Source organism: Sphingomonas albertensis (assembly GCF_014358075.1).
In the GTDB taxonomy this organism is placed as follows: domain Bacteria; phylum Pseudomonadota; class Alphaproteobacteria; order Sphingomonadales; family Sphingomonadaceae; genus Sphingomonas; species Sphingomonas albertensis.
This window is the reverse complement of sequence record NZ_JACONT010000027.1, coordinates 1-50,436: the sequence shown is the minus strand read 5'-3', so window position 1 is coordinate 50,436 and position 50,436 is coordinate 1. Positions and strand designations below refer to the sequence as shown.

General features: G+C 66.3%; 47 protein-coding genes, 2 tRNA genes and 1 pseudogene. 10 read left to right on the top strand and 40 right to left on the bottom strand.

Going from position 1 to position 50,436, the window contains the following annotated elements; all coding sequences use genetic code 11:
* From H8S47_RS12855 to H8S47_RS12810, 10 genes and pseudogenes are all read right to left on the bottom strand, one after another.
* A pseudogene (locus H8S47_RS12855) lies at positions 1 to 720 on the bottom strand (TIGR03087 family PEP-CTERM/XrtA system glycosyltransferase); the annotation flags it as partial.
* A complete protein-coding gene (locus H8S47_RS12850; protein ID WP_187504245.1) occupies positions 717 to 1,757 on the bottom strand; it encodes a FemAB family XrtA/PEP-CTERM system-associated protein in 1,041 nt (346 codons plus the stop codon). The pseudogene H8S47_RS12855 and the gene H8S47_RS12850, both read right to left, overlap by 4 nt.
* The gene (locus H8S47_RS12845; protein WP_235982853.1) at positions 1,754 to 2,581 is read right to left on the bottom strand and encodes an XrtA system polysaccharide deacetylase; all 828 of its coding nucleotides are present in this window, start codon (positions 2,579 to 2,581) and stop codon (positions 1,754 to 1,756) included. Before H8S47_RS12845 ends, H8S47_RS12850 begins: the two co-directional genes overlap by 4 nt.
* 19 nt (positions 2,582 to 2,600) lie before the next feature.
* On the bottom strand, positions 2,601 to 3,671 hold the full coding sequence (locus H8S47_RS12840) for an ExeA family protein (protein ID WP_187504244.1): 1,071 nt from the start codon (positions 3,669 to 3,671) through the stop codon (positions 2,601 to 2,603).
* A 12-nt stretch (positions 3,672 to 3,683) separates the two neighbouring features.
* The gene (locus tag H8S47_RS12835; RefSeq protein WP_187504243.1) at positions 3,684 to 5,405 is read right to left on the bottom strand and encodes a hypothetical protein; all 1,722 of its coding nucleotides are present in this window, start codon (positions 5,403 to 5,405) and stop codon (positions 3,684 to 3,686) included.
* On the bottom strand, positions 5,405 to 6,466 hold the full coding sequence (locus H8S47_RS12830) for an AAA family ATPase (RefSeq protein WP_187504242.1): 1,062 nt from the start codon (positions 6,464 to 6,466) through the stop codon (positions 5,405 to 5,407). The genes H8S47_RS12835 and H8S47_RS12830 overlap by 1 nt, the downstream gene beginning before the upstream one ends.
* 6 nt (positions 6,467 to 6,472) lie before the next feature.
* Complete coding sequence (locus tag H8S47_RS12825; RefSeq protein ID WP_187504241.1) at positions 6,473 to 7,996, bottom strand: XrtA system polysaccharide chain length determinant; 1,524 nt, start codon at positions 7,994 to 7,996, stop codon at positions 6,473 to 6,475.
* A gap of 11 nt (positions 7,997 to 8,007) precedes the next feature.
* Positions 8,008 to 8,652, bottom strand: a complete 645-nt coding sequence (locus tag H8S47_RS12820; protein ID WP_187504240.1) for an XrtA/PEP-CTERM system exopolysaccharide export protein — start codon at positions 8,650 to 8,652, stop codon at positions 8,008 to 8,010.
* Positions 8,653 to 8,813: 161 nt separating this feature from the next.
* On the bottom strand, positions 8,814 to 10,040 hold the full coding sequence (locus H8S47_RS12815) for a pyridoxal-dependent decarboxylase, exosortase A system-associated (RefSeq protein WP_187504239.1): 1,227 nt from the start codon (positions 10,038 to 10,040) through the stop codon (positions 8,814 to 8,816).
* Complete coding sequence (locus H8S47_RS12810; RefSeq protein ID WP_187504238.1) at positions 10,037 to 11,698, bottom strand: acyl-CoA ligase (AMP-forming), exosortase A system-associated; 1,662 nt, start codon at positions 11,696 to 11,698, stop codon at positions 10,037 to 10,039. Before H8S47_RS12810 ends, H8S47_RS12815 begins: the two co-directional genes overlap by 4 nt.
* Positions 11,699 to 11,791: 93 nt before the next feature.
* On the opposite strand from H8S47_RS12810, the gene H8S47_RS12805 reads away from it, so the two are divergent.
* Genes H8S47_RS12805 through H8S47_RS12795 form a run of 3 tightly spaced genes read left to right on the top strand, consistent with a single transcriptional unit; the run spans position 11,792 to position 13,526 of the window.
* Positions 11,792 to 12,070 (top strand): acyl carrier protein, encoded by a 279-nt coding sequence (locus H8S47_RS12805; RefSeq protein ID WP_132740135.1) that lies wholly within the window; start codon positions 11,792 to 11,794, stop codon positions 12,068 to 12,070.
* A gap of 29 nt (positions 12,071 to 12,099) precedes the next feature.
* The gene (locus H8S47_RS12800; protein ID WP_187504237.1) at positions 12,100 to 12,771 is read left to right on the top strand and encodes an alpha/beta hydrolase family protein; all 672 of its coding nucleotides are present in this window, start codon (positions 12,100 to 12,102) and stop codon (positions 12,769 to 12,771) included.
* Positions 12,759 to 13,526 (top strand): hydrolase 1, exosortase A system-associated, encoded by a 768-nt coding sequence (locus H8S47_RS12795; RefSeq protein ID WP_187504236.1) that lies wholly within the window; start codon positions 12,759 to 12,761, stop codon positions 13,524 to 13,526. Before H8S47_RS12800 ends, H8S47_RS12795 begins: the two co-directional genes overlap by 13 nt.
* A gap of 22 nt (positions 13,527 to 13,548) precedes the next feature.
* Here the strand turns inward: H8S47_RS12795 and trxB are convergent, their stop codons facing one another.
* Positions 13,549 to 14,517: a thioredoxin-disulfide reductase gene (gene trxB, locus H8S47_RS12790; protein ID WP_056048273.1), complete on the bottom strand. Its 969-nt coding sequence runs from the start codon at positions 14,515 to 14,517 to the stop codon at positions 13,549 to 13,551.
* A gap of 126 nt (positions 14,518 to 14,643) precedes the next feature.
* On the opposite strand from trxB, the gene H8S47_RS12785 reads away from it, so the two are divergent.
* The 3 genes from H8S47_RS12785 to fdhD are packed head-to-tail and all read left to right on the top strand — an operon-like array spanning position 14,644 to position 18,232.
* Complete coding sequence (locus tag H8S47_RS12785) at positions 14,644 to 16,932, top strand: FdhF/YdeP family oxidoreductase (protein WP_187504235.1); 2,289 nt, start codon at positions 14,644 to 14,646, stop codon at positions 16,930 to 16,932.
* Between the two features lie 26 nt (positions 16,933 to 16,958).
* Entirely contained in the window at positions 16,959 to 17,444 is a 486-nt protein-coding gene (gene mobA, locus H8S47_RS12780; protein WP_187504234.1) for a molybdenum cofactor guanylyltransferase, read from the top strand.
* Complete coding sequence (gene fdhD / locus H8S47_RS12775) at positions 17,444 to 18,232, top strand: formate dehydrogenase accessory sulfurtransferase FdhD (protein ID WP_235982849.1); 789 nt, start codon at positions 17,444 to 17,446, stop codon at positions 18,230 to 18,232. The genes mobA and fdhD overlap by 1 nt, the downstream gene beginning before the upstream one ends.
* Positions 18,233 to 18,263: 31 nt before the next feature.
* Here the strand turns inward: fdhD and H8S47_RS12770 are convergent, their stop codons facing one another.
* The 6 genes from H8S47_RS12770 to H8S47_RS12745 all read right to left on the bottom strand — a co-directional run bounded on the left by H8S47_RS12770 (position 18,264) and on the right by H8S47_RS12745 (position 25,057).
* Positions 18,264 to 19,052 carry a formate/nitrite transporter family protein gene (locus H8S47_RS12770; protein WP_187504232.1) on the bottom strand — a complete coding sequence of 263 codons (789 nt, stop codon included), beginning with the start codon at positions 19,050 to 19,052 and terminating at the stop codon, positions 18,264 to 18,266.
* A complete protein-coding gene (locus H8S47_RS12765; protein ID WP_187504231.1) occupies positions 19,049 to 21,421 on the bottom strand; it encodes an FdhF/YdeP family oxidoreductase in 2,373 nt (790 codons plus the stop codon). Before H8S47_RS12765 ends, H8S47_RS12770 begins: the two co-directional genes overlap by 4 nt.
* Positions 21,422 to 21,602: 181 nt before the next feature.
* Positions 21,603 to 21,679: transfer RNA gene (locus H8S47_RS12760), tRNA-Met, on the bottom strand.
* 66 nt (positions 21,680 to 21,745) lie between these two features.
* Positions 21,746 to 22,273 (bottom strand): 2'-5' RNA ligase family protein, encoded by a 528-nt coding sequence (locus tag H8S47_RS12755; protein ID WP_187504230.1) that lies wholly within the window; start codon positions 22,271 to 22,273, stop codon positions 21,746 to 21,748.
* A 182-nt stretch (positions 22,274 to 22,455) separates the two neighbouring features.
* Positions 22,456 to 24,354, bottom strand: a complete 1,899-nt coding sequence (locus H8S47_RS12750; protein WP_398457811.1) for a potassium transporter Kup — start codon at positions 24,352 to 24,354, stop codon at positions 22,456 to 22,458.
* A 262-nt stretch (positions 24,355 to 24,616) separates the two neighbouring features.
* On the bottom strand, positions 24,617 to 25,057 hold the full coding sequence (locus tag H8S47_RS12745; RefSeq protein ID WP_187504229.1) for an Lrp/AsnC family transcriptional regulator: 441 nt from the start codon (positions 25,055 to 25,057) through the stop codon (positions 24,617 to 24,619).
* Between the two features lie 127 nt (positions 25,058 to 25,184).
* Here H8S47_RS12745 and ald point away from each other — a divergent pair, with 127 nt between their 5' ends.
* Both ald and H8S47_RS12735 read left to right on the top strand, forming a co-directional pair.
* On the top strand, positions 25,185 to 26,291 hold the full coding sequence (gene ald, locus H8S47_RS12740; protein WP_187504228.1) for an alanine dehydrogenase: 1,107 nt from the start codon (positions 25,185 to 25,187) through the stop codon (positions 26,289 to 26,291).
* 50 nt (positions 26,292 to 26,341) lie between these two features.
* Complete coding sequence (locus tag H8S47_RS12735) at positions 26,342 to 26,560, top strand: DUF3072 domain-containing protein (RefSeq protein ID WP_187504227.1); 219 nt, start codon at positions 26,342 to 26,344, stop codon at positions 26,558 to 26,560.
* Positions 26,561 to 26,601: 41 nt separating this feature from the next.
* Here the strand turns inward: H8S47_RS12735 and H8S47_RS12730 are convergent, their stop codons facing one another.
* From H8S47_RS12730 to H8S47_RS12635, 21 genes are all read right to left on the bottom strand, one after another.
* A complete protein-coding gene (locus H8S47_RS12730) occupies positions 26,602 to 27,243 on the bottom strand; it encodes a tetratricopeptide repeat protein (RefSeq protein ID WP_187504226.1) in 642 nt (213 codons plus the stop codon).
* Complete coding sequence (locus H8S47_RS12725; protein ID WP_187504225.1) at positions 27,243 to 27,644, bottom strand: cytochrome c-type biogenesis protein; 402 nt, start codon at positions 27,642 to 27,644, stop codon at positions 27,243 to 27,245. The genes H8S47_RS12730 and H8S47_RS12725 overlap by 1 nt, the downstream gene beginning before the upstream one ends.
* 104 nt (positions 27,645 to 27,748) lie before the next feature.
* On the bottom strand, positions 27,749 to 28,276 hold the full coding sequence (locus H8S47_RS12720) for a DsbE family thiol:disulfide interchange protein (RefSeq protein WP_187504224.1): 528 nt from the start codon (positions 28,274 to 28,276) through the stop codon (positions 27,749 to 27,751).
* Positions 28,273 to 30,186, bottom strand: a complete 1,914-nt coding sequence (locus tag H8S47_RS12715) for a heme lyase CcmF/NrfE family subunit (protein WP_187504223.1) — start codon at positions 30,184 to 30,186, stop codon at positions 28,273 to 28,275. The genes H8S47_RS12720 and H8S47_RS12715 overlap by 4 nt, the downstream gene beginning before the upstream one ends.
* Complete coding sequence (gene ccmE, locus H8S47_RS12710; protein WP_187504222.1) at positions 30,183 to 30,629, bottom strand: cytochrome c maturation protein CcmE; 447 nt, start codon at positions 30,627 to 30,629, stop codon at positions 30,183 to 30,185. Before ccmE ends, H8S47_RS12715 begins: the two co-directional genes overlap by 4 nt.
* Positions 30,626 to 30,754: a hypothetical protein gene (locus H8S47_RS19050; RefSeq protein ID WP_268933070.1), complete on the bottom strand. Its 129-nt coding sequence runs from the start codon at positions 30,752 to 30,754 to the stop codon at positions 30,626 to 30,628. The genes ccmE and H8S47_RS19050 overlap by 4 nt, the downstream gene beginning before the upstream one ends.
* The gene (ccmC, locus tag H8S47_RS12705; RefSeq protein ID WP_187504221.1) at positions 30,751 to 31,476 is read right to left on the bottom strand and encodes a heme ABC transporter permease CcmC; all 726 of its coding nucleotides are present in this window, start codon (positions 31,474 to 31,476) and stop codon (positions 30,751 to 30,753) included. The genes H8S47_RS19050 and ccmC overlap by 4 nt, the downstream gene beginning before the upstream one ends.
* A 185-nt stretch (positions 31,477 to 31,661) precedes the next feature.
* Positions 31,662 to 32,711: a Leu/Phe/Val dehydrogenase gene (locus H8S47_RS12700; RefSeq protein WP_187504220.1), complete on the bottom strand. Its 1,050-nt coding sequence runs from the start codon at positions 32,709 to 32,711 to the stop codon at positions 31,662 to 31,664.
* A 113-nt stretch (positions 32,712 to 32,824) separates the two neighbouring features.
* Positions 32,825 to 32,901, bottom strand: a tRNA-His gene (locus H8S47_RS12695).
* 64 nt (positions 32,902 to 32,965) lie between these two features.
* Entirely contained in the window at positions 32,966 to 33,691 is a 726-nt protein-coding gene (gspN, locus tag H8S47_RS12690; protein WP_187504219.1) for a type II secretion system protein N, read from the bottom strand.
* Positions 33,688 to 34,164, bottom strand: a complete 477-nt coding sequence (gene gspM / locus H8S47_RS12685; RefSeq protein WP_187504218.1) for a type II secretion system protein GspM — start codon at positions 34,162 to 34,164, stop codon at positions 33,688 to 33,690. The genes gspN and gspM overlap by 4 nt, the downstream gene beginning before the upstream one ends.
* A complete protein-coding gene (gene gspL, locus H8S47_RS12680; protein WP_187504217.1) occupies positions 34,161 to 35,252 on the bottom strand; it encodes a type II secretion system protein GspL in 1,092 nt (363 codons plus the stop codon). Before gspL ends, gspM begins: the two co-directional genes overlap by 4 nt.
* Entirely contained in the window at positions 35,249 to 36,259 is a 1,011-nt protein-coding gene (gene gspK, locus H8S47_RS12675; RefSeq protein WP_187504250.1) for a type II secretion system minor pseudopilin GspK, read from the bottom strand. The genes gspL and gspK overlap by 4 nt, the downstream gene beginning before the upstream one ends.
* The gene (gene gspJ, locus H8S47_RS12670; RefSeq protein ID WP_187504216.1) at positions 36,246 to 36,932 is read right to left on the bottom strand and encodes a type II secretion system minor pseudopilin GspJ; all 687 of its coding nucleotides are present in this window, start codon (positions 36,930 to 36,932) and stop codon (positions 36,246 to 36,248) included. Before gspJ ends, gspK begins: the two co-directional genes overlap by 14 nt.
* A complete protein-coding gene (gspI, locus tag H8S47_RS12665) occupies positions 36,929 to 37,300 on the bottom strand; it encodes a type II secretion system minor pseudopilin GspI (protein WP_187504215.1) in 372 nt (123 codons plus the stop codon). Before gspI ends, gspJ begins: the two co-directional genes overlap by 4 nt.
* Positions 37,290 to 37,745 (bottom strand): GspH/FimT family pseudopilin, encoded by a 456-nt coding sequence (locus tag H8S47_RS12660; protein ID WP_328805532.1) that lies wholly within the window; start codon positions 37,743 to 37,745, stop codon positions 37,290 to 37,292. The genes gspI and H8S47_RS12660 overlap by 11 nt, the downstream gene beginning before the upstream one ends.
* Positions 37,746 to 37,767: 22 nt before the next feature.
* Positions 37,768 to 38,208 carry a type II secretion system major pseudopilin GspG gene (gspG, locus tag H8S47_RS12655; RefSeq protein WP_128453023.1) on the bottom strand — a complete coding sequence of 147 codons (441 nt, stop codon included), beginning with the start codon at positions 38,206 to 38,208 and terminating at the stop codon, positions 37,768 to 37,770.
* A gap of 8 nt (positions 38,209 to 38,216) precedes the next feature.
* A complete protein-coding gene (gspF, locus tag H8S47_RS12650) occupies positions 38,217 to 39,443 on the bottom strand; it encodes a type II secretion system inner membrane protein GspF (RefSeq protein WP_187504213.1) in 1,227 nt (408 codons plus the stop codon).
* 122 nt (positions 39,444 to 39,565) lie between these two features.
* Entirely contained in the window at positions 39,566 to 41,086 is a 1,521-nt protein-coding gene (locus tag H8S47_RS12645) for a GspE/PulE family protein (RefSeq protein WP_187504212.1), read from the bottom strand.
* Between the two features lie 173 nt (positions 41,087 to 41,259).
* A complete protein-coding gene (gene gspD / locus H8S47_RS12640; protein WP_187504211.1) occupies positions 41,260 to 43,470 on the bottom strand; it encodes a type II secretion system secretin GspD in 2,211 nt (736 codons plus the stop codon).
* A gap of 10 nt (positions 43,471 to 43,480) precedes the next feature.
* Positions 43,481 to 44,356, bottom strand: coding sequence for a type II secretion system protein N (locus tag H8S47_RS12635; RefSeq protein ID WP_328805531.1), 876 nt, complete (start codon positions 44,354 to 44,356; stop codon positions 43,481 to 43,483).
* A 93-nt stretch (positions 44,357 to 44,449) separates the two neighbouring features.
* Between H8S47_RS12635 and H8S47_RS12630 the strand changes: the two genes are divergently transcribed.
* Positions 44,450 to 45,106, top strand: a complete 657-nt coding sequence (locus tag H8S47_RS12630) for a prolyl hydroxylase family protein (RefSeq protein ID WP_187504210.1) — start codon at positions 44,450 to 44,452, stop codon at positions 45,104 to 45,106.
* Between the two features lie 152 nt (positions 45,107 to 45,258).
* Here H8S47_RS12630 and H8S47_RS12625 read toward each other — a convergent pair whose 3' ends face one another.
* Positions 45,259 to 47,979, bottom strand: a complete 2,721-nt coding sequence (locus tag H8S47_RS12625; protein ID WP_187504209.1) for a TonB-dependent receptor domain-containing protein — start codon at positions 47,977 to 47,979, stop codon at positions 45,259 to 45,261.
* A gap of 88 nt (positions 47,980 to 48,067) precedes the next feature.
* Positions 48,068 to 49,666 (bottom strand): hypothetical protein, encoded by a 1,599-nt coding sequence (locus tag H8S47_RS12620; RefSeq protein WP_187504208.1) that lies wholly within the window; start codon positions 49,664 to 49,666, stop codon positions 48,068 to 48,070.
* A 166-nt stretch (positions 49,667 to 49,832) separates the two neighbouring features.
* Here H8S47_RS12620 and H8S47_RS12615 point away from each other — a divergent pair, with 166 nt between their 5' ends.
* Positions 49,833 to 50,312, top strand: a complete 480-nt coding sequence (locus tag H8S47_RS12615) for a DUF6481 family protein (protein WP_328805529.1) — start codon at positions 49,833 to 49,835, stop codon at positions 50,310 to 50,312.
* Positions 50,313 to 50,436 lie beyond the last annotated feature (124 nt).

Sequence of the window (50,436 nt, the reverse complement as noted above, 5' to 3'; positions counted from 1 at the left end):
GCCCGCTTGGGTCAAAACCGTTTGCGCCTGCGGAAACCGACCCACCCCCGGCCCCTCCCTTTCAGGGAGGGGGGAAGATAAGGGCGTTGTGGCAACCGCAGGGTCGAACTTCGCGGAGTCTATCCCGTTCTCGACAGCGAGGACGCGGCCGCCTGCACCACCCTTACGGAACAATGCAGCCTCGGCCTCGCTGACGAACAGGCTCGCAGAAACCCGCGCCGCAATCTCCCGCTCGAAAGCCCCCAGCAACCGCGCTTCGCGGCGCATCATCCAGCGCATCGGGCCGCGGGCGTCGTCCGCAAACCCCGCGAACTTAGCGGAATCGACATCGACGAAATCCATCACGACCGGCGGCGCGTCGACCGGCAGATACTGCGCCATCTGCCCCGAGAAACAATAGACGCCGCCGACTTTCGGCAGGATACGATCGACCGCGGCCTGCATCGCCGGACTGGCGAACGCGGTCAGCGATACCGGCTTGCCGGCAGCCAGCGCTTCGATCGCAGCACGCTTCTGCGACTTGTCGCGTCGCAGGATCGTGAAGCCTGCCAGCATCTCCGTGAACACCGCAGGCAGATCGAAATCCGCCTCGTCGTCGGCAAACGCCACCAGATGGACCGGCGTACGCTTCGCCAGATACTGAAGGATATGAAAGCTGCGGATCTTGTCGCCACGATCGGGCGGAAAGGGCACGCGGTGCGCCAGGAAGAGCAGGCTCACCCCAGCCCTCGGGAAATCCACGGTCCGGCGGCGGTCGCGGCCCATAGCGGGAGGCGTTTCCACGTCTTCACCATCAGCGCGTATTTGGGGTTCAGCGGGTTGACCTCGCGCGCCGGCCCGTCGCTGCGCTTCGCGTACAAGCGTGGCTCGGGCGTGAAGCCCCAGTTCTTCTTGAACGCCGCCGCCCCGGTGCCGGTTTTCGAGCGCCCGAAATCGAACCGCGTGCACCCCCTCGCCCGCGCATGCGCCATCAGCGCGAAATACATCCGGTCGTTGGCGCGAAGCCCGCGCGCCGCGTCGGTGCCTCCTCCCCAATAGGGGTAGACGGTGCCGTCGAAGTACAGGCTCAGCACGCTGGCGACCGCCCTGCCCTGATGCCGTACGGTAAGAACATCCGCGTCCATCACGCTGGCAACGCTACGGAAAAGCTTGGCCGGAAACACCGGCGTGCCGAGGTTGCGGACCGACTCAGCATAGACGCGGTAATGCTCGGCGAGCAGCTTCCGGTCGTGACCGGTGACGATCTCGAGATCGAAACCGAGCGAACGGCGGACTTCGGCGCGCTGTTTCCGCGGGATCGCGAGAAGTTCGGCGTCGTCGTCTACGGCCAAATCGCGCGCGAAGCCGAGATAGCTGGTGTCGTCGCTCGCCCAACCCTTCGGTGCGGGGCCGCCGCGCAGCTCGACCGACGGGCAGCCGGTCCGCAGCGCAAGGTTCCAGGCCCCCGCCGCCAGTGGCTCGATCGACGCCCCCAAAATGCCGCCATCGACGCCGAACCCGGTCGACACCAGCGCACGCCCGAACAGCGGCGAGCGCATCTCGGTCAGCGGCAGCACGCCGCTGATGGCCCCGCCGACATCGTCGGAAACCAGATAGCGCGCGCGCTGGCCGCAGCCGTCCTGCACGGCACGGCTCCATTCGGGCAGGTGAAAGGGCGTGGCGCCTTCGGTCGTCGCAACGAACGCCGCGATCCGCGCGCACTCGGCCGGATCGCGAAGGTCCGCTTCGCGCACGCCGACGGGCATCGGCGCGGTCACGCCAGCCGTGCCGCTTCGCGCGCGACGACCGCATCGACGCGGCCCCATTCGTGACGGGCGAGCAACCCGCGCAACTTGCCCGCCATCGCGCCGAGCCGCGAGTAATGACGGATCTTCGATCGCATCGGCGCAGCCTCGATCCGCGGCTGTGCCGGATCGATCTCCCACGGGTGGAAATAGAACATCGCCGGGCGATCCTCGCGGTTGACCTGACGCACCGCGAAATCGGTGATCGCCGCGGGCAGCAGGCGGAAGAACCCGCCGCCGGTGGCGAGCTTGCGCTCCCCGAACTTGGCGACCGTCACCGGCACCTCGATCAGCGCGCTGTCGGCGAGTGGCTTGAACCCATAGCGCGGCGCGTCGAGCCAGCCATAATGATCGTGCTTCACCGGCGCGACGCTGGAGGAATAGGCGTAGCCCGCCTCGGCGAGTTCGACATGCGCCCAGGGTGTCCGCTGGTCGATCGAAAAACTCGGCGCACGGTAGCCGGTGACCTTCGTCCCCGCCGCATCCTCGATCGCGGTCCGCGCGCGGATCAGGTCGGCACGGAAAACGTCCGGCGTCATCGTGAAGACGCGCTGGTGGTCCCAGCCATGGCTGGCGATCTCGTGCCCGGCATCGACGATCCGGCGGATCAGCGCGGGATAGCGATCCGCGACCCAGCCGAGCGTGAAGAACGTCGCCTTCGTATCGCGCTCGGCGAACAGCGCGAGGACCGCATCGGTATTCGCCTCGACGCGCGGTTGAAGCGAGTCCCAGTCGGCCTTGTCGATGACCGTCTCGAATGCACCGACCTGAAACCAGTCCTCAACATCGACCGACATGCCATTCAAAACAGGCATTTCAGGCGGCATCATGCCAGGCGGAGACGCCGCGGATCGGGGCGTATTCGGGTTTGGCGTCCTCGCTTTCGACCCAGTCGACCAGCAGCGTCAGCACCCGACGCAGCGCCTCGTCCTGCAACTCCACGCGTGCCTCCAGCGCGGCGATGCGCGCTTCGGTCGCCGGATCGGTCCGCGGCATATCGTCGACCGGTACAGGCGGGGCGAGCGTCTCGACCGAGGCAGCAGCACCCTTCCCCGTATCCGTGGCAAGCGTCGGCAGGTCGCCCTCCAGATCGCGCTGCACCGACCGGACGACGGCGGCGTCGATCACCCGCAGATCCTCGATCGCGGCATGCAGCATCACGCGCCCGGCGAGGAGGTTCAGACGGCGCGGCACGCCCGCCGAGCCGGCATAAAAGGCCGCGAATGCATCGTCCGCGAAATCCGGGTTGCCGGTCCACCCGACCACGGTCAGGCGGTGGGCGAGATAGTCGGAGACCTCATGCTCCTCCATCGGATCGAGATGGTGGATCGCGATCACGCGCTGGCGAAGCTGTTCGAGCCGGTCCAGGCCGTGCAGGCGATCGCGGAACTCGGGCTGGCCGAGCAGAACGATCTGCAACAGCGCATGGCCGCCCGCCTGGAAGTTCGACAGCATCCGCAGTTCTTCGAGCGCGGACACGGGCAACGCCTGCGCCTCGTCGACGATCAGCAACGTGCGCTTGCCGGTCCGCGCGACGGCGTGCAGCCCACGCTCGATCGCGGTCAGCAGTTCGGCCTTGGTCAGCCCCGACGGATCGACATGCAACTCGGTCGCGACGATCCGCAACAGGTCGTCCGCCTCGATCGCGGTCGATACCAGCCGGATCGCGTTCAGCCGCTGATGGTCGATCGTGTCCATCAGGTGACCGACGAGCGTCGTCTTGCCCGCGCCGATATCGCCGGTGATGACGATGAAGCCCTCACCCTGCGCCAGGCCATAGCCGAGATACGCCATCGCCTTGCGGTGGGTGGCGGTCTCGAACCAGAATTTGGGATCCGGGGTGAGCTGGAAAGGCCGACCCGTCAGTCCGTAATGTTCGTCGTACATCTGCTCTCGCCTTCAGAACTGATATCGCGCACCGATCAGCGCCTGCGCCGACCAGTCGCTGTCGAGGTCACCGACCTTGAAGCTGTAAAGCCCGAGCGACGCGGTGGTGCCGAGCCGTCCGAAATTGCGGTAATAGGTTCCGGTCGCGCCATACGACCAGACGCCGTCATCGCCCGATACGTCCGCCGCCGCGATGTTGGGCACGCCAGGATCGTAATAGTTGACGAACAGGTCCGCGTTAACGCCGGAGACCTGGGTCAGGGTCCGCGCATAGAACAGCTGGCCATAATAGCTCTGGTCCTCGAGGCCGGTGACGACCAGCCCCGGCGCGACATTCGGCGAATACAGCTTGCGGTTGGCATAGCCCGCGCCCGCTCCCCAGGTCGATCGACCGCGGGTGGCGACGATCACGCCGTCCACGCCGCGCGCGCGGTAGCTGGCGGTCGAGATCGACTGGAACACGTCGTTGAGGCAGGCGCCGGGTTGCGCGCCGCTGGAGCCGAACACGCAGCCGTTGAACTGCTGGCCAAAGCCCTGCTGGTTGCCGGTCAGGAAACTGGTCGGCAGATTGCCGATGCCGGTGCGGAGCTGGCGACCGAAAGTCTGGACGCCGTCATACACGTTGACCGCGAGGCCGACCGACCTGGAAGCCTGATACGTCGCCGTGCCGGTGTAGCTGAGCGAGCCATAGCGCTTGCCGACATGACCCTCGACCGAGGTGCGGCGATTGGGTCGCCAGATCACGCCCGCGTCGTAATAGAGGCCGTCGGTCCGGTAGGCGACGCGCCGCGGAGAGGCCTCGTTGGTGATGAAGCGACCATCGCGGTCGAGCACCGGCGTACCCGTGGCGTCGACGACCGCGTCCTTCTGGCTCGTCTCGATCTTTTCATACCCGACGCCCGCGGTCAGCGCGACATAGGGCGAAACCGGCTGGAGTATGTCGCCGCGGCCGTAATAGCCCTCGTAGCGCTGCTTGAGCTGGCTGGCGGTCTCGCGGTCATAGGCGCCACTCAGCGTGACGCCGAACGGCGCGACCAGACCCGGCGCGACCGATGCGCGAGCGGTGGCGGTGTTGCCGATCGAATCGTCGTAATAATCCAGCCGCCGACCGCCGATGCTGGTGTCGCCGAAGGTGGGCGTCTCGACCTTGGTATAGCCGAGGCGGTAATTCGCGTCGAACACGACCGGGCCGGCGGTGGTGGTGAAGCTGGGGCCGGCATAGACCGCATAGACCTGGCTCACGTTGTTCACGTTACCGACCAGCAGGCCGGGCGCGGCGCCGCGGATGTCCGAGCGTGCGCGCGTCGCGATGCCGGCGGCTTCGAGCGTCAGGTTGCGCGTCACGCGGGCGTCGACCCGGGCAAGTCCGGAATGGATGTCGTCGTCGCCCAGCCGGTCGCCCCAGCCGAACCGGCGTTCATACCGATAACTGAGCTGACCCGTGACGCGCTGCGTCTGGATCGCGGCATCCACGCCCGCGGCGAGGCTGGTATAGGTCAGCACGTCACCGCCGTTGAGGTCGGCGGCGAGCGTCTGGCTGGCCTCGACATACGGGTCGATGGTGACGCGACGCGCCGTCTCCGGTCCCGACGATGGCAGCGTGGGCGGCGGCGGCGCGTCGGTCTGCGCGATCGCAGGCGCCGCGCCGGCCAAGGTGCCCGCCACGACGACCGTGGCCGCGACGCCGGCCAGCACGCGTGCGCGCACCGTCGGTCTCATCATCGGCCCGGTCATCAAGAGCTCTCCTGGCCATAATAGCTGCCGAACCGCGCACCGCCCTGGACGAACGACACGGCATTCAGGACGAGCTGGATATGCTCGCACCCGTCGAGAATGTTGACCGCACCACGCAATTCGCTCTCGGGCGTGCGATCGGCGCGGACGACGAGCATCACCTGACCGACGCGCATCGCCAGCACCGACGCGGCGGACGCAGCGAGCGCGGGCGGCGAATCGATGATGATGATGCGGCGCGGATTGGCGGCGAGGAGCCGCGCGATCACCGCCTTGGTACGCGCGCTGGCGAGCAGTTCGGTATCCATCGCGGTCTTGGTGCCGGCGGGGAGGATCGACAGATGCGGCACGTCGGTGTGGATCACCATATCCTCGACGTCGATCCGCGAATCACCCAGCGCGTCGAGCAGGCCGGGACCATCGATAAGTCCCAGCTGCTTAACGATATCGGGCTTGGCGACGTCGGCATCGACCAACAGCACTTCGGTATCGCGCTCGGCGGCGATCGAGAGCGCGAGGTTGATCGCGCAGAACGTCTTGCCGTCCTCGGGCCGGGCCGAGCAGACCAGGATCATGCGCGCCTTGTCCGGGCTGTCGCTCTCGGCGATGCGCGCGCTCGCGATCAGCAACTGGCGCTTGATCAGGCGGAATTCCTCCGCGAGCGGGCCGACCGGTGCGCCCGGCACGATCATGCCATTGCCGGCGAGCATCCCGCGATCGATCCGCGCGGTGTCGTTGGAATCCTCGGGGTGATAGACCTCGTCGGTGAACTCGTCGCCGACCGGCGCACGCAGTTCCTCGGGAATCGCGAGGAAGGTCGCATCGGCAAAATCATGCGTCGGCGCCGGGGCCTGGGCGATTTCGGATGCGGGCGCCTCGGCCACAGCGGGCTCGACCTCGACGGCGCGTGCCTCGGCGACGGGAATTTCGCGAACGGGCGCGTCGACGACCGGCGCTGCGGGCACCGCGATGTTGCGCGCCTTCGCATGCGCGGTGAAATCATACACCTTGGCTGCGCGCTCGAGCAGTGAGGGTTCGCGATCAGGTTTCGTCACGGCCATACCCCCTTATGCCGCCAGCCCGCGCTGCAGGATCTCGACCCCCAGCAACAGGACATAGGCGGCGCCCAGCGCGGCGGTGCCGCCCAGGAACAGCTTGAACTTGCGACGGCGCTGGTTCGACTGCACGCGCGTCACCACTTCGCCGATCGACCCGATCACCGGCATTCCCGCTGCTTTTTCGAGCCGCGAGCTGGTCGAGAACGTCGTCCGCAACTTCCCCATCGCGAACGCCGCACCGATCCCGGCCGCGAGTCCGACGATCAGCACACCCGTCAATAGCAGCATTCGGTTCGGCGCGCTCGGCGTACTCGGCATCGTCGGGGGATCGATCACGCTGAACTTGACGTGATCGCTCTGCGACTGCGCCTGGCCGACCAGCGCGGTCTGTTCGCGCTGCCGGAGCAACGTGTCGTACTGGTCCTTGAGCACCTGATAGTCCCGATCGATCGATCCTTGCTCGGCGGCAACCTCGGGATCGCCGGTCAGCTTGGAATTGAGCAGGTCGAGATCGCTCTGCAACTGGCTTCGCCGCATCCGCAACGACGCGACCGTGGCGGTGCGATCCGCGACCATCGACTGGAGCGATGCGTAAAGCGGGTTCTGCGCACTGCCGGCACCGCTGCCACCGGAGAGCGGCTCGCTGCGCGCGGCAGAGGTCGCCGCGGCAAGCTGGCTCTTCAGCGCGACCACATCAGGATGATTCTCGGTATAGCCGCGCGCGCGGGCATCGGCGAGCTGGCCCTGGATCGCCTGCAGCCGCGCGCGCGCCGGACCCGCAGCCCCCGCAACACCGCCTGCCCCCGCCACGGTGGCCGGGGTCCCCGCCATTTGCCCCTGTACTGCGGCAAGGCTCGACTGCGCGGCGGCGAGATCGCCATCGACCTGCGCCATCTGCGAACGCGCCGCGCCGATCCGGTCGCTGACCGATCCGGTGCCCGGGAGCGCACCGAGATAGCGGTTCTGGAAGTCGGCGCGCTTGGCCTCGGCGTCGGCAAGCTGCTTCTGCCGCGATGCAAGCTGCTGGTCGAGGAAGGTCAGGCTCTGCGTCGTCTTGGAGCGATCGCCCGCCAGATTCTGTTCGACGAACAGGTCGATCAACTTCTGCGTGATCTGCCGCGCGAGCTTCGGGCTCGCCGCACTCGTCGTGATCTGGAACAGGTTATCCTGCTGCGACACGATCTTGATGTTCGGCGCGAGCGCGGCGACGCGGTCGGCGACGTCGCGGTCGCTCGACACGGTGTTGGCGAGATCGGTGCCGCGCACCACCTTTTCGAGGTTCACCGCGGAGATCAGCGTCGTGCGGATCGTGTCGACGGTCATCGGCACGCTCTGCGGCACGCCGTCCATCCCGGCGGGCAGCACCGTCTGCATCTGCACGAACACGCGCGCGGTCGATTCGTAGCGGCTCGGGATCTGCGACACGACCAGCCAGCCGAGCACGCACACGCCCCACGCCACCGCCAGCGCCAGCCAGCGCCGCGTCCAGATCGTGTGCAGCGCGATGCGCACCTCGTCGAAGATCCCGTTCATCGCGGCGTCCCTCAGAACATCGATTCGGGGATGATGATCACGTCGCCCGGCTCGAGCCGGACGTTCGCCGACGAATCGCCCTTCTTGAGCAGGTTGCCGATCTGCAGGCCATATTCGGTCTGCTTGCCGGTGGCGCGGTCGTAGCGCACCAGACGCGCCTTGTTGCCCGCAGCATATTGGCTGAGACCGCCGACCGCGATCATCGCGTCGAGCAAGGTCATGTTGGCGCGGTAGGGGATTGAGGCGGGCTTTTCGGTCGCGCCGACGATCCGCACCTGCTGGCTATAGGTGCCGCTGAAATTCTCGACGATCACCGAGACGATCGGGTCCTTGATATACGCCGTCAGCGCCTTCTTGATGTCGTCGCTGAGCATTGCCGGGGTCTTGCCGACCGCGGGCATGTCGTTGATCAATGGCGTGGTGATCCTGCCATCGGGACGCACCTGGACCTTCGACGACAGTTCGGGATTGCGCCACACGAAGATGTTGAGCTGATCGAGCGGCCCGATGACGTATTCCTCGCCCGGCAGCTCCTGGTTCGCGACATAGGCGGCAGGCGGCAGTTCGGGACGGCTACCGGTGCTCGTGCACGCCGATAGCGTCGCGCCGACGAGGCCGAGGGTCAGCAGGGATTTCGATACGGGTCCGGAACGCATGGGCACTTATTCTCCTGGCGCCACACCAGCCGTCGGTTGCCCGGCGGTCGGCTAAACTCAGCCTCGGCTATGCGAGGAACAGGTGAAGATAGCGTTAGGAGCGCCCTCTAACCACGCTCCCGACCGGCAATGGCCCCAGATTGGGACATATGAGTGGCAGGCTATGGAGCAGTAACGATCTCGATCGCCGCTGGATGCCCCAGAAAAGCACTCGGGCTGGCGCTCGCGCCATATGCGCCGGCCATGAAGATCGCGATCAGGTCGCCGACCTCGACCGGCGGCAGCGCGATCTTGTCGCCGAGCCGGTCGAGCGGGGTGCAGAGCGGGCCGACCACCGAGAGGGTGTCCACAGCGTCTCGGCCCATGCGCGCGGCGACCGCGAGCGGATAGTTGCGGCGCACGACCGTGCCGAAATTGCCGCTTGCGGCGAGCTGGTGATTGAGGCCGCCGTCGACGATGATGAAGGTCTCGCCCTGGCTTTGTTTGATGTCGATGACTCGCGTCAGATAGACGCCCGCCTCGGCGACGAGCCAGCGACCGAGTTCGATCGCGAACCGTGTTTCGGCCAGGATCGGCGGACGGGATGCGAGCGCTTCCGCCAGCGCGGCGCCGACACGCTCGATATCCAGCGCCACGTCGCCAGCGAAATAGGGCACGCCGAAACCACCGCCCAGATTGACGAGCGGGGGCGCTGCACCGGCCTCCTCCGCCAATCGCGCGGCGAGCGCGATGGTGGCGGCCTGCGTCTCGATGATCGCGCCGGGATCGAGCGCCTGGCTGCCGGCGTAGATATGAAAGCCGCGCCAGTCGGCGCCGGCAGCGACGATCGCCTTCACCAGCGCCGCGGCGCGCACCGCATCCACCCCGAACGGCGATGCCCGTCCGCCCATCCGCATGCCCGAGCCCCGGAGTTCGATATCCGGGTTCACGCGTACCGCCATGCGTGGCGTCACGCCGGTCCCGTCGCCGATCGCGAGCGCCCGCGCCGCCTCGCCTTCCGATTCGACGTTTAGCGTCGCGCCGGCGGTGATCGCCGCGGTGAGTTCGTCGTCCCGCTTGCCGGGCCCGGCGAAGCTGATCGAGGCGGCGGGCTTTACCGCGAGCGCCTTGGCGAGTTCGCCCGACGAGGCGACGTCGAGCCCGTCGACGAGCGGCGCGATCGCGGTCAGCAGGTCGCCATGCGGATTGGCCTTGATCGCATAGTGAAGATCGATCGCCGGCATCGCCGTGCGGAACCGTGCGATCCGGGCGGCGACGATTGCCATGTCGTAGACGAACAGCGGTGTGTCGCCGGCTTGCATGACCCAATCGTCAGCCGTTCGGCCTGCGATATTCAGCGGGCCATCTTGCTGCGCGAACTCAGGCGGAAGAGCACCCATCGGTTTCATGACGCACTCCCCTCCGTGTTCCCCCGCGAAGGCGGGGGCCCAGACTGGACCTCCGCCTTCGCGGAGGAACAAGCTTTTACCGCCAACGCAATGGCAGACCTGTCCAGCTTCCCATTGGCATTACGCGGTAATTCATCCCGCCACAGATACGTCCCCGGCTGCATGAAGCTAGGCAATGCCGTCCGCAACCGCGCCCGCAATCCCGCCTCCGCGCCAGTATCCCCGGCCAGCATCACCACGATCGCCTGCCCCAACCGCTCGTCCGGCACGCCAACCGCGACCGCCTCGCGCGCCTCGCCCCCCGCCAGTACAGCCTCCTCGATTTCAAGCGGACTGATCCGGTTCCCAGCGCTCTTGATCATCTCGTCGTCCCGCCCGACGAATCGCAACAGCCCATCCTCGCCCTCGACCACGGTATCCCCCGACCACACCGCCATGCCGTTGCCATCGGGCGCCGGCCGAAACCGCTGCGCCGTCCGCTCCGCATCCTGCCAATACCCTTGCGCGACGAGCGGCCCGGCATGCACCAACTCCCCCGCCTCGCCCGGCGTAGCGCGCGTACCGTCGGGCTTCACCACCGAAACCTCGGCGAACGGGATCGCCCGCCCCATCGCATCGGGATGCGTATCGATCAGCGCGGGATCGAGATACGTCGACCGGAACGCCTCGGTCAGCCCATACATCGCGTACACATCCGCTGCCGGAAACCGCTCCCGAAGCCCGCGCACCAGCCGCGGCGTCAGCGCACCACCGGAGTTGGTCAACCGCTTCAAGCGCGCCGCAGTCTCCGCCGGCCAGTCCGCCTCCAGCACCTGCACCCACAAGGGCGGCACGCCCGCCAGCGTCGTCGCCCCGACCCGCTCGACCGCCTTTACCACGTCGCGCGCGACCAGATAATCGAGCGGCGCTACCGACGCACCCGCCGCCCAGGTCGAGAACAGCTGGTTCTGGCCATAATCGAACGACAGCGGCAGCACGCCGAGCACGCGATCATCAGGCTCCAGCTTCAGATAATGCGCGACCGAGATCGCCCCCAGCCACAGGTTCGCATGGCTCAGCATCACGCCTTTCGGCCGCCCAGTGGACCCCGAGGTGTAGAGGATCGCGGCTAGACCGTCCGTATCCGCATCAGACGGCCCCATTTGAGAACCGCCGCCAGCCCCAATTCCGTTCCCCCGCGAAGGCGGGGGCCCAGGAACCCCAAGCGTTGCACTCTGTAATTCTGGCCCCCCGCCTTCGCGAGGGAACAGGAGAAGGAGGTCCGCCTCATCGACGATCGAACAGCCGTCTGGAACATCGCCGCCCTCCAGCGTCCCAGCCCGCGCGCCCTGAGTCACCAACAACCGAGCCCCGCTATCCCCAAGAATATGCGCGACCTGCGCCCGTCTCAGCAGCGGATTGACCGGCACATGCACCAGCCCCGCCCGCGCCACCGCCAATGGCATCAGGCACGCGGCCCGCGTCTTGGGCAGCCACGTCGCCACCCGATCACCCGCCGACAGCCCCCGTCCAGCAAGCCACCCCGCCAGCGCCGCGACCCCGGCCTCGAGTTCGGCAAACGTCATCGCGCCGGCCTTGTCGACCAGTGCAACGGCGTCGGGCGCACCACGCAACGCGATGTGGTCGATAGGGTATGGCTTGGGGTCGAGCGCGATCATCGGGCTCTAATAGCGCCAAGCCCCCTTAGCGCGAACCCGTTGCCGAATTCACCCCCACACGCTAGCGGGGCCCGGTTCGTAACGGTTCAGGCGATGCTCGTGATCTTCGAAGGTACTTCCCAAGTCGAAACGACGGTACGTGCCGTCCTCGCCGACATCCTCGGCCTCAGCGCCGACCGAGTCGCGACGTTCACCGCCGACACGCCGCTGTTCGGTGCGCTGCCCGAGCTCGATTCGATGGCGGTGGCGAGCGTGCTCACCGAACTCGAGGACCGGCTCGGCATCCTGATCGAGGACGACGAGATCGACGGCGAGATGCTCGAGACATTCGGCGCGCTCGTCCAGTTCGCCGCGGGCAAGGCGCTGGTCTAACCCTGACCGGCGGTCTAGCCTCCGCCGGAATGACCGGCCTCCGCTTCGATACATATGACTGGAATGGTGGCCGCGAAGCGATGCTGCGGTTCGGGCCCGATAGCGGCCCGATCGTCATCGCCGCCCTCCCCCTGTTCGATGAAGCGAACCGGACCCGGCAGTTCGCCTGCACGATCCTGCGCGCGCTGGCGGATCACGGAATCGGCAGCATACTCCCGGACTTCCCAGGCACCGGAGAGAGTGTCATCGCGACCGTCGGTGCCAAGCTGTCCGATCAGCGCCGAGCCTATAGCGAACTAACACAGCAGCTTGGCGCCCGTTGCTACGCGCTTTCGATAAGAAGCGGCGCGCTACTCGATACCGACGCCGACCTTACCGGCCGCTGGCACCTCGCTCCACAAACGGGCGTCGGCCTCGTCCGCGACCTCGAACGCACCCGCGCCGCCGCGGGTAAGTCCGACCGGGGGGACGAGTACGCCGGCAACCGCCTGTCCCCCGAGATGCTTGCCGAGCTGCGAGATGCCGTGCCGTGCGAGGATGGACGGTACCGCGTCGTACGTCTGGACACCGATCCCCGAGCCGCCGACGCAACCTATGCCGGAGCGCCGCTATGGCGCAGGTCGGAACCCGATAACGATATTGTTCTAGCACAGCAGCTTGCAGCCGATATCGCCCACTGGATAGCATCATGCGAAGACTGATCGGGTTCGCGTGCGAAGGCGAAACCCTCGCCGCCACGCTGGACGAAGCCCCCGGCACGACCGGACTTCTCATAGTCTCCGGCGGCAACGAAATCCGCAGCGGCGCGCACCGCGGGATGGCGATGCTAGCCCAACGCCTAGCCGCCACCGGCGCGCCCGTCTTCCGCTACGACCGCCGCGGCGTCGGCGATTCGACGGGCGACAATGGCGGCTTCCTGAGCGCAGAGCCCGACCTGATCGCAGCCGCCGCCGAGTTCCGGAACGCAGCGCCGCATGTCACCCGCTTGGTAGGCTTCGGCAATTGCGACGCGGCCAGCACGCTCGCGCTGTTCGGACGGTCGGCCGGCTTCGACAAGGTCATCCTCGCCAACCCCTGGGTCATCGAACCGATCGACGAACTCCCCCCTGCCGCCGCCATCCGACACCACTACAGTACAGCGTTGCGAGACCCCGCGACATGGCGCCGAGCGCTGTCCGGAAATTTGGATATGACAAGCTTTATCAAGGGCTTGTTGAGGATAGCTCGGACAGGCGAGGAAAGCCGAAACCCGCTAGCCAGCCGGGTCCTGACCGCGATCGCAGCTTGGCAAACCAACGCCGCCGTCATCCTCGCCCGCGGCGACGCGACCGCCATCGCCTTCGCAGCGGCAGCCGGCGCCGCCGTCCCGTCAGAGACGATCGACACCGACTCGCATAGCTTCACCGGCCCGGCAGCCGCCGCGCTGGAGACCGCACTTAGGCGTAACCTGGCCTAATCTTCTTTCCCGATAACGCCGGTTATTCAGCGGCTTCGGCAAGCTCCGCAAACTCGGCCGCCGCCAGGAAACGCTCGGCGTCCAGCGCCGCCATGCAGCCCGTCCCCGCCGCCGTCACCGCCTGCCGGTACACTTTGTCCGCCACGTCGCCGCACGCGAACACGCCCTCGACGCTGGTCCGGGTCGAACCAGTCTCGACCGAGATATATCCGTCCGAATCGAGATCGATATGGCCGCGGAACAGCTCGGTCGCCGGGTGATGACCGATCGCCACGAACCCGCCATCGACCGCGAGCCGCGAGCGCTCACCGGTCACCGTGTCCTCGAGCTCCAGCGCGACCAGGCCTGCATTGCCGCCGCCATCGACGAACTCGCGAACCTCCTTGTTCCAGAGGACCGTCACGCCCTTGTGCGCGAACAGGCGCTCCTGGAGGATCTTCTCCGAACGGAGCGAATCGCGGCGGTGGATCAGGGTCACGTCGGGCGAGTGGTTGGTGAGGTACAGCGCCTCCTCGACCGCAGTGTTCCCGCCGCCGATGACGGCCACCTTCTTGCCGCGGTAGAAGAACCCGTCGCAGGTCGCGCAGGCGCTGACGCCCTTGCCCTTCATCGGCTCCTCGCTGTCGATCCCGAGCCACTTCGCCTGCGCGCCGGTCGCGATCACCAGCGTGTCGCCCTCATACACGTCGCCGCTGTCGCCGATCAGGCGGAACGGGCGGCTGGTGAGGTCGACTTGCACGATCGTGTCCCACATCATCCGCGTGCCGACATGCTCGGCCTGTGCCTGCATCTGCTCCATCAGCCACGGGCCCTGGATCACGTCCTTGAAGCCGGGATAGTTCTCGACATCGGTGGTCGTGGTCAGCTGGCCGCCGGGCTGGATGCCCTGCACGACGATCGGCGCCATCCCGGCACGCGCGCCATAGATCGCAGCCGAGAGCCCGGCAGGCCCCGAGCCGAGGATAAGCATGCGGGTGGTATGGGTCGTCATCATTGTTCCTTGGAGATTCGTAATCGCATCTAGGGGATGCGCGCCCGGATTTGAACCGCCGGTAAATCTGTGCCGCCTGCATCGAAAGCTTTGCCGCTTCGTTGGGGTATAAAAGCGGAGATGAGCATGAGCGACGACCGGACCGTAGAGATCGAGGACTACACTGCACCAGCAGGCGGCTGGGGCTCGATGAAGTCGCTCGTCGAGATTTCCGCCCGCGAGAAGGTCGGCCCGGAGGTGATTCGCGAACTCGCGCGGCAGAACAAGCCCGACGGGTTTGCCTGTGTCAGCTGCGCCTGGGGCAAGCCCGCGCACCCGCATGTCGCGGAGTTCTGCGAGAACGGGGCGAAGGCGACCGCGTGGGAGCTGACCTCGTTCCGTGTCACCCCCGCATTCTTCGAGCAGCACACGGTCAGCGAACTGCTGGGCTGGAAGGATTACGATCTCGAACAGGCCGGGCGCCTGACGCATCCGCTGAAATACGATCCGACCACCGACAAATACACCGCGTGCAGCTGGGACGAGGCGTTCGCGGGGATCGGCGCCAAGCTGAAGACCTATGATCCGACCAAGGTCATCTTCTACGCCTCGGGCCGCGCCAGTCTCGAAACGTCATACATGTATAGCCTGCTCGCGCGGATGTACGGCAGCCACAATCTGCCCGACAGCTCGAACATGTGCCACGAGACGACCTCGGTCGGCCTCAAGTCCGCGATCGGATCGGCGGTCGGCACCATCCATCTCTCCGACTACGAGAAATGCGACGCGATCTTCTACTTCGGGCAGAACCCCGGCGTGAACAGCCCCCGATTCCTGCATCCGTTGCGCGATTGCGCGAAGCGCGGCGTTGAGATCGTCGTGTTCAACCCGCTCAAGGAGCGCGGGCTGGAGAAATTCCAGGATCCGCAGAACCCGATCGAGATGGTGACGGGCAAGTCGACGCCGATCGCCTCGCAATATCACCAGGTTAAAACCGGCGGCGACGTCGGCGCGATCATGGGCATGTGCAAATACCTGATCGAGGCCGACGACCACGCCCAGCGGATCGATGGCCTGCGCGTGTTGGATCATGCGTTCCTCGCGGAGCACACGACCGGCTTCGACGCGTTCGCAGACGTCGCGCGCAAGACCGAATGGTCGGTAATCGAGCATGAAAGCGGCCTCACTCGCGCCGAGATTGAGGCGGCCGCCAAGGTCTATGCCAAGTCGAAGGCGGTGATCGCGGTGTACGGCATGGGGCTGACCCAGCATGTCGGTGGGATCGACAACGTCCACATGGTCGTCAATTTGATGCTGCTCCGCGGCAACATCGGCAAGCCCGGTGCCGGCATGGGGCCGGTCCGCGGTCACTCGAACGTGCAGGGCCAGCGTACCGTCGGTATCACGGAGAAGCCCGAACTCGCCCCGCTCGACAAGCTTGCCGAGCAATATGGCTTCGAGCCTCCGCGCGAGAAGGGCTGGGATACGGTCGAAGCGTGCGAAGCGGTCCTCGACGGCAGCGCGCAGGCCTTTATCGGTCTGGGCGGCAATTTCGTCCGCGCGATCCCGGATCACGCGCGGATGGAGCCGAAATGGCGCGGGCTCGACCTGACCGTGCATATCGCGACCAAACTCAACCGCTCGCACCTGCTGCCCGGCGAGACGTCGTATCTGCTCCCGTGTCTCGGCCGGATCGAGACCGACATGCAGGGTACCGGCCCGCAGAGCGTCTCGATCGAGGATTCGTTCAGCCAGATCTATGGTTCGAAGGGCAAGGCGACGCCGGCGGCCGAAACGCTGCTGTCCGAGCCCGCGATCGTCGCGGGAATCGCCAAGGCGACGCTGGCGCCCAATCCGAAACTCGATTGGGATGCGTGGGTGCGCGATTATGCGCGCGTTCGCGATGCGATCGAGGTGACGTATCCGGAGATGTTCAAAGACTTCAACGCGAAGATGTTCACGCCTGGCGGCTTCTGGAAGGGTGTGCCCGCAGCGCACCGCGAGTGGAAGACCGAGAGCGGCAAGGCAGAGATCAACGTGCCGCAATCCCTCAACGTCACCGGGTTCGAGGAGGCAGAGGGCCGCTTCCGCCTGATGACGCTGCGATCGAACGATCAGTTCAACACGACCGTCTACGGCTATCACGACCGCTTCCGCGGCGTGAAGGGCACGCGCGACATCGTGTTCATGAACCGCAGCGACATGATCCGGATGGGGATCGCCGACGGCGACGACGTCGATCTGGTCGGCGATGCGGGCGGCAATTCGGATCGTCGTCTCAACAAGCTGCGCGTGGTCGAATATTCGATCCCCGAGGGCTGCGTCGGTGCCTATTATCCCGAGAGCAACCTGCTCATGCCGGTCGCGCACCACGCCCGCGAAAGCCATGTCCCGGCAGCGAAGTCGGTGCCGGTACGGATCGAGAAGACGCGCTGACCGACACGCATATCCTCGGCGTCGTATTGGCTGGTGGGCGATCGTCCCGGTTCGGTTCGGACAAGGCACGGGCGATGTTTCGAGGGCGTATGCTTTCCGAGCATGCGCGAGATTTGCTGGTGCCGTACGTCGATACGGCGGTCATCGTTGGCAGAGACGGCCCGATCGCCGACCTCCCCCGCCCCGACCTCGGCCCTTTGGGCGGGATCGCCGGAGCACTGTCCTATGCTGGCGAACGTGGCTTCACGTCGGTCCTGACGATCGCATGCGACATGCCGGTCCTCCCCGACGGTTTGCTCGCAGCGCTCGCGCGGGGAGCGCCCGCCTATTGCCCGGATGCGCCGGTGCTCGGCCATTGGAATACCGCGTCGATAGAGGCTCTGTTCGAGCATATCGCGGCAACGCCACGCCGTTCGGTTCGCGGCTGGGCGGAGGCAATCGGCGCCGCGCCGATCGCTGCGCCCGCGCCGATCCCCAACATCAATACGCCGGAAGACATCGCCGCGCTATGATGACCTCTCGCACATTGCCGATCAAGATTCTTCGCCCTGATTCGGTCATGGCGGGAGAGCGAACGATCGCGGTCGAGGTGCCCGTCGCGATCGAGATCGACGGTCTCGGCTATGCGGTGATGATGATGACGCCCGCCGACCTGCCCGAGTTCACGACCGGGTTCCTGCTGACCGAGCGGCTGGCCGACAGCGCCGAGGACGTGCGCGACATCGACGTGTTCGAGGCCGAGGCGGGCTGGATCGTCCGGGTCGGCCTGTCCGAGCGGTGCAAGGGGCGCATCCACGACCGTGTCCGCCATCGGACCAGCGACACGAGTTGCGGGCTGTGCGGGATATCCGGGCTCGAACAGCTCCGAAAACCTGTCCCTGGAACGCCACCGAAGCCCGACACGCCTGTCAGCGCCTTGTTTGCCGCACTCGGTGGGTTGCGCGCGCATCAGCCCCTCAACGCGGCCACGGGCGCCATTCACGCGGCGGCAGCATGCGATCGCGAAGGCCAGGTCGTTGCCGCCTATGAGGACGTCGGTCGCCACAACGCGCTCGACAAGCTGGTCGGAGGACTGGCGATAAAGGGGCACGCGATCGACGGGTTCATCCTCGTCACGTCGCGGATCAGCTTTGAGATGGTCGACAAGGCGTTGATCGCCGGTGCGCCGATGCTGGTCGGGATCTCCGCACCGACCAGTCTGGCGATCGATCACGCGCGTGCGCGTGGCCTGACGCTGCTCGCCCTCGCGCGCAGCGATGCGATCCTGGTGGTGAACGATCCCTGGAAGGTCTTCGACTAGCCGCAGACGCTGCGGCTAGTCGAAGCAGGCATCACTTGGTGGCCGTCACGACGTCGGTCTTGGCCGCAACGAGATAACCCCCGACGACGAACACCAGCCCGCCGATGATGTTGCCGACGCTGACGATCGCGAGATTGCGGATCACGCCCTCAATATCGATCGAAGCGTTCGGGACGAGCAGCCCGAGCGTCAGTGCGGTCATGTTGGCGACCGAGTGCTCGAACCCGGCCGCTACGAAGGCCAACAGGATCCAGGCCATGCCGATGCACTTGGCGGCATCGCCGGTCATGCGGGCCGCCGTCCAGATCGCAAGGCAGACGAGCCAGTTGCAGAGGATGGCACGTGCCAGCAGCGCGGTCGCATCGACCGACACCTTGTGCTGGACATAGCCATGGAACATCGCATCGGCGTTGGCGAAGATCGCGCCGCCGCCGCCCGCCGCGAACACGAGCGACAGTACCACTCCGCCGACGAGGTTACCGATCCACACGACGACGGTCAGCTTCACCGCGTCCGCGACGGTGATCGTCCGCTTGGCCAGGCCGAAGCCGAGATACATCACATAGCCGGTGAAGAGTTCGGCGCCCGCGAACACGGTCAGGATCAACCCGAGCCCGAAGGTCGCCCCCATCACCAGCGGGCGCACGCCCGGTTCGAGCCCCGACCCGGTGCTGAGCGCGAGGATCATCGCGATACCGATATATGTACCCGCAAGGATCGCCCCGGCGAAGAACCCTGCCGGAGAGCGCCGCAGTGCCTCCGCCTTGGTCGCGGCGAGGGTAGCGTAAGTGTCAATCGTCGACGTGTAACCGGTGCTCATGCGTCAATTTTGCTTTTCTGGCCGACGATCCCGGCACGTACCACGCCGCGATCCGAACCCATGTCGGCCGCCGCGGGACGGACGGTCACCGGAATGGATTTGTAGGAGGGTGTGAAGCTCTGGGGATCGTGATCCTCGAGTGCGATCAAGGGCTGCGTCTCGGGATAATACGACGCGACGCAGCCGTCGGGCAGTGCATAGCGGACCAGCATCAGCTTCTGGACGACGCGATCGGGCCGCGCGAACTGGAGTGCGGTGGCGATATCGACGACGTCGCCCTCCTTGTGCCCCAGCCGTGCCATGTCGCGCTCGTTCATGAACAGGATGTCGCGACGTCCGAACACCCCGCGGTAGCGATCGTCGAGGCTGTAGACGGTGGTGTTGTACTGGTCGTGTGCGCGCAGCGTGGTGAGCCGCAAGACGGTCGGATCGCCCGCACTCTCGTCCTTCTCGACGCCCTGGGTGACGATGAAGTTGGCCTTGCCGCTGTCCGTCTTCCACTCGCGCATCGCCGCCGAATTCGGGAGGTGGAAGCCGCCCGGCTTGCGGATGCGCGCGTTGTAATCGGCAAACGCGGGGAACACCGCTTCGATCTTGTCGCGGATTAGGCTGTAGTCGCCGACATAGGCATCCCAGTCGATTGCGATCGGCGCGCGGCCCTTGGCGGCGAAGGTCGCCTTGGCGATCTCGCCGACGATCCAGATCTCCGACTTTACGTTCTCGCCCGGCGGCATCAGGAAGCCGCGCGAGGCGTGGACCATCGACATCGAATCCTCGACCGTCACCGCCTGCTGGCCGGTCGCCTGCATGTCGAGTTCGGTCCGGCCGAGACACGGCAGGATGTACGTCGACTTCGCCATCAACAGCATCGTGCGATTGAGCTTGGTGGTGATGTGCACGGCAAGATCGAGGTTGCGGAAGCCCTCCGCGCAGGCCTGCGGATCGGACGAGGCGATCGCAAGATTGCCACCGAGGCAGACGATCGCCTTGGCCTTGCCGTCGCGCATCGCGGCGATGCTCTCGACCACCGAATGGCCGTGCTCCCGCGGTGGCTCGAACCCGAAGACGTCGCGCATGTTGTCGAGCAGCATCGGCATCGGCCGCTCGGTGATGCCGACGGTGCGGTCGCCCTGGACGTTGCTGTGGCCACGCAGCGGACAGATGCCCGCACCCGGCTTGCCCATGTTGCCACGCAGAAGGAGCAAATTGGCGATCTGCTGGACGTTGGTGGTGCCGGTGCGGTGCTGGGTAACGCCCATGCCGTAGCAGCAGATAGCCGCCTTCGACTTCGAATAGGCGAGCGCCACCTCTTCCAGATCACTGCGCAAGAGCCCGCTGGAGCGTTCGATGTCCGCCCATTCGGTGGTCGCGAGGTCAGCGATATAGTCGTCGAGCCCCGCGGTATGCTCGGCGATGAACGCGTGATCGAGCGCGCGTTCGCCGCCCGATACCTTGGCGGCCTCGTCGAGCGCGATCAGCGCCTTGGCGATGCCCTTCAGAGCCGCAGCATCGCCGCCGACCTTCACCTGGTAATAGCTGCTGGCGATCGGGGTCGCGGACATCGTCGCCATTTCGACCACCGACTGTGGCGATTCGAAGCGTTCGAGCGAGCGTTCCTTGAGCGGGTTGAAGACGATGATCTTGCCACCTCGCTTCGACACTTCGCGCAGCGTCGCCATCATCCGCGGGTGGTTGGTGCCGGGGTTGTGGCCGATCGACAGGATCAGGTCCGCGTGATCGAAATCCTCGAGGCTGACGGTGCCCTTGCCGATCCCGATCGATTTCGGCAGCCCGACCGAAGTCGCCTCGTGGCACATGTTCGAGCAGTCGGGGAAGTTGTTGGTGCCGTACAGCCGCACGAACAGCTGGAACAGGAACGCAGCCTCGTTCGAGCAGCGCCCCGAGGTGTAGAACTCGGCCTGGTTCGGGTTCGGCACGGCGGCGAGGCCCGCACCGATCTCGCGCATCGCATCCGCCCAGCTCACGACCTCATAGTGGTCGGTGGCGGCATTGTAGCGGAGCGGCTCGGTGACGCGGCCCTGGTCCTCGATCCAGTGATCGCTCTGCTGCCAGATGTCGGACACGCTGTGCGCGGCGAAGAAGTCGGCGCCGATCGTCTTGGCGGTCGATTCCCACGCGACGGCCTTGGCGCCGTTCTCGCAGAATTCGAAGGAGGAGGTGTGCTTTGGGTCTGGCCATGCGCAGCTCGGGCAATCGAAGCCATCGGGCTGGTTCGACTTGAGCAGCGTCTGGCCGCCGCGGACGACGATCTGCTGCGCCTTCAGCGAGACGGCGACTGCCTTCAGCGCTCCCCAGCCCCCGGCCGGACCCGTATAATCGGCGATCCCATCAGGGCGTTTGTCACGCATACTCGTATCTCCCGTAAGGCCGGGCCGACGCGTGCACCCGAAATGCGGCACACAGGCTGACCATTAACCCAAAGCAATAGAAGCGCTTTTTGTGATTGCGAAGACGAGTTTCCCGCAGTTGGTGATCGCCTGCGTAGGTCTGCGGGTAATATGTCGGCGGCGCCTTACGCCAGGTCCGAAATGGTAGCGAAGGAGGGACTTGAACCCCCGACCCCAGGATTATGATTCCCGTGCTCTAACCAACTGAGCTACTTCGCCGTACCGTCCGTCAGGGAAGCATTCTTCCTTGCGAGGCGCGGCCTATAGGAAGCGGTTTCCAGACGGTCAAGCGAACATATGCCGGGAAATCGCTTCCCACGGCCCGCCGCGGTACCACCATGCGCCCAGACCGGCGATTTCGACGCCGCGCGGGCTGAAATCGTGTTGCAGATTGCCGAGCAAAAGCTTGGCGACCTGGGGGCTCACCTTGTTCTGGATCGTGACGTGCGGACGCCAGCCGCCGGCGTCCTGCGGCGTCAGCATGCCGGTGAACGCGTCGGCAAGGCGCGCGCGGATACCGACGAGATCGGGGGACTCGATCCGATAAGCGACGCCGCGGCCGAGCGAAATCAGGCCGCCGATCCGCGCCTGCGGGGCACCGATGCCACGGGTTTCCTGGTTGAGGCGGTGTTTCAGCTCGTCGAGGCCCGAGGGTGGCAGATGGTGGAACAGCGTCAGATGCGCGTCGAGCTGGTTGCGCTCGGGCGGGAAATGCTCGCGACGCATTGAGTCGAAGAACGCGGTGTCCTGGCGACCGAACAGGGCGGTGACGATAATCGGGGCGACTTCGGTCACTTGCGGGGTGTTTACCATTATACTCAATCCCTCCCCGGCGGAGGCCGGGGTCCAGTTGGGAAACGTTGTTGACGTACGCCGCGCTCCGTTACCACGACCTTTCCAACTGGGCCCCGGGCTCCGCCGGGGAGGTGCGCGTGTTTTATCACGCCCGAGCACCCAATGCGCGTACGGCAGCGAGTGGTGAGGTTACAGCGTGTTCAAATCTCGACCTGGCTGCCGAGTTCGACGACGCGGTTGGTCGGCAACCGGAAGAACTCCATCGCGCTCTCCGCGTTACGCAGCATCCACGCGAACAGCTTTTCGCGCCACAGCATCATCCCAGGCTTGTCCGACGCGAGCAGCGTCTGGCGCGACAGGAAGAAGCTGGTGTCCATCATCTTGAAGTCCGCGCCGCAATTATGGACCTGGCGCAGCGCGGCGGGCACGTCGGCGTCTTCCATGAAGCCGTAGCGCAGGATCAGCCGGTGAAAGCCGTCGCCAAGCTCCTCGCGCACCGCACGGTCATGCGCGGGCCAGTAAGGTTGGCCGACGATCTTGACGGTCAGCAGGATGACGCGCTCGTGCAGCACCTTGTTGTGCTTGAGGTTGTGGAGCAGCGCGTGCGGCACGCCGTCCGCGGTCGAGGTCATAAAGACAGCCGTTCCCGGCACCCGTGAGGCCGAGCTTGCCGCAGAGCCGATGAACACCTTTATCGGCATCGCCGCCTCATGCATCCGGTCGATCATCAGCTGCCGCCCCTTCGACCAGGTCGTTAGGAAGGTGAAGATGATGAAGCCGACCAGCAGCGGGAACCACCCGCCGGCGGGCACCTTGGTGAGGTTCGCCGCGAAATAGGCGCCATCGACGGTGAAGAAGATCGCGAGCAACGGGATCGCCGCGATCTTTGGCCAGTTCCACAGGCGGAACAGCACCACCCCGAGCAGGCACGTGTCGATGAACATCGCGCCGGTCACGGCGATTCCGTACGCGCTGGTCAGGTTCGACGAGGTACGGAAGAACAGCACGAGCAGGATCACCATCACCATCAGTGCGCCGTTGACGAGCGGGATGTAGATCTGGCCGGCGGTCGAGGCGCTGGTGTGCTCGATCCGGAGGCGCGGGATGAAGCCGAGCTGGATCGCCTGCTGCGTCACCGAGAACGCGCCCGAGATCACCGCCTGCGACGCGATCACCGCGGCCATCGTCGCGAGGATGACGAGCGGAAGCTGGAGGCTTTCGGGGGCGAGATTGTAGAACGGGCTGACCAACGCCGCCTGGCCGTCGCGGAACAGCAGCGCGCCCTGCCCCATGTAATTCAGAATCAGCGCAGGGAGCACGAAGAACAGCCAGGACAGGCCAATCGGCTTGCGCCCGAAATGCCCCATGTCCGCATACAGTGCCTCGGCGCCGGTGACCGCCAGCACGACGGAGCCAAGTGCCAGGAACGCACGCTCCGGATCGATGATGAAGAACTCGACTGCGTAGTGCGGCGACAGCGCCCAGAGCACGCCGGGCGTCTGGACGATGCTGAGTATTCCGAGCACCGCGATGACGCTAAAATACACCAGCATGATCGGCCCGAAGACGAGCCCGATCCGCGCAGTGCCGCTCTTCTGCACCCAGAACAGCGCGATCAGGATGACGATCACGATCGGCAGCACGAGCCCGGCAAACGCTGGCGCGGCGACGGCAAGGCCCTCGACTGCGGACAGCACCGAGACCGCGGGCGTGATCATGCTGTCGCCGTAGAACAGCGCGGTCGCGAACACGCCGAGCAGGATGATGCCCTTGCTCCACCGCTTCGTCTTGGTCTTGCCCGAGACGAGCGCGAGCAATGCGAGGCTACCGCCCTCGCCCTTGTTGTCGGCGCGCATGATGATGATGACGTATTTGACCGTCACGACGATCATCATCGACCAGAACATCAGGCTGATGACGCCCATGATGTGCGCCGCGTCGAGCGCGAGCTTGTGATGGCCGGCGAAGGTCTCGCGGAAGGCGTAGAGCGGGCTCGTGCCGATATCGCCGAAGACAATACCGATCGCACCGAAGGCGAGCTTCAGCATGCCGTCGGAATGGTGATGCCCCGTCTCGAGATCGAGATTGGCGGGTGGCACGGTCGAGGCCGCGGCGGTCTGATCGACGCTCACTGGACGGTGAATCGACCCGGAAGTGCAGCAATCATCATCGAATTTCCGATTTCACCCTGTGCCCCAAGCGGGCGCATTTAGCATGAGGGGTAGAGGGCGGCAACGGCGGGGCGGTTAGCGTGGATTAACCGGGGCTGATCGGACCCTGCCGTTCTCCTGCGAACGCAGGAGCCCAGGGTAACGGGCGCTACCGTTGTTGGCCCTGGATTCCTGCATTCGCAGGAAAACGCTAACGGGTAACGACTTCGCGGATCACGAAGTGGGAGGCGAGCCGCGTCACCCCCGGCAGTTGCGACAGCGTCTCGCGGTGGATGCGCTCGAACGTCTCGCCGTCGCGGATCTCGACATGGAGCATGTAATCCGCCTCGCCGCTCATCAAGAAGCACTGCACGACCTGCGGGCAGTCGACGATTTCCGCCTCGAACGCCGCCATCGTCTCCTTGCGCTGGTCCCGCAGCGTGACGTTGACGAGGACGATGCTTGGGTCACCCCGCGCAGCTCGCGACAGGACTGCACGGTAGCCAACGATCGCGCCGCTTTCCCGCAGTTGCGCAACGCGCCGATGCGCGGCACTCGCCGATAGGCCGACCGCGTCGCCGAGTTCGGCGCTGGTCAGGTCGGAATTGGCGGCGAGCAGGTCCAGAATCCTGCGTTCGATCGTGGCGCTCAAGATTCTCTCGTTTTGATAGCAATGGATGCACGCATCTTGCAAACGCGCTATCGTATCGAAACGAGTTTGCGAACCCTTCCCGTCCAAGGCGCGCTAGTATCGCGCAAACGATAATGGAGTGGAATCAATGCGCGTCGGTGTCCCCAAGGAAATCAAGAATCACGAATATCGCGTCGGCCTGACCCCGCCGTCGGTCGCCGAACTGGTCGCAGCCGGGCACGAAGTCGTCGTCGAGACGCAGGCCGGATCGGGCATCGATTTCGAAGACCAGGATTATATCGACGCGGGTGCGACGATCCTGCCGACCGCCGCCGCGGTGTTCGTCGGCGCCGACATGATCGTGAAGGTCAAGGAGCCGCAGCCGGGCGAGATCGCGATGCTCGAACCGCGCCACTTGCTGTTCACCTACCTCCACCTCGCCGCGGACAAGCCGCAAGCCGAGGGGCTGATGAAGTCTGGCGCGACCTGCATCGCGTACGAGACCGTCACCGACAATCGCCGCGGGCTGCCGTTGCTGAAGCCGATGTCCGAGGTCGCGGGCCGCATGTCGGTGCAGGTCGGCGCGCATTACCTCGAGAAGGAACAGGGCGGACGCGGTGTCCTGCTCGGCGGCGTTCCCGGTGTTGCCCCCGCGAAGGTCGCGATCCTCGGTGGCGGCGTCTCGGGCGTCAACGCCGCGCAGATGGCGGTCGGCATGCGCGCCGACGTGACGATCTACGACATTTCGAACGATCGTCTCGCCGAACTCGACATGTTCTTCTCCAGCCAGATCAAGACGGCTTACGCCTCGAAGGCCGCGATCGCCGCGGCCGTAAAGAACGCGCATCTGGTGATCGGTGCGGTGCTCGTGCCAGGAGCCGCTGCGCCGAAGCTCGTTACCCGCGAGATGCTGAAGACGATGAAGCGCGGCTCGGTGCTTGTCGACATCGCGATCGATCAGGGCGGGTGCTTCGAGACGTCGCATGCCACGACGCACGAGGACCCGGTGTTCGAGGTGGACGGCGTGATCCATTACTGCGTCGCCAACATGCCAGGCGCAGTCGCGCGGACCTCGGCGTTCGCGCTGAACAACGCGACGCTGCCGTTCGCGCTGAAGCTAGCAAATCTGGGTGCGGAGGCGGCGATGAAGGCCGACCCGCATCTCGCCAACGGGCTGAACGTCTACAAGGGCAAGATCGCGTATAAGGCGGTCGCGGATGATCTAGGTTTACCGTACGAAGCTTGGGCCGGCTGATAGGGAACGGATACGGAACATGGGTGTTGGACAGGGGAAAGGAATTTCCAATGTCCGACACCCCGAACCCCAAGTCCGAACCGTTCTCGAACGCCGAGAAGGACCCTGACGACTGGACAACCGGCGACGAGAAGATGACCGGTGCGCAGGCAAGCTACCTCAAGACGCTCTCCGAGGAAGCGCACGAGGAATTCGACGAAACGCTGAGCAAGGCGGATGCGTCGAAGAAGATCGACGAACTGCAGACGAAGACCGGCCGGGGTCAGTAAGCCTTCATCCCGTCATCCCGACGCAAGTCAGGATGACGGGATTATTGGCGCGGCGTTTTAGTGTCCTGAGCAGCAAGCAACCGGTCGAGCAACGCCAACCGAACTGCTATCTCACCGCGATACGAGATATCCGATGGGGTTAGCGCCAAAGCCTTCGCCCAATATGGCTGAGCCTTCGCAAACTCCCCTGCTCGGACATACGCCAGCCCCAGAAAGAACGGCGGCGCCGGATGCTTCGGGGCTAGTCGGGTCGCCTGTTGAAACGCGAACAGCGCCGGCGGGGAAACCTGGTTCGCATCGTGCGCGGACAGTGCGTTAGCGAGTCCGGTCCATAACACCACGCTCTTCGGCGCGATCCGGATCCCGCCTAGCAACACCTGCACCGCCGCGCGGCGATCGCCGATCCGCGTCATCGCATCCGCCGCCACCAGATACGCTGCCGCTCCGGTGTACCGCTCCAGCATCTGGTCGCGCAGTTCTAGCATCGCGCCATCGTCGGGCGTCGCTGCGAGACCGGTCGTGACGGGGTGCCCAACGAGCCCCGGCTGCCCCTGCAACGCGTACCCAGCCGCGCCAAGCATCAACGCCGACGCGACCATCGTCCACAACAGCCGATCGACCTTCAGCACTGCGAGCAGCGCGAACACGCCTGCACCGATCACGGCAAGCCATACCCAGCCCATCAGCGCGTCCTCCGCCGGAAACTCGACCGCGCGATCCAGCCGCCGACGCCGAGCAGCAGGATCGGCGCGAGCCACAGCGGCCAGGTCAGCCCCGACAGCGGCGGATCATAGGTCACATAGTCGCCATAGCGCGCGATCAGCCAGTCGCGGATCGACGCAGGCTTTTCACCACGTTCGATCCGTTCGCGGACCAGTGCACGCATGTCGGCGGCCATGTCGGCATCGCTGTCGGCGATCGACTGGCCTTGGCAGACAAGGCACCGCAGCGTCTCCATGAGTGCGCGCGCGGAAGCTTCCTTCGCGGGGTCGGCGAGCTGCACGTTTGCGTAGTGCGCGGGCGGCGTAACGGGTTGGGTAAGGGCTGGCGTGGGTAACAGCATAGCCAATACCACCCCCGTCATCCCGGGCTTGTTCCGGGATCCACCGTTCCGCAAACTCAACCGCCTATGATCAAGGTCAACGGTGGGTTCCGGAACGAGCCCGGCATCACGGAGGAGAGCGAACCTCACCGCGCGTCCTTCACAGCCTGGGCGATCTCGGCGACATTCTCCGGGCGAATGTCGCCGATGATCTGCTTCACGACGATTCCGCGGCCATCGATCACGAACGTTTCCGGCACGCCTGACGAGCCCAGCGCCAGTTGCATCTGGCTCGCCTTGTCGCTGCCGATCCGCTCGTAAGGATCGCCGTTACGGCGGAGGAACTCGGCAATCGCCGGCGCGGTGTCGCGGATCGCGATCGCGTCGATCGGTATGCCCATCGCCTTCAGCCGCATCAGTTGCGGCGCCTCGGCGATGCACGGAATGCACCAGCTCGCGAACACGTTGAGCAACCGCGGCTTACCCTGTCGAAACGATGCGCTGCTCAAGCCCGGCTTACCGGGGACCATTGCCGGCAGGGCAAAATCAGGCACCGGCTTACCGACCATCGCCGACCGCACCACCTTCTCGGCCGGCCGGAACAGCCCACTCGCCACCACCGCGAACAGCAGCGCGAAGATCGCCAGCGGTGCCCAGAGTGCGAAACGCTTCATGCCCAAGAATTCCGTATCGCCGTCCGCCGCTCACGCCGCACCCGGCCGATCAGCGACAGCATCCCGCCAAGCGCGATCAGGACGCCGCCGAACCAGATCAGCGTCACGAACGGCTTCCACCAGAGCCGAAGCTGCCACCGCCCCTGCCCGTCCGGTTGCCCGAGCACGGTGTAGAGTTGGCCGTCGAGCACGGTCAGGATGGCGGACTCGTTGGTGCTAGTCGGCGGGTTCGCGAAGAAGCGGAGTTGCGGGCGCAGGATGCGCTTGCTGCCGCCTCGGGTTGCGGTCAGTCGCGCTTCCAATGCTGACCAATTCTCGCCGATCACCGGCGATATGCCGTCGAGCGTCACGGTGTACGGGCCGACCCGCGCCGGCTCGCCTGTGCGTACCGCGACCAGGGTTTCCTGTGTAAAGGCGCTGTCCGATGCCATCCCGGCGAGGCTGACCGCGATGCCGAGATGCGCGATGACCATGCCGTAGGTGAACAGCGGTGTGCGCTTGAGATTGCGCTTCCACAAGGGTGCGACGCTAGCGACAGCGAGACCGGCTGCGAGCGACAGCCCGGCCCAGGGGAGCCAACCCGGCCACACGAACAACAGCGCAAGCGCGGCCGCTACCGTTGCGCCAATCGGCAGCATCACACGGCCGAGCACCGCCTTTGCGTCGTCACGCCGCCAGCGCAGCAATGGCCCGACCGCCATCACCGCGACCAGCAGCAGGGCGATCGGTCCCGCGGCCTTGTTGAAGAACGGTGGGCCGACCGAAAGCTGGACGTCGAAGCTCGCCGCGACGATCGGGTAAAGCGTGCCGATCAGGACGATGCCGAGGATTACCGAAAGGAGCAGGTTGTTGGCGACCAGCCCGCCTTCACGACTGACCGGATCGAACGTCGTACCTGCGCGAACGGTGCCGATCCGCGCGGCGAACAGCGCTAGCGCCCCGCCGATATAGATCGCGAGCAACGCCAGAATGAACGCGCCACGCTCCGGGTCGACCGCGAACGCATGGACGCTCGTCAGGATGCCTGAGCGGACCAGGAACGTGCCGATCATCGACATCGAGAACGCGACCACCGCCAGCATGATCGTCCACGCGCGCAAACCGTCTCGCGTCGCAAGAACGGTAACTGAGTGGAGCAAAGCGGTCGCCGCGAGCCACGGCATCAGTGACGCGTTCTCGACCGGGTCCCAAAACCACCAGCCGCCCCAGCCGAGCTCGTAATACGCCCAGTAACTGCCCGCGGTGATGCCGAGCGTCAGGAATATCCAGGCGATCAGCACCCATGGCCGCATCGCCTTGGCGAACGCGGACCCCACGTCGCGCGTGACAAGCGCACCGACGGCAAACGAAAAGGCGACCGAGAGGCCGACATACCCCGTATAGAGCGTCGGCGGATGGAACGCCAAGCCGGGGTCCTGCAACAGCGGGTTGAGCCCGAGGCCATCAGGGGCCGCCGGGTTGAGCCGCGCGAACGGGTTCGAGGAGAACAGCAGGAACGCGTAGAAGCCGAGCGCGATCGTCGCCTGTGCGCCGAGCGTCGCAGTCAGCGTGCGTTCGGGAAGCGAGCGCTCGAAGACCGCCACCGCCCCGCCGGCCAGCCCCAGGATCGTCACCCAGAGCAGCATCGAGCCTTCGTGATTCCCCCATGCGCCAGCAACCTTGTAGAGCCACGGCTTGGCGGAATGGCTGTTCTCGACGACCAGCTTCACCGACATGTCGGACTCGAGGAACAGCTCGATCAGGAGCGCCATCGCTAGCAGCGCAAGCAGCCCCTGTACGATCGCCACAGGTCGCACGGCCGCAGCCACGTCATCACGATTGCGCGCGATGCCGATCGCCGCCATGACCAGCTGCAAGGCCGCCAGCGCGCCCGCGAACCAAAGCGCGGCGAGGCCTGCTTCGGCGATCACTGCTTGGCGTCCGGTTCGAGCGTCTTGGTTTCGTGCATCTTGCCGGCCATTTCCGGCGGCATGTATTTCTCGTCATGCTTGGCGAGCAGGTTTGACGCGACGAAGCTGCCGTTCGGCTGAAACTGGCCTTCGGCAACGACCCCTGATTTCTCGCGGAACAGGTCTGGGACGATGCCGGCGAACACGACCGGCGTGGTTGCCTGCCCGTCGGTGACGACGAAGTGGACGGTGATGCCGTCCGCAGCGCGCTTCACCGAGCCGCCCTCGACCATCCCGCCGAGCCGAACCGCGCGACCGAGCGGCAGTCCGTCTCGGCGCACGTCGGAGGGCGCGTAGAAAAACGCGGCTTGGTCCTTGAGGGCCGACAACGCCAGCAGGCCTGCAACGATGACGGCGCCGACTGCGAGCAAAGCAAGCGTGAGGCGTTGATGCTTGGCCTTCATCGCTCGTCTTCGCTCACGACAGGCTTCTCGGCCTTCCGCATCGCGAAATAGCTCAGCAGCGCGAGGATCGCACCGCCGCCGAGCGTCACGACATATGCGGCAGTCACGAACGGCCAGGGGTTCATGCTCTGGCCCTCCTGCGCATGCGGGCTTCGGTCTTCGCAACGGCGAGCATCGTCCGCATCCGCATCAGCACGATCCCCGCGAACACGAAGGTGAAGCCGGCCAGCATGATCGGCAGCGGCCACAGGATCGAGCCGTCGATGGTCGACTTGGTCAGCCCGATGCTCGGCCCCTGATGCAGCGTGTTCCACCACACCACCGAATAGCGGATGATCGGCAGCAGCACCGATCCAGCGATCCCGTACAGCGCCGGCACCCGCCCGTCGCCGCCCCGATCCGCATCGGCCTTCGCCAGCGCCATGTAGCCGAGATAGACGAAGAACAGCAGCAGCATCGAGGTCAGCCGGCCATCCCATTGCCACCACGTTCCCCAGGTCGGCCGGCCCCAGATCGAGCCGGTCATAAGGCAAAGCGCGGCGAACACTGCGCCGGGCAGCGCAATCGCGCGCGCCGCGACGCTGGCGAGCGGGTGGCGCCAGACGAGGAACATGATGCTGGAGATCGCGATCCCGCTCCACCCGCCCATGCCCAGCCAGGCGGCGGGGACGTGGATGTAGAGGATGCGGACCGTCTCGCCCTGAAGGTAATCGGGCGGGGTCTGGGTCAGGCCTGCCCAGCAGCCGAGCGCGATGAACGCGACGCCGAGCCAGAAAAGCAACGGCGTCAACGGCTTGGCGATCTTCAGGAAGCGCGCGGGTTTTGCGAAGGCGTGTAGGGTGGCCACTGGATGTAGCCTTATTGGCTTAATTCGCTGACGTCACGCGAGAGTTAAGCCCTCTCCCCTTGGGGAGAGGGAGGGGCCCGCCGCGCTTGCGGTGGGAGGGCGAGGGGTGTGAGGCTCAGGCGTTCACCCCAACCACCCCTCATCCGGCGCTAAGCGCCACCTTCTCCCCTGAGGGGAGAAGGGTATCAGCGGCCGATCAGGCGCTTTGCGATCGAGTCCGCGACGTCCGACGACGGCTCGCCCGAGCGGTCGCTTTCGTCCCAGACCTGGGTCAGGCGCTCGGGGATACGGGCGATCCGTGCCTTCACTTCGGCTTCGTCACCATGACCAAGATATTCGAGCCCGACGTTGATGATCCCGCCCGCGTTGATCACATAATCCGGCGCGTACAGGATACCGCGAGCATGCAGGCGCGCGCCGTCTTCGCGCACGCTCAGCTGGTTGTTCGCGCCGCCCGCAACGACCTTCGCCTTCAACGCCGCGATCGACATCTCGGTCAGGATCGCACCGAGCGCGTTCGGGCTGAAGATATCCGCCTCGGTCGTCAGGATCGCCTCGGCCGCAACTGCGGTCGCACCGAGCTCACCGGCCAGCTTCTGCGCACGGCCTTCGTCGACGTCGGCCAGCGTCAACACGGCGCCGTCCTTCGCCAGCAACCGGGCAAGCCCGCCGCCGACCGAGCCGACGCCCTGGATCGCAACGCGCACGCCCTTCATGTCGGTCGCGCCGAGGCCACGCTGCGCCGCCGCCTTCACGCCGAGATAGATGCCGAGCGCGGTGTAGGGCCCGGGATCGCCGCCGGCAGCGCCGCTCGCGACAGGCAGGCCCGAGACGTAGCGGGTCTGGGTGGCGATCACCTTCATCCGCTCTTCGGACATGCCGACGTCTTCCGCCGTCACGTAACGACCGCCGAGCGAATCGACTGCGCGGCCGAACGCCTCGAGCTGCGCCGTCGTGATGACATCGCCGGGCTTGGCCGCGAGGACCACGCCCTTGCCGCCGCCGAGCTCGAGCCCGGCCATCGCGTTCTTGAAGCTCATGCCGCGCGAAAGGCGCAGCGCGTCGGTCACCGCGCGACCGTTATCGGCATAATGCCAGAAGCGCGTGCCGCCAGCTGCCGGCCCGAGCTTGGTGGAGTGCAGCGCAATTACCGCGCGCAGGCCCGATTCGGGATCGGTGAAGGCATGAACGCCCTCGTGGTCGTCGAAATCGGGAAGGTCCCAAACCGCTGTCATCGCCGGCTCCTGAGGAGGAATAAAATTACCGGGAGGCGAAATATTATTTTCTGGGGCGTTTGACCAGCCCAAAGCGCCCGCGGTGCGGGGGCTCGTCGAAAATACTGAGATAATGGGGCGACCGACGGGACTTGAACCCGCAACATCCGGCATCACAAGCCGACGCTCTAACCAATTGAACTACGATCGCCGCGAAGGCGTCGCCCCTAGCGGGGGTCGTCGGTCCCCGTCAACCGCCGACTTGCACAAACGCCTTAAAATCGTCCCTCGATGGCGAGACGGTAACCGTTCGGGCCGTTTACGAAGCCGGCCTGTTCGAGCTTCTGGACGGCCAGCGGATCGGACGGGCGCAGGGAAAGTTCGGCGCGGTAGGTCCCTGCCCCTTCGATCGTGAGCGCGATGCTTTCGGTGCCGGACTGGCTCGCGAGCGGCAGCAGCAAAGCAGTGCCGTCGCAGCGCGCGGTGCCGCTCACCGACTGCGGCAAAGCGATCCCGCTGACGTCGCCCGCCAGTGTCGCGCGGACGCGGCCCTCGGCGGCTTCGCACTGGCCGTCGCGGAAGCGGACCGACACGTCGTCGAGATCGAGCGCAGAGACGGGCACCGGTGCGAACAACCTACCGGTCGCGGCGGTGGCGGTCATGTGGTCGACGCCGAAGCCGTGGCGACTGACGCTCGCCGAGCCTGTGAGAGGTTTGGCGAATACCGATTCGGGACCGGCGAAAACGATCGTCGCGCGACCGACCAGCAGCGGCAGGGGCGACAGCCGTGCGTGCAGGTTACCGAGCGCGAGATCGCCGAACCGTGCGTCGGTCAGGGTCGCGCCCCAGATCGTACCCGACACGCGCCGTGCAACCAGGCCCTCGTCGCCGACACCGACCCAGCCGAGTACCGCGCGCATCGGCAAGAAGACGATCAGCGCGATCAGCAGCATGCTGCCGAACAGCGCCGCGGGTCCGGTCCGCAGTCGAATCCGCCTCATGCCGCACGCGCCCTGAACGTGAGTGCGACGCCGACGGTCTTGTCACCCTTGTCGGTCATCGCCACCGAATCGACGAGGATGCCGAGCCGTTCGAGCCGCGCGAGCCAGGCGGTCAGCGCAGCGGGTCGCGCCGACTGGATACCGACACGGACGCGGTCCGCACCATCCTGATCGAGCGACGCGAGCGCGAAACCGGCCTGGTCAGCCTCGGCACGCACCACGTCGGCAAGTGCCCCCGTCAGCGGCGTCGCGCGCGTCCGCTGGATATCGCGCAACGTGGCAACCTGCGCGCGAGTCTCGCCGAGCCGCGTCACAGCGGCGGCGTGGCGTTCGCGCGCGCTCGACAGGCCATCGCCGACCGGACGGATGATCACCGCCCACAGCAACGTGAGCACCGCGAGCGCGGCCATCACGAGCAGCAGGCGCCGCTCCCTTAGCGAACGCCCCTCGAACCACGTCTTCAGGCCGGTCATCGTCCGCTCCCCGATGCTGGACTGATCGTAAGTTCACCCGTCACGCGCCCGGCAGCGGCCTGGAACACGCCCGCGCGAACGGTGAAGCCTGCCGCCTCCAGCGCGCGCTTGAGATCGGTGGCCAACGCCTCGCGCTCGACCGCTACCGACAGTCGCAGATCGCCGTTCGCCTGGAAATCGAGCCCGGTAACTTCGGTGCCGGGCGTGGCGCGTACCGCCGCGAACGCCGCCGCGGTAGTATTGGTGAATCCGAGCCCCGGCCCGCGCACGCGCGACAGGCGTTCGTCGAGCTGGCGGGCGGCGTCGACCACCGTCTCGCCACGCGGCAATCCGGCGACCGCCACCGTGTTCGCCTCCGCCTCCAGCGCATCCGCGCCAAAACTGTATTTGGCGATGCGGACGAGCGAGATGGCGAGCGTCACCGCGAGGATCGTCAGCGACAACAATGCTAGCCGGCGGATCAGCCGCCAGTCGATCGCGAACCGGCGGCGCCGCGCGAACGGGCCCTGGCGGAGGTCGAGCGTGGGCGATGCGGCGGCGGCAACAATCGCCGCCTCCAACGTGTCGCGGTCGATCGTCGCCGGCGCGCTACCGCCGGTCACGAGCTCGGTCAGCCGCGCCTCGTCCGCAAACCCGCTGGACGTACCGCGCACCACGCCGCTGCCGGCAAGCTCGGCCCGCGCATACCCCTCTTCGGGTCGCGGCAGGAGCATCGGCGCGGGGATGACGGCGACCGGGTCGACGCCTGCCTCGGCGAGCATCCGCAACCAGTCGCGCATCGTCGCGGCCCCCACGACGCCGATCGGACGGTCGCTTGCGCCCTCGTCCCCGACCGCGACATGGAGTTCAACGAGCGGCGATGCGCTCGCCTCGGCCGCCAGTATCCGCGCGGCGGCGGTCGCCTGCGCCGGCGAGCGCGAGGGCAATTCCGCCCAATGCAGCGTCACCGCATCGGCCGGCGCCACCGCGATCGTCTCGTCGTCGATCGCTTCGGGAATGCCTTCCCCCTCGCCGACCACGCGCGCGTCCACGACGCGCATCCAGCGATATCCGGTCTCGCCGGCGGGAAGGAACAATAGCGTCGTCATGATGGCTCGCCCCATTGCCGCGATACGAGCTGCGCGGGAACCCTGTTCGCATCGATCAACGCACGTTCCTGCATTTGCGTGCGGCCGAGCGTCACGTCGATATCGAGCGTGAACCATTTCGAAACGACCGTAGCTTCCGCGCCTGGCGCGATCGTCGACGCCCCGAGCAGCGACAGGCTCGTCTGCATCTGACCGATCTCGGCATAGCCCTGCACAGGCCGCCGCAGCAGCGCCTGCTGCGCGTTGCCGATCGACAGCGTGTCGGGATACATCATCGCCAGCAGCACCGCCTGTTCGGGCAACAGCGTATTGACGTTGATCGGCGATGGTTTAGCGATCGGCAGCGTGCAGATCCAGGGCCGCAGCCTGGCGTAGATTTCCGGGGTCATGCCGAGCACCGCCCGCAGTTCGCTCGGGTCGGTCATCAGCGTACCGGCGGTACGATATGGCGTCTCCCGACCTAGATAGGCGCCGTCCTCCGCCCCCATCTGCTGCTGATCCTGATCGGTGTCGATCCAGTCCGCCGTGCCCGCCGCGACCTGTTCAGCGACCTGTACCGGCACATCGAGGAGCCGCATCAGGCGGACGAACTGCGGGCGAACCTCGCGTTGCGTCATGTAGACGCCCGGTTCGGTCATCCGAACCAGGCTGTTGAGGTTGAAGCAGTTCGCACCGTCCCGCACGCGCGCGGTCGCGAAGCCGCCGGGTACCGGCAGACCGAACGGCGTGTTGCTCCACCCGCCGGCCAACGTCACGCGCGTCGGGCTCGGTCCAAGCAGGTTGGAGATGCGGGTGAGCGCCATCGTCTCGGCGGCCAGCGCATAGGCGCGCGCCTGCTCGCCGGTCGCGGCATTCCCCGCCAACCGCGTCGACAATCGCAGCTTTTCGAGCGCGGCGCCCGCCATCACGGCGATGATCGCGACCAGCATCAGCACGGTCAGCAAGGCGGCGCCCCGCTCTGTCCCCCTCTCAATACCGCGCGATGGCACCGGATCAGTTTCGCGCACCGGACGCCCCCTGTTGCGAGGCGGGGGTCGCCGGAGAACTAGCCTCGCTGATATCGGCAGGCATCGGTTTGTAGCCGGTGCCGACCAGAAACATCTGGCGAAATTGCGTCCCATCGTCGCGTTGGACACGCAATTCCATCGCGTCGGGCAAGGGCGCGCCGCCTGCCCCGTCCCAGCGATCGCTCCAGGCGCCGGCGATCCGGTAGCGAAGCCCGATCTGGCGAACACGGGTGAGAAGCGCGGCCGGCGGCAGAGGCTGGGCACCGTCGATCATCGGATAGGCGATCCGCTGGAGAGCGCCCGCATCGACGCGGTAGGCGACCTTCTGCATGTTGGACCGGGCGGTACCGTCAATATTGCTCCAGCCGGCACGCACGAGGCGGAGCGTAGGCGTAACGCCCGATCCGCTTTCGCCGACGAACGCCGGTATCCGCGTTCCGGCTTCGTCGCGCGTGACGCGATTCGAGGCCTGGGCAAGATCCGCGGACAGGATCGACATCGTCCGGGTGAGCGCGCTGATATCGTCGAGCTTGGCGCCGGTCGAACTCTGTGCCCTCACGCTGAACGACAGGATGGCGACACCTGCTGCGGCAATCATCCCGAAGATCATCAGCGAGACCATGACCTCGATCAGCGTAAAGCCCGCCTCGCCTGGCCTCCGATCAACGGTCATGTCGCCGACCGCGGCGCAGGGCGCACCATCGTCAGGCGGCCGAGTTGGGTGCCGGTACGGTCGGCGACCACCACGTCGATCCGCAGCACGCGCGAGCCGCCGAGCGCGCTGACCTGCCGGGTCCAGGTCCAGGCTTGGCCGCCGTTCGTCTCGACACCGGTGACGCGGCCCGCGGTCGGCGGTTGCGCGTCGGTTACCGCCTCGATCGCGACGTTGCGGGCGACCATCTGCGCAACCAGCGTTTCGTCGAGGATCGAGGCGCCTCGGATCGTCGCGCTCTCCAGACGCACCAGCGCCATCGCCGCGAGGCTGAAGACGGCCAGCGCGACCATGATCTCGATGAGGGTAAAGCCGCGCTCAGCCCGCATCGGCGCGCACGCTGCCGTCGGCGTCGATATGCACGGTGGCAGCAACCCCGCCGCGATCGAGCCGGATTTCCGCCGGGCGATCGACAAGTCCGGTCGGGTCGAAGGTTACGCGCATTCGACCGCTGGCGTCGCCGATGCTGGCCCTGGTGCCGTCGTTCCAGCGTTCGACGCGCATCGGTTTCTCGGCGATCGGCGTCCAGCCCCCCGCCAGCCGTTGGTCGAAGCCATAGCCGCCGCCAGTGATCCAGACGCTGACCGGACGCGCGTCGACGATCGCCGAATCGTGCGCCGCGCGGGTGCGCAGGGCGAAGCGCGTCGCTTCATCGAGCACGCGGCCGCGCGGGTCCGGCATCACGAGCACGGCCACCGCCGATGCGAGGCCAATGATCGTGACGACGACCATCAGCTCGACCAGTGTGAAGCCGAGTTCGGCGGAACGCCTCACAGGCGTGAAGCCTGCTTCGCGCTTACTGCCAGCTGCCGATATCGGCATCGATCCCCTCGCCGCCTTCCTTGCCGTCGGCCCCGAAGGTCCAGACGTCGGCCTCGCCGTGCGTGCCGGGTGATGCGTAGAGATACGGGCGGCCCCAGGGATCGTTCGGCAGCTTCTTGAGATACCCGCCACGCTGGTAGCGCGAGGGATCGGTCAGGCCGGCAGGCGCGGTGACCAGCGCGTTCAGTCCTTGCGAGGTGTTGGGGAAGGTCATGTTCTGGAGCTTGTAGAGTTCCAGCCCGCCCTCGATCTGGGCGATGTCGGCCTTCGCCTTCTGGATCCGCGCGGTGTCGCCCGAGGGCAGCACGTTGAGCGCGACGATCGTGGCGAGCAGGCCGATGATGACGATCACCACCATCAGCTCGACGAGAGTAAAGCCGGCTTCGCGGCGACGCTTTTTGACTTCGGGACGCATGTACAACCTCATTGTCCGGCCAGCGTGTTGAGCTGGAGGATCGGGAGCAGGATGGATAGCACGATCGTCGCGACTATGCCGCCCATCACGACGATGATCAGCGGTTCGAGCAGCGACAATGCGGTGGCGGTGAAGCGGTCGAACTCGCGTTCGAGATAGTCGGCGGCGCGCTCCAGCATCTCGTCGAGACGGCCGGCGGCTTCGCCCGAGGCTGCGAGATACGTCAGCAGCGGGGGGAAGACGCCGGCGCGGCGCATCGCGGCGGACAAGCTGCCGCCGCCGCGGATCGCGTCGACGATCTGGTCCGAGGCGAGGCGGAGGCGGCGGTTGTGGATCGTGCTGGCGGTCAGGTTGAGGCCGTCGAGCAGCGGCAGGCGGCTGGCGACCATCGTGCCGAGCGTGCGCGCCATGCGGGCTGCGTGGAGGTCTCGGATGAGGCGGCCGAGCATCGGAATGCGGAGCAGCCAGCTGTCGAAGGCGAGGCGGAAGGTGGGGTCCTTGAGGGCGCGCCACAAAAGAAGGTTAGACAGGGTTAGGCCAAGAGCGATCACCCACCAATAGCCGACGAGGAAGGCGGAGAAGGCCATGACCATCCGCGTAAGTAACGGTAATTGCTGGCCAACTGTGTCGAATTGCTCGACCACCTGGGGCACGACGAACATCATCAGAGCGGTCACGACGCCGAGCGCGACGAGCGCGAGGATGGAGGGATAGGCCAGCGCGGTGATGAGCTTGCCGCGGATTTCGGCCTGGCGTTCAAGCAGGGCCGCCAAGCGGTCGAGGATGGTCGGGAGCGAGCCCGAACTTTCGCCGGCCGAGACCATCGCGCGGTAGAGCGGCGGGAAGCTCTTGGGTTCGCGGGCCATGGCATCGGCGAGCCTCCGGCCTTCGACGACGCCGGCGTGGACGTGCTGGACTATGGTGCGGACGCTGTCCTGTTCGGTCTGGCGAGTAATCGTGCGGAGTGATTCCTCGAGCGGAGAGACGCGGTTCAGCGTGGCGAGCTGGCGGGTGAAGAGGGTGAGGTTCTTGCCCGACATCTTCGGCGTGCCGAGCTGGAGACCGAATAGCGGGCGGCCCTTCGAGGCCTGGGGCGGTGCGCCGGGGGTGATCTTGACGACGTAGAACTTGCGCGCATCGAGGGTGGCGCGCGCGACGTCCATGTCGGGCGCGGCGACGTGGCCGCGGCGTTCGGCGCCTTTGGTGTCGATCGCGATGTAGTCGAAATCAGCCACGATGTGCTCCCCTCCCTGGAAGGGAGGGGTTGGGGGTGGGTTGGTTTATGATGCGGGGGGCGGTGGCCCGAGCCGGCCGACCCACCCCCGGCCCCTCCCTTTCAGGGAGGGGGGAAGAGGGGTTATGCATCGGCCACCTCTTCCAGCACTTCGGTCGTATCGCGGCGGGATACTCGGACGGCTTCCTCTGCCGTGGTTTGGCCGGACAGGACCAGGTCACGCGCCGACTGCGCCAGGTTCGGGGACTTGGCGAAGGCGTGTGCGGTGATTTCGGATTCGTGGCCGTCGGTGTTGATCAGGCGGCGGATGGTGTCGTCGATGCGGACCGCTTCGAAGACGCCGATGCGGCCCTTGTAGCCGGTCTGGTTGCAGTCTTCGCAGCCTTGCGCGACGTAGACGATCGCTTCGGGAGCGATGCCGAGCAAGGGGGCTACCGTATCGGAGGCGGGGACCGCCTTGCGGCACGTCGGGCACAGCCGTCGCACGAGCCGCTGCGCGATCACCGCGCGCAGTGTCGAGGCGAGCAGGAAGCTCTCAACCTTCATGTCGCGCATGCGGGTGATCGCGCCGATCGCGTCGTTGGTGTGGACGGTCGACAGCACGAGATGCCCGGTGAGCGACGCCTGCACCGCGATCTCGGCGGTCTCGCGGTCGCGGATTTCGCCGACCATGACGACGTCGGGATCCTGGCGGAGGATCGCGCGCAGGCCCGCCGCGAAGGTAAGGCCGACCTTCGGGTTGACCTGCGTCTGGCCGACGCCGTCGACGGCGTACTCGACCGGGTCCTCGACCGTCAGGATGTTGCGGCTGCCGTCGTTGAGCAAACGGAGCGCGGCGTAGAGCGAGGTGGTCTTGCCCGAGCCGGTCGGGCCGGTGACGAGGATGATGCCGTTGGGTTCGCTCAGCGCTTCGTTGAGCAACGCGAACAGCGCGGGCGGCAGGCCGAGCGCTTCGAGGTCGATGCCGGCGTTTTCCTTGTCGAGGATACGCAGCACGACGCGTTCGCCGGCTCGCGACGGCAGCGTCGAGACGCGGACGTCGAGCAGCTTGCCGCCGAGCGTCAGCCCCATGCGGCCATCCTGCGGCACGCGGCGCTCGGCGATGTCGAGGCGCGCCATCACCTTGATGCGGCTGACCACCACCGGTGCAACGTTGGGCGGCATGCGCAGCGTTTCGCGCAGCACGCCGTCGATCCGCATGCGGACGACGAGGCCGGACTCATACGGCTCGATATGGATGTCCGACACGCCATTGCGTGCGGCGTCGGCGATGATGCCGTTGATGAGACGGATAGCGGGGGCATCGTCGGCGGTATCGAGCAGGTCCTCCGCGGTCGGCATGTCGCCCGCGAGCAGGTCGAGTTCGTCGCCCATCCCGACCGCGGCGAGCGCGTTGGCCTGGCCGTCCATCGCGTAGACGTTCGACAGGAGGCGGTCGAAGGCAATCTGTTCGACGAAGGTCACGTCGAACGGGCGCGCGAGGTAGCGGCGGAGTTCGAGCAGGACTTTCGGGTCTGCGCCGGCGCGCATGGCGATCGTGAGGTGCGAATCGGTGTCGGTGTGGTCGATGACGACGCCGAATTTTCGGGCGAAGGCGTAGGGGATGGTGATCTGGGGGAGTGCTATCTCACTCCCCTCCCGCAAGCGGGAGGGGTTGGGGGTGGGCTCGCGCTCTCCTTCGAGGGTATCGTTTGGGGAAAGCGCGTGCCCGCTCCCGCCTTCAAGGGTATCGCTGGAGGTTAGCGCGGGCCCACCCCCGGCACCTCCCGCTTGCGGGAGGGGGGAAGAAGATTCGGAGGGGAAGCCTTCGCGGATGATCATTTCTTGGGCCGGACGACCATCGTCGAGGTCCGCACGGGGACCGCGATGCGGGGGTCTTCGATGCTGCCGGGGGTCGGGCCGGATGGGATCGGCGGGGCGGCGCCCATGTAATCGCGGACGAGTTGATCGATCGACGGCTCGGCACCCGGCTCCTGCAGGCCCTGTTGCAGGCGGACATAGCCATAACGCTGCTCGGTCAGCTTCCGGCTGTCCTCCGCGGTACGTAGGATGGTCGGGCGGATGAAGATCATCAGGTTGGTCTTCGACCGCTGTTTCGCCTTCGAGGTGAACAGATGGCCGAGGACGGGGATGTCGCCGAGCAGCGGGATCTTCTCGATCGTGCGGCGCTCATTGTCGTCGAGCAGGCCGCTGATGACCGCGATCTGGCCGTCGTCGACGGTGCGGACGGTCTCGACCTCGCGCTTGTTGAGGATCAGGTCGCTGTTGTCGCTCGACACCGGACCGGCGATCGAGCTGACCTCGAGGCGGAGGTTCAACTTCACCGTGCCGCTCGAGTTCACCTGCGGGCGGACGGTGAGTTCGATGCCGACGTTTTGGCGCTGCGTGGTGCGGAAGGCGTTGTCAAAATTGGTGCTGAGCGCCTGCCCCGTGGTGATCGGGATTTCCTGCCCGACGAGGCTGTGCGCCTCCTGGTTGTCGAGCGTGACGAGGTGCGGGACCTGGAGCAGGTTCGAGGTGGTGTCGCTCTTCACCGCGTTGATGATCGCGCCGAAGAAGGTGCTGCCGATCTTGCCGCCGAAACCCCCGAAACCGCCCGTCGCCGCGAGGATCGAGCTGATCGCCGACTGTTGCAGCGTGTTCGCGGCGTCGCTGGTGGTGTTGGTCGTCGTCGTGCTGCCGTCGGTGTTGACCGTCGTCGTGCTCGACGTGTTGAGCTGGGTCGCGCCGATCGCGCCGGCGATCTGCAGGATGTTGGGCGCGGAGTTGGAGAAGGTCGATGCGCCGAACGCGCCGCCGCTGGGGTCGCCGACGATGAACTGCGCGCCGAGCGTGCGGGCGGTCGAATCCGACACTTCGGCGACGATCGCCTCGACCAGCACCTGTTCGCGGCGGGTGTCGAGCTGGCGGACGACGTCGTTGAGCTGACGCTGGATCTCGGCGGGGGCGGCGATGACGATCGCGTTGGCGCCGGCAAAGCGCGTCACGACCGCGGCGGTCTTGCCGCCGGCCGCGGTGATCGCCGGCTGGCCCGATCCGCCGCCGCCGCCGCTCGGTGATGGCCCCGACTGCGGGATCTGCGGCTGCGACATGTTCGACTGACCGCCGGACGCGCCGTTGGTGCTGCTCGATCCGAAGTTCGAGCGCGACAGAGCCGTCTGCACGGGCTGGGTCGGGGTCTGGCCGACGAGTTCCTGGAGCACGGGCAGCAGCTGCTCGGCATCGGCGTTCTCGAGGAAGACGACCCTGATCTCGGTGCCGTTGCGCGCCTTCTGATCGAGGTCGGCGGCGACCTGTGCGAGGCGGGCGACGGTGGTCGGGTCGCCGCGCAACGCGACCGCGTTCGAGCCTTCGACGGCGACGACCGACGCGCTGGGGCCGGTCGCGGCTGCGCCGCCCTGCCCGCCCCCGGTGCCCGCGCCGATCAGGCCCTGGAGCGCGGTGGCGATCTCCTTGGCGCTGGCGTTCTTCAGCGCCACGACCCGCGTCGACGAGGTGTCGGTGTCGATCCGGCGGAGGACTTCGCGGATGCGGCGGATGTTATCGGCGAAATCGACCACGACGAGGCTGTTGCCGCCGCGGTTGGCGCTGACCGAGCCTTGCGCGCTGACCAGCGGGCGGACGGTCTCGACCGCGGACTGCGCGTCGATCGCCCGGAGGCGGACGATTTCGGTGACGTAGCTGTTGCGCGCCGCGCCCGCGACGCCGATCCGGCTCGGCTGCGAGGCGGCGTTGTCGAGCGGCTGGACGCGGAACGCGCCGTTCGAGGTCGGCACCGCGACGAGGCCGTTGGCGCGCAGGGTCGAGAGGAAGACCTCGAAATATTCGGAGCGCGACAGCGGGCGATCGGTGACGACGGTCACCTTCCCCGCGACGCGGTTGTCGATGATGAAGGTCCGCCCGGTGACCTTGGCGGCATCGGCGATGAACGCGCGGATATCGGCGTCGCGGACGTTGAGCGTGGTCTGTGCGTGGACGCTTGCCGCCAGCGCGAGCGCAACGACCGGACCGAGGATCAGTTTTTTCATTTGGCCGTTTTCATTTGGGTGGCGCGATCGTGATGGCGAGCGGCAGGGTATCCTGGCCGCGTTCTACGGTGATGGGGACGTTGCCGCCGCCCGCGAAATCCTTGGCGATCCGGTCGAGATCGCCAGGCCCCGAGACGGGGCGACCGCCGATCGAAGTGACGACGTCGCCGTCCTTGAGCCCGGCCGAGCGGAATGCGTTGCCGGTGCCTTGCGCGCGAACGGTGAGCCCGCTGATGCGGCCGCCATCGATGCGCGGGATGAAGCCGATCTCGCTGCGGAGCTGCGCGACCGGGATGCCAACTGCGGGTGCGCCGGACGACGCGGTTGGCGCGCCGACCGGAGCGGCTCCGGGCGCGACCGGAGTGACGGCGCCGGACTGATCGAGGAACAGGTCCTCGTCGGCGCCGCCGCGGTCGATCGTGACATGGTCGAACGCGACCGCCTTGAGCCGCACGCCGGGCTGGATCTCGTCACCGATCGCGACGCTCTGCTGCACGCCGTCGGGGCCGGCGATGATCGCGGAGCTGCGCCCCATCGCCTCGTCCATGCGCGTGCCGAACAGCGTGAGTTGCAGCGACGTCACGGTGGAGGGCTGGCCGCTGGCACCGCCCAGGCGGAAGAACGGGTCGAAGCCACGCAGGAGGTCGGCAGGAGAGCCGACCACCATCGCCGCGGCCGGACGCCAGTCGCCGAGCGGGGTGATCGGCGTCACGATCGTCCAGGCCAGCCGCGCGCACTGCACCGCCAGCCCGGCCAGCAGCGCGAGTTCGACGACACTATAGACATTCACGACCGGCATACGCCGCAAGATACGGCGCGCCCGCGCGTCCAGCTTCAATCGCATCCGCGACCCACCCCATTTTCCCGCATCTCGTCGCGTAGGCATGCCATGTTACAATTCCGCGTCAATGGCTTGCGCGTTGGTTGCCCGCATTCCGATGGGGTAGCGCATCGCGTTCGGGGTTGGCAGAAGACGCGGATGTCCGAGCATCTTCCCTCCAGCGGCTCCGGCCTGCCCCCCGAACCGGTCATCGCGCGGCTGTCCGCCCCCGGCGTGCAGCGAGTGCCGAGCGCGAAGCTCGATTTGTTCGTGCGGAAGGACTTCCTGCCGCCAGAGCTGTGTGCGGCGCTGATCGAGCGGATCGATGCGGTGCGGCGACCATCGACGATCTCCGATTCGAACGGCGATGCAAGCTATCGGACGAGCGAGACGGGCGATCTTTCCGCGGAAGATCCGGCGGTGATCGAGGTCGAGCGTCGGATTCTCGCGCTGACCGGGCTCGACCCTGCGCACGGCGAGCCTTTGCAGGGGCAACGCTATGCGGTCGGGCAGGAATTCAAGGGACACACCGATTATTTCGAGCCGAGCGGCATCGATTATCAGCGCTATTGCGGGGTCGCGGGAAACCGGACGTGGACCGTGATGGTCTATCTCAACCAGCCCGAGGCGGGCGGCGCGACGCGGTTCAAGGCGATCGACAAGATCGTCCAACCGGAAACGGGCAAGCTGCTCGCGTGGAACAACCGGCGTGCGGACGGGAGCCTGAATGCGGCGACGCTGCATCACGGGATGAAGGTGCGCGCGGGGGTCAAATATGTGATCACGAAATGGTTTCGGGAGAAAGCTTGGGGGTGATGCGTCGGGCGTCAAGGTAGAAGCACCACCCCGGCGAAGGCCGGGGCCCAATTGGGACACGGCAATAACGAAGCGCATCGCTTCGTTATAACCACCTTGCCAATTGGGCCCCGGCCTTCGCCGGGGTGGAAATACGCTACGGTGTTCCGCCTTTAAAACTGCACGCTCGCCCCCAGCGTGAAGACGCGGCCCAGCTTGTAGCGGTTGATGTCGACTTCATTGCCGTTCGAGAAAGTCTGGTACTCGCGGTAGCCGGTGCCGGTCAGGTTGCGGGCTTCGAACTTCACCTCGATCTGCTTGCCCGCCACCGGGATGCCCTGGCGCGCGACGACGTCGAAGCGGATGCCGGGCTTCTCGACCAGGTCGGGCAGGCGGACGCCGCCGCCGCCGCCGACCGGACCGCGGTTCGTCACGCGGTCGCTGGCGTAGTTGAACAGCAACGTCAGCTGCGACAGGCTGGCCTTGTCCTCGATCCCGAGCTGCAGATTGACGAGGTGATCCGACTGGCCGGTCAGCGCCGCGCCGTCCTGGAACAGCACGTTGGCGGGGCGCAGGCTGGCGGTCGTGCCATTGGACTGGATCGGGCTGGCGATCAGCTCGTCGCCAACCTGCAGCGCCGAATGCGTGTAGGTGTAGTTGGCGATCGCGACGAGGCGACGGGTCGCGAAGAAATCGCCGCCCACGCCGTCGAGCGGGATATATTTCTGAAGCTCGACCTCGCCGCCGTACAGGTCCGCGCGCGGGGCGTTGGCGAAGCCGGTCTGGAGCGTGTCGCTGCCGGCCGGGAAAAACGCCACCGCCTCGATCGGGTTGTCGATGCGCTTGTAGAAGCCCGCCAGATTGAACTTCTGGTCGCGCGCGAAATACCATTCGTAGCGCAGTTCGCCATTATAGAGCTGCGAATCGGTCAGGAACGGGTTGCCGAAGAACAGGCGATCGCTCTCGAAATCCTGGTACAGCTGGGGTGCGAGTTCGCGGAACTGCGGCCGGGCAAGCGTCTTCGACATATGCCCGCGAACCTGCATGTCGGACGCGAAGTTCCACGTCACCGTGACGGCTGGCAGCCAATAGGACCGCGCGAGGTTGGTCTGCGCGAACGAGACGCCGACACCTCCACCCGGCAGCACCGTTTCCAGTGCGTCCTCGTAGCGGATGCCGACATTGGCGCGCAGGCCGTCGGTGATCTCGCCCTCGACCTGGGCATAGGCACCGTGGATCCGCAGCGACGCATCATAGGTCGGCGCGCAGGTCGGTGCGACGCAGGTGTTCGCGAGGCCGATGCCATAGGTCTGGAGGTTGAAGTCCGACAGCAGGAAGTCGGGCCGCTGCTGTGCCACCGCATCGTTCAGCGCCACGTTGCCCGCGGTCTGGTAGCGGAAGGTGTAGCGGCTCGAGGTGCGATCGGTGTCGCTATAGGCATAGCCGACCGACAGCGCGAACGGGCGGTCGAACGGCACGTTCCAGGTGAGATTGGCCTGTCCCGACCACAATGTCTCGTCGAGTTCGCTGAACGCGACCGTCGCGCTCTGCAAGCCGCTGAGGTTGTTGGTGTAGTCGCCGACGTTCTCGTTATATTGATAGGTGAACTGGCGCTCGTAGGGCGAGTTGCGCTCGGTCTTGGCATAGCTGCCGCGGGTATCGAGCGCGAAATCGCCGAACTTGAACTCGCCGACCAGCTGCGTGTCCATCAACTGGCGTTCGAACCAGCTGGTGTTCTGGACGATGAACGGCTGGATGCCGGCGACGTCGCCGATGTTCGAGGTCGAGCCGGTGCTGAGGCGACCCTGCTTCAGCGTGTCGTGGATGTAGAGGTTGGTCCAGCGGATCTTGTTCTCGCCGAACTCCGCGCCGAAGCCGAGCAGGCCGTTGACGATCGAACGGTTGTCGGTCAGCACCGTGCGGAAGTCGCGCGTGAGGATGCCGCCGACGTCGTCGGTCGACTGCTGGATCGTGTCGCGCGTCCGCCACGTGTTGCTGATCCCGGCTGCGGCGATCACGCCGACCCGGGTGCTGCCGATATCGGCCGAGGTGCCGAAGCTGGTCTCGCCCGACAGATTGGCGGGGATCTGGTTGTTCTGTTGCAGCAAGGTCGTCTTGGCGTTCGACAGCGCGGTGATCTGCGCGCCGGTCAGCGACGTGCCGTCCGCGCCCGCCGTCTTGATGAAGCCGGGCACCTTGCGCTCGCCGCTGTCGAAACCGGTCCAGTCGTGCTTGCCGCCATCATAGACATAGCCGAGTTCGCTGGTCGTGACGGTGTCCGCGCCGACCGAGCCGCCGAACTGGAAGAACGTCTTTTCGGGGACGGCCTTGGTCGTCAGGTTGATGACGCCGCCGCCGAATTCACCCGAGTAATTGACCGAATAGCTCTTCTGGACGACCGCCGATGCGATCACGTTGGTCGGGAAGATGTCGAGCGGGACGACGCGGCGAAGCGGCTCCGGCGACGGCAGCGGCGAGCCGTTGAGCAGCGACGACGAATAGCGATCGCCGAGCCCGCGGACATAGACCAGGCCGTTGCCGACGACCGACAGACCGGTCACGCGCTGGAGCGCGCCGGCGATATCGCCTTCGCCGGTCCGCGCGATATCGGCGGACGACAGCACGTTGACGACTTCGGCGGTGGCGCGCACCGCGTTGGGCACGTTGCGTCCGATGACGACGATGTCTTCACCGCCAGAATTGCCGCCGGGGGTCGATATCTCGACCTGCTCCTGCGTCTGGGCGGCCTCTGCCGTCGGGTTGCCACGGTCTTCGACCGGCGTGCCCGCCTGCGGCGAAACGACGCTGCCGGCTGGAGCACTTTGCGCGAACGACTGCGCCGGGACGAGCGTCGTCGTCGCGAGCAGGACGGAGACGAGAACGGATGACTTCATGGCTGCCCCGGCAACAAGAGGAATTCGGTAGGTAAAAGGCTGCGCGGCAGGCCCCCGCCCCCCGCGCAGCCTCAGGCTTGCGTCGGTATCAGCTGGTCGGCAGCGCGGTGCAGGCGGTGCTGGTCGTACCGAAGCTCGCGCGGTTCGAGTTGCAGGTCCAGCCACGGTACCAGGTGTCGGTGCTGCCGTTGACTGCACCGACATAGCTCGTGTTCACCAGGAACGAGCTGCCCGATGGGTTGAGCGTCGCCGCGTTGAACGCGGTGGTCGTGGTCGACACGCCGGCTGGCAGGAACGTGCCCGTGACGGCCGAACCGACGGCCGCGCTCTCGGTGTTGTTGGTGCCGGCACGGAACAGCGCCTGCTGCTCATCGGTCGTCACGGTGACGCCGTTGACGGTGGTCGTCGCATACGGCGTCAGGCAGCTGAACACGACCGAGTTGAACACCGGCGGGCCCTTGTCCTCCAGCGTCGTGCTGGCGGGACGGATGGTCGTCTTGCCGCCTGCATCGGCGCCGGCGATGACGTTCAGGCATGCGCTGCTCGGATTGCTGACGATGCCGTTGACGAAGGTCGCATCGGCACCACCGCGCAGACGGATCGCCGCGTTGGTCGCGGTCGAGGTCTGGATGAAGGTGAAGTTGGCGAGGTTGTAGGCCTGGCGCGGCAGCGCATCTTCCGAGCCGTTCGAGTCGATCTCGGTGGAGTAGTTGTCGGTCTGCGTGTTGTTCGGCTTCTGGATCGCGAGCACGAACTGCACGAAACCCTGCCAGCCGACATCGGTATCCAGACCGTCGTCATCCGCGCCGGTGATTGCCAGATAGCGCAGGTTGCTACGGCCGCCGAAGATCTCGATGCCGTCGTCCGAGCTGTTGTGGATCTGGATGTGATCGAGCACGGTCGCAGACCCGGTGCCGCCGAGCGTCAGGCCCTGAAGCTCGTTGTTCGGGCTGATGACGGTGCCCGAATACCGGATCTGAACGTAACGGATGGTGCCGCTGTTGTCGGTCGGGATGGCGCCGCCGTACAATGCGGTGCTGGTGCCCTCGACGACGTTCTCGCAGGCTGCGTTACCGCCGGGGACCGTGGTGTTGCAGTTCGAAATCGGCGCGCGGCCGGCGAGGATGATGCCGCCCCACAGGCCCTGCGATTCGTCGGTGACGCCGCCGGTCAGGTTCGCCTGTGCGGTGAAGATGATCGGCTGCGTCTCGGTGCCCTCGGCGATCAGCTTCGAGCCACGGTTGACGACCATGTAGTCGTTGTCCGCGTTGGTGGTGTTCGCATAGACCAGCGAGCCGGCTGCGATCGTCAACGTGGTGGGGATGCCCGTCGGCACGGTGCCAGCACCACCGATGTCGACACCGACATCGACGCGGCCGTTGATCTCGTAGGCGACGCCCGCGATCTTCGGCAGGCTGAGCGCGGTGGTGATCAGCGACGGCAGGCGGCACGAACGGTAGCTACCGAGGACGCCGACGTCGGTGGTGCCGGACGGGCACGACGTGGCAGGCGTACCTGGGGTCGGCGTCGGCGTCGGCGAAGGGGTCGGGCTCGGCGTCGGTGTACCCGGAACGACGATCACGCCCTCGCCCGGCGAGGCGACACTGTCAGCGCCATCGCAGGCCGAGAGTGCGAGGCAGGCAGTGCCGGCCAGCAGAACAAGACTCGTGCGCTTGAAGATGGTCATTCGAGAGACTCCCGGTCGAAATCGTTGATCTGATGGATCGACTCAGGCTCCCCCCTGCCGACCTCGATTAGGCGACTATGCGGGGCGCGTGACGTTACGATGCGATTTGCGTGACGCTTGCATGACTGGGATATGACCGTTCGATGACAGCGCGCCCGGCAAGGGGTTGAAGCCCGAGGTTGAAATCGGCGCGCGCGAACACATCTCTTCCGATCCGGCGCGCGATGATTTACAGGCGCAGCCAGAGTCACCGCTGGCGCATCCCTGCGACCATGCGGTCAGACCATCATTACAGGATATCTCGACAACAATGGCCTCTTTCAAGGACCCCAGTTTCCAGGACCGCACGAGCAGCGCAGCCGCCGCCAAGCAGAAGGCGCTCGAAGCGCTGAAGGCGAAGCCGCCGATCGACGAAGCGGTTGTCGCAGAGCGCCTTGCCGCGCGTGAAGCCAAGGAATTGGCCGAGCGCGAGAAGCGCGCTGCCAAGCGTGCTGCCGAGGACGAGGCCAAGGCTGTGAAGAAGGCTGAAGCCGAGGCCGCTGCTGCGAAGAAGCGCGAGGCCGAGGCCAAGGTCGAGCTGACCGACGCCGAGAAGAAGGCGATTCGTGACGCTAAGTATGCGGCGCGGAAGAACAAGAAGAAGTGATTTTGGGCGGTCGTTTGGCCGCCCCTTTTGACTGAACGACTGCTCGTTAGAAGCACCTGCCGAAAAAGCTACCACCCCGGCGAAGGCCGGGGCCCAATTAGCAAGGTCGCTGTGGTGAAGCGCA

Bases quoted from the DNA above. Each gene is read 5' to 3' on its own strand.
- H8S47_RS12845 (WP_235982853.1), bottom strand. From the start codon at position 2,581: ATGTCGGTCGATGTTGAGGACTGGTTTCAGGTCGGTGCATTCGAGACG.
- H8S47_RS12840 (WP_187504244.1), bottom strand. From the start codon at position 3,671: ATGTACGACGAACATTACGGACTGACGGGTCGGCCTTTCCAGCTCACC.
- H8S47_RS12835 (WP_187504243.1), bottom strand. From the start codon at position 5,405: ATGACCGGGCCGATGATGAGACCGACGGTGCGCGCACGCGTGCTGGCC.
- H8S47_RS12830 (WP_187504242.1), bottom strand. From the start codon at position 6,466: ATGGCCGTGACGAAACCTGATCGCGAACCCTCACTGCTCGAGCGCGCA.
- H8S47_RS12825 (WP_187504241.1), bottom strand. From the start codon at position 7,996: ATGAACGGGATCTTCGACGAGGTGCGCATCGCGCTGCACACGATCTGG.
- H8S47_RS12820 (WP_187504240.1), bottom strand. From the start codon at position 8,652: ATGCGTTCCGGACCCGTATCGAAATCCCTGCTGACCCTCGGCCTCGTC.
- H8S47_RS12815 (WP_187504239.1), bottom strand. From the start codon at position 10,040: ATGAAACCGATGGGTGCTCTTCCGCCTGAGTTCGCGCAGCAAGATGGC.
- H8S47_RS12810 (WP_187504238.1), bottom strand. From the start codon at position 11,698: ATGATCGCGCTCGACCCCAAGCCATACCCTATCGACCACATCGCGTTG.
- H8S47_RS12805 (WP_132740135.1), top strand. From the start codon at position 11,792: ATGCTCGTGATCTTCGAAGGTACTTCCCAAGTCGAAACGACGGTACGT.
- H8S47_RS12800 (WP_187504237.1), top strand. From the start codon at position 12,100: ATGACCGGCCTCCGCTTCGATACATATGACTGGAATGGTGGCCGCGAA.
- H8S47_RS12795 (WP_187504236.1), top strand. From the start codon at position 12,759: ATGCGAAGACTGATCGGGTTCGCGTGCGAAGGCGAAACCCTCGCCGCC.
- trxB (WP_056048273.1), bottom strand. From the start codon at position 14,517: ATGACGACCCATACCACCCGCATGCTTATCCTCGGCTCGGGGCCTGCC.
- H8S47_RS12785 (WP_187504235.1), top strand. From the start codon at position 14,644: ATGAGCGACGACCGGACCGTAGAGATCGAGGACTACACTGCACCAGCA.
- fdhD (WP_235982849.1), top strand. From the start codon at position 17,444: ATGACCTCTCGCACATTGCCGATCAAGATTCTTCGCCCTGATTCGGTC.
- H8S47_RS12770 (WP_187504232.1), bottom strand. From the start codon at position 19,052: ATGAGCACCGGTTACACGTCGACGATTGACACTTACGCTACCCTCGCC.
- H8S47_RS12765 (WP_187504231.1), bottom strand. From the start codon at position 21,421: ATGCGTGACAAACGCCCTGATGGGATCGCCGATTATACGGGTCCGGCC.
- H8S47_RS12755 (WP_187504230.1), bottom strand. From the start codon at position 22,273: ATGGTAAACACCCCGCAAGTGACCGAAGTCGCCCCGATTATCGTCACC.
- ald (WP_187504228.1), top strand. From the start codon at position 25,185: ATGCGCGTCGGTGTCCCCAAGGAAATCAAGAATCACGAATATCGCGTC.
- H8S47_RS12735 (WP_187504227.1), top strand. From the start codon at position 26,342: ATGTCCGACACCCCGAACCCCAAGTCCGAACCGTTCTCGAACGCCGAG.
- H8S47_RS12730 (WP_187504226.1), bottom strand. From the start codon at position 27,243: ATGGGCTGGGTATGGCTTGCCGTGATCGGTGCAGGCGTGTTCGCGCTG.
- H8S47_RS12725 (WP_187504225.1), bottom strand. From the start codon at position 27,644: ATGACGGGGGTGGTATTGGCTATGCTGTTACCCACGCCAGCCCTTACC.
- H8S47_RS12720 (WP_187504224.1), bottom strand. From the start codon at position 28,276: ATGAAGCGTTTCGCACTCTGGGCACCGCTGGCGATCTTCGCGCTGCTG.
- ccmE (WP_187504222.1), bottom strand. From the start codon at position 30,629: ATGAAGGCCAAGCATCAACGCCTCACGCTTGCTTTGCTCGCAGTCGGC.
- H8S47_RS19050 (WP_268933070.1), bottom strand. From the start codon at position 30,754: ATGAACCCCTGGCCGTTCGTGACTGCCGCATATGTCGTGACGCTCGGC.
- H8S47_RS12700 (WP_187504220.1), bottom strand. From the start codon at position 32,711: ATGACAGCGGTTTGGGACCTTCCCGATTTCGACGACCACGAGGGCGTT.
- gspN (WP_187504219.1), bottom strand. From the start codon at position 33,691: ATGAGGCGGATTCGACTGCGGACCGGACCCGCGGCGCTGTTCGGCAGC.
- gspM (WP_187504218.1), bottom strand. From the start codon at position 34,164: ATGACCGGCCTGAAGACGTGGTTCGAGGGGCGTTCGCTAAGGGAGCGG.
- gspL (WP_187504217.1), bottom strand. From the start codon at position 35,252: ATGACGACGCTATTGTTCCTTCCCGCCGGCGAGACCGGATATCGCTGG.
- gspJ (WP_187504216.1), bottom strand. From the start codon at position 36,932: ATGACCGTTGATCGGAGGCCAGGCGAGGCGGGCTTTACGCTGATCGAG.
- gspI (WP_187504215.1), bottom strand. From the start codon at position 37,300: ATGCGGGCTGAGCGCGGCTTTACCCTCATCGAGATCATGGTCGCGCTG.
- gspG (WP_128453023.1), bottom strand. From the start codon at position 38,208: ATGCGTCCCGAAGTCAAAAAGCGTCGCCGCGAAGCCGGCTTTACTCTC.
- gspD (WP_187504211.1), bottom strand. From the start codon at position 43,470: ATGAAAAAACTGATCCTCGGTCCGGTCGTTGCGCTCGCGCTGGCGGCA.
- H8S47_RS12635 (WP_328805531.1), bottom strand. From the start codon at position 44,356: ATGCCTACGCGACGAGATGCGGGAAAATGGGGTGGGTCGCGGATGCGA.
- H8S47_RS12630 (WP_187504210.1), top strand. From the start codon at position 44,450: ATGTCCGAGCATCTTCCCTCCAGCGGCTCCGGCCTGCCCCCCGAACCG.
- H8S47_RS12625 (WP_187504209.1), bottom strand. From the start codon at position 47,979: ATGAAGTCATCCGTTCTCGTCTCCGTCCTGCTCGCGACGACGACGCTC.
- H8S47_RS12620 (WP_187504208.1), bottom strand. From the start codon at position 49,666: ATGACCATCTTCAAGCGCACGAGTCTTGTTCTGCTGGCCGGCACTGCC.